Annotated in this window: 43 protein-coding genes; 27 read left to right on the top strand and 16 right to left on the bottom strand. The window is 62.1% G+C overall.

Features of this window, described 5'->3' with window-relative positions:
- Nucleotides 1-2 precede the first annotated feature (2 nt).
- Both VHD36_09475 and VHD36_09470 read right to left on the bottom strand, forming a co-directional pair.
- Complete coding sequence (locus tag VHD36_09475; GenBank protein HVU87541.1) at nucleotides 3-1475, bottom strand: hypothetical protein; 1473 nt, start codon at nucleotides 1473-1475, stop codon at nucleotides 3-5.
- A 171-nt stretch (nucleotides 1476-1646) separates the two neighbouring features.
- Nucleotides 1647-3992 (bottom strand): dienelactone hydrolase family protein, encoded by a 2346-nt coding sequence (locus VHD36_09470; GenBank protein ID HVU87540.1) that lies wholly within the window; start codon nucleotides 3990-3992, stop codon nucleotides 1647-1649.
- A 233-nt stretch (nucleotides 3993-4225) separates the two neighbouring features.
- On the opposite strand from VHD36_09470, the gene VHD36_09465 reads away from it, so the two are divergent.
- The 7 genes from VHD36_09465 to mgtE all read left to right on the top strand — a co-directional run bounded on the left by VHD36_09465 (nucleotide 4226) and on the right by mgtE (nucleotide 13504).
- Nucleotides 4226-5152, top strand: coding sequence for a sugar phosphate isomerase/epimerase family protein (locus tag VHD36_09465; GenBank protein ID HVU87539.1), 927 nt, complete (start codon nucleotides 4226-4228; stop codon nucleotides 5150-5152).
- 294 nt (nucleotides 5153-5446) lie between these two features.
- Nucleotides 5447-7228, top strand: a complete 1782-nt coding sequence (locus tag VHD36_09460; protein HVU87538.1) for a redoxin domain-containing protein — start codon at nucleotides 5447-5449, stop codon at nucleotides 7226-7228.
- A 256-nt stretch (nucleotides 7229-7484) separates the two neighbouring features.
- Entirely contained in the window at nucleotides 7485-8228 is a 744-nt protein-coding gene (locus VHD36_09455) for a C39 family peptidase (protein ID HVU87537.1), read from the top strand.
- The gene (locus VHD36_09450) at nucleotides 8206-9675 is read left to right on the top strand and encodes a RimK family protein (GenBank protein ID HVU87536.1); all 1470 of its coding nucleotides are present in this window, start codon (nucleotides 8206-8208) and stop codon (nucleotides 9673-9675) included. Before VHD36_09455 ends, VHD36_09450 begins: the two co-directional genes overlap by 23 nt.
- On the top strand, nucleotides 9672-10919 hold the full coding sequence (locus VHD36_09445; GenBank protein ID HVU87535.1) for a glutamate-cysteine ligase family protein: 1248 nt from the start codon (nucleotides 9672-9674) through the stop codon (nucleotides 10917-10919). Before VHD36_09450 ends, VHD36_09445 begins: the two co-directional genes overlap by 4 nt.
- A gap of 288 nt (nucleotides 10920-11207) precedes the next feature.
- Nucleotides 11208-12017, top strand: a complete 810-nt coding sequence (locus VHD36_09440; protein HVU87534.1) for a class II glutamine amidotransferase — start codon at nucleotides 11208-11210, stop codon at nucleotides 12015-12017.
- Nucleotides 12018-12121: 104 nt separating this feature from the next.
- The gene (gene mgtE, locus VHD36_09435) at nucleotides 12122-13504 is read left to right on the top strand and encodes a magnesium transporter (GenBank protein HVU87533.1); all 1383 of its coding nucleotides are present in this window, start codon (nucleotides 12122-12124) and stop codon (nucleotides 13502-13504) included.
- A gap of 68 nt (nucleotides 13505-13572) precedes the next feature.
- Here mgtE and VHD36_09430 read toward each other — a convergent pair whose 3' ends face one another.
- Complete coding sequence (locus VHD36_09430) at nucleotides 13573-14898, bottom strand: AAA family ATPase (GenBank protein ID HVU87532.1); 1326 nt, start codon at nucleotides 14896-14898, stop codon at nucleotides 13573-13575.
- 213 nt (nucleotides 14899-15111) lie between these two features.
- Between VHD36_09430 and VHD36_09425 the strand changes: the two genes are divergently transcribed.
- Both VHD36_09425 and VHD36_09420 read left to right on the top strand, forming a co-directional pair.
- Nucleotides 15112-15693 (top strand): GNAT family protein, encoded by a 582-nt coding sequence (locus VHD36_09425; GenBank protein HVU87531.1) that lies wholly within the window; start codon nucleotides 15112-15114, stop codon nucleotides 15691-15693.
- Between the two features lie 30 nt (nucleotides 15694-15723).
- Nucleotides 15724-16521, top strand: a complete 798-nt coding sequence (locus VHD36_09420) for a hypothetical protein (GenBank protein HVU87530.1) — start codon at nucleotides 15724-15726, stop codon at nucleotides 16519-16521.
- A gap of 144 nt (nucleotides 16522-16665) precedes the next feature.
- Here the strand turns inward: VHD36_09420 and VHD36_09415 are convergent, their stop codons facing one another.
- Complete coding sequence (locus VHD36_09415; protein HVU87529.1) at nucleotides 16666-19515, bottom strand: pitrilysin family protein; 2850 nt, start codon at nucleotides 19513-19515, stop codon at nucleotides 16666-16668.
- Nucleotides 19516-20090: 575 nt separating this feature from the next.
- On the opposite strand from VHD36_09415, the gene VHD36_09410 reads away from it, so the two are divergent.
- Complete coding sequence (locus VHD36_09410; protein HVU87528.1) at nucleotides 20091-21008, top strand: GGDEF domain-containing protein; 918 nt, start codon at nucleotides 20091-20093, stop codon at nucleotides 21006-21008.
- Nucleotides 21009-21080: 72 nt separating this feature from the next.
- Here the strand turns inward: VHD36_09410 and VHD36_09405 are convergent, their stop codons facing one another.
- Complete coding sequence (locus VHD36_09405) at nucleotides 21081-21431, bottom strand: DUF6614 family protein (GenBank protein HVU87527.1); 351 nt, start codon at nucleotides 21429-21431, stop codon at nucleotides 21081-21083.
- Between the two features lie 304 nt (nucleotides 21432-21735).
- Nucleotides 21736-22482 (bottom strand): gamma-glutamyl-gamma-aminobutyrate hydrolase family protein, encoded by a 747-nt coding sequence (locus tag VHD36_09400; protein HVU87526.1) that lies wholly within the window; start codon nucleotides 22480-22482, stop codon nucleotides 21736-21738.
- 669 nt (nucleotides 22483-23151) lie between these two features.
- Between VHD36_09400 and VHD36_09395 the strand changes: the two genes are divergently transcribed.
- The 4 genes from VHD36_09395 to VHD36_09380 all read left to right on the top strand — a co-directional run bounded on the left by VHD36_09395 (nucleotide 23152) and on the right by VHD36_09380 (nucleotide 26881).
- Nucleotides 23152-24408 (top strand): hypothetical protein, encoded by a 1257-nt coding sequence (locus tag VHD36_09395; protein HVU87525.1) that lies wholly within the window; start codon nucleotides 23152-23154, stop codon nucleotides 24406-24408.
- 232 nt (nucleotides 24409-24640) lie between these two features.
- The gene (locus tag VHD36_09390) at nucleotides 24641-24904 is read left to right on the top strand and encodes a LuxR C-terminal-related transcriptional regulator (protein HVU87524.1); all 264 of its coding nucleotides are present in this window, start codon (nucleotides 24641-24643) and stop codon (nucleotides 24902-24904) included.
- 80 nt (nucleotides 24905-24984) lie between these two features.
- Nucleotides 24985-25434 carry a YhcH/YjgK/YiaL family protein gene (locus tag VHD36_09385; GenBank protein HVU87523.1) on the top strand — a complete coding sequence of 150 codons (450 nt, stop codon included), beginning with the start codon at nucleotides 24985-24987 and terminating at the stop codon, nucleotides 25432-25434.
- An 820-nt stretch (nucleotides 25435-26254) separates the two neighbouring features.
- Nucleotides 26255-26881, top strand: a complete 627-nt coding sequence (locus VHD36_09380) for a YMGG-like glycine zipper-containing protein (GenBank protein HVU87522.1) — start codon at nucleotides 26255-26257, stop codon at nucleotides 26879-26881.
- A gap of 217 nt (nucleotides 26882-27098) precedes the next feature.
- Here the strand turns inward: VHD36_09380 and VHD36_09375 are convergent, their stop codons facing one another.
- From VHD36_09375 to VHD36_09365, 3 genes are all read right to left on the bottom strand, one after another.
- The gene (locus VHD36_09375) at nucleotides 27099-28958 is read right to left on the bottom strand and encodes a redoxin family protein (protein HVU87521.1); all 1860 of its coding nucleotides are present in this window, start codon (nucleotides 28956-28958) and stop codon (nucleotides 27099-27101) included.
- Nucleotides 28959-29126: 168 nt separating this feature from the next.
- A complete protein-coding gene (locus VHD36_09370; protein HVU87520.1) occupies nucleotides 29127-29489 on the bottom strand; it encodes a hypothetical protein in 363 nt (120 codons plus the stop codon).
- A 30-nt stretch (nucleotides 29490-29519) separates the two neighbouring features.
- Nucleotides 29520-29651: a hypothetical protein gene (locus VHD36_09365; GenBank protein ID HVU87519.1), complete on the bottom strand. Its 132-nt coding sequence runs from the start codon at nucleotides 29649-29651 to the stop codon at nucleotides 29520-29522.
- Between the two features lie 163 nt (nucleotides 29652-29814).
- Here VHD36_09365 and VHD36_09360 point away from each other — a divergent pair, with 163 nt between their 5' ends.
- The 3 genes from VHD36_09360 to VHD36_09350 all read left to right on the top strand — a co-directional run bounded on the left by VHD36_09360 (nucleotide 29815) and on the right by VHD36_09350 (nucleotide 33191).
- Entirely contained in the window at nucleotides 29815-31125 is a 1311-nt protein-coding gene (locus tag VHD36_09360; GenBank protein ID HVU87518.1) for a PQQ-binding-like beta-propeller repeat protein, read from the top strand.
- 228 nt (nucleotides 31126-31353) lie between these two features.
- Nucleotides 31354-32211: an NlpC/P60 family protein gene (locus VHD36_09355; GenBank protein HVU87517.1), complete on the top strand. Its 858-nt coding sequence runs from the start codon at nucleotides 31354-31356 to the stop codon at nucleotides 32209-32211.
- A gap of 716 nt (nucleotides 32212-32927) precedes the next feature.
- Nucleotides 32928-33191 carry a Nif11-like leader peptide family natural product precursor gene (locus VHD36_09350; GenBank protein ID HVU87516.1) on the top strand — a complete coding sequence of 88 codons (264 nt, stop codon included), beginning with the start codon at nucleotides 32928-32930 and terminating at the stop codon, nucleotides 33189-33191.
- A 94-nt stretch (nucleotides 33192-33285) separates the two neighbouring features.
- Here the strand turns inward: VHD36_09350 and VHD36_09345 are convergent, their stop codons facing one another.
- Nucleotides 33286-34695, bottom strand: coding sequence for a diguanylate cyclase (locus VHD36_09345; protein ID HVU87515.1), 1410 nt, complete (start codon nucleotides 34693-34695; stop codon nucleotides 33286-33288).
- 522 nt (nucleotides 34696-35217) lie between these two features.
- Here VHD36_09345 and VHD36_09340 point away from each other — a divergent pair.
- The 6 genes from VHD36_09340 to VHD36_09315 all read left to right on the top strand — a co-directional run bounded on the left by VHD36_09340 (nucleotide 35218) and on the right by VHD36_09315 (nucleotide 46596).
- The gene (locus VHD36_09340) at nucleotides 35218-36381 is read left to right on the top strand and encodes an EAL domain-containing protein (GenBank protein HVU87514.1); all 1164 of its coding nucleotides are present in this window, start codon (nucleotides 35218-35220) and stop codon (nucleotides 36379-36381) included.
- Between the two features lie 3 nt (nucleotides 36382-36384).
- The gene (locus VHD36_09335) at nucleotides 36385-40008 is read left to right on the top strand and encodes a tubulin-like doman-containing protein (GenBank protein ID HVU87513.1); all 3624 of its coding nucleotides are present in this window, start codon (nucleotides 36385-36387) and stop codon (nucleotides 40006-40008) included.
- 200 nt (nucleotides 40009-40208) lie between these two features.
- A complete protein-coding gene (locus tag VHD36_09330) occupies nucleotides 40209-40931 on the top strand; it encodes a hypothetical protein (protein ID HVU87512.1) in 723 nt (240 codons plus the stop codon).
- On the top strand, nucleotides 40855-42570 hold the full coding sequence (locus VHD36_09325; protein ID HVU87511.1) for a DNA polymerase Y family protein: 1716 nt from the start codon (nucleotides 40855-40857) through the stop codon (nucleotides 42568-42570). Before VHD36_09330 ends, VHD36_09325 begins: the two co-directional genes overlap by 77 nt.
- 74 nt (nucleotides 42571-42644) lie before the next feature.
- Nucleotides 42645-43019 (top strand): GxxExxY protein, encoded by a 375-nt coding sequence (locus VHD36_09320; GenBank protein ID HVU87510.1) that lies wholly within the window; start codon nucleotides 42645-42647, stop codon nucleotides 43017-43019.
- Between the two features lie 169 nt (nucleotides 43020-43188).
- Complete coding sequence (locus VHD36_09315; GenBank protein ID HVU87509.1) at nucleotides 43189-46596, top strand: error-prone DNA polymerase; 3408 nt, start codon at nucleotides 43189-43191, stop codon at nucleotides 46594-46596.
- Nucleotides 46597-46754: 158 nt separating this feature from the next.
- On the opposite strand, the gene VHD36_09310 is transcribed toward VHD36_09315, so the two are convergent.
- Complete coding sequence (locus VHD36_09310; protein HVU87508.1) at nucleotides 46755-49907, bottom strand: PVC-type heme-binding CxxCH protein; 3153 nt, start codon at nucleotides 49905-49907, stop codon at nucleotides 46755-46757.
- Between the two features lie 119 nt (nucleotides 49908-50026).
- Between VHD36_09310 and VHD36_09305 the strand changes: the two genes are divergently transcribed.
- On the top strand, nucleotides 50027-50956 hold the full coding sequence (locus VHD36_09305) for an ABC transporter ATP-binding protein (protein HVU87507.1): 930 nt from the start codon (nucleotides 50027-50029) through the stop codon (nucleotides 50954-50956).
- A 12-nt stretch (nucleotides 50957-50968) separates the two neighbouring features.
- On the top strand, nucleotides 50969-52525 hold the full coding sequence (locus VHD36_09300; protein HVU87506.1) for a hypothetical protein: 1557 nt from the start codon (nucleotides 50969-50971) through the stop codon (nucleotides 52523-52525).
- A gap of 20 nt (nucleotides 52526-52545) precedes the next feature.
- Here the strand turns inward: VHD36_09300 and VHD36_09295 are convergent, their stop codons facing one another.
- Nucleotides 52546-53163: a class I SAM-dependent methyltransferase gene (locus VHD36_09295; GenBank protein ID HVU87505.1), complete on the bottom strand. Its 618-nt coding sequence runs from the start codon at nucleotides 53161-53163 to the stop codon at nucleotides 52546-52548.
- Between the two features lie 242 nt (nucleotides 53164-53405).
- On the opposite strand from VHD36_09295, the gene VHD36_09290 reads away from it, so the two are divergent.
- A complete protein-coding gene (locus tag VHD36_09290) occupies nucleotides 53406-54104 on the top strand; it encodes a hypothetical protein (GenBank protein ID HVU87504.1) in 699 nt (232 codons plus the stop codon).
- 33 nt (nucleotides 54105-54137) lie between these two features.
- On the opposite strand, the gene VHD36_09285 is transcribed toward VHD36_09290, so the two are convergent.
- Nucleotides 54138-54323, bottom strand: a complete 186-nt coding sequence (locus VHD36_09285; GenBank protein HVU87503.1) for a hypothetical protein — start codon at nucleotides 54321-54323, stop codon at nucleotides 54138-54140.
- Nucleotides 54324-54606: 283 nt separating this feature from the next.
- Entirely contained in the window at nucleotides 54607-54807 is a 201-nt protein-coding gene (locus tag VHD36_09280) for a hypothetical protein (GenBank protein HVU87502.1), read from the bottom strand.
- A 274-nt stretch (nucleotides 54808-55081) separates the two neighbouring features.
- Between VHD36_09280 and VHD36_09275 the strand changes: the two genes are divergently transcribed.
- Nucleotides 55082-55351 (top strand): hypothetical protein, encoded by a 270-nt coding sequence (locus tag VHD36_09275; protein ID HVU87501.1) that lies wholly within the window; start codon nucleotides 55082-55084, stop codon nucleotides 55349-55351.
- A 31-nt stretch (nucleotides 55352-55382) separates the two neighbouring features.
- Here the strand turns inward: VHD36_09275 and VHD36_09270 are convergent, their stop codons facing one another.
- Together VHD36_09270 and VHD36_09265 are read right to left on the bottom strand one after the other, a co-directional pair.
- On the bottom strand, nucleotides 55383-56789 hold the full coding sequence (locus tag VHD36_09270; GenBank protein ID HVU87500.1) for a flavin monoamine oxidase family protein: 1407 nt from the start codon (nucleotides 56787-56789) through the stop codon (nucleotides 55383-55385).
- Nucleotides 56790-56810: 21 nt separating this feature from the next.
- The coding region (locus VHD36_09265) for a PEP-CTERM sorting domain-containing protein (protein ID HVU87499.1) at nucleotides 56811-57671 on the bottom strand (861 nt) is incomplete at its 5' end.

Genomic DNA, 57671 nt, shown 5'->3' with positions numbered 1-57671 from the left:
CTCTACGGCCTGTCCTTTCCAGTCGCCGCTTCTTTCGCTTTGCGGTCAGTAACGATTTTTTGTCTGCCGCGCATGCGACCTTCCTTTTTGTAGATCACTTCCCACTGATCCTCGTCCGCTTGCGCTTGATCGAGCGTTTCGCCTTGCTGGGCAAGCCAAGCAACAAGCGCATCAAATTCGGCAGCCCCGTCGGGCGGAAGGTACTGGAGAACGCGTTTCTTTTCGAAGAGCACCCAATGAACCAGCTTTCGTTCCCCATTTGGCTCGTACAAATGCGGATCGGCACCGGCCTTGAGTAGAACGAGTGCCGCGCCGAACTGCTGACTCTTGACCGCCGCCATGGCAGGATACGTCAAATGATATTCGCAAAAGCGGTTCAATTCTGGCTTTTTCGTTAGCAACAACGCAACGCGGTCCTTCATGTCGAGAAAACCGTGCTGCGTAACAATGTCGAGCGGCGCCTCGCCGGTCTTCTTGTCGATCAGATCCGCGTCACCGCCATGTGCGAGAACCAACTTCAAGTATTCAATCACCGGCGAGCGGCTGGCCAGGTGCGTGACGGATTGCCCGCCGTGGCAGCCCCGGTCTAGAAGCGTTGAGCCACCGATTGGATGGGGATGGAACGCTCGCTGTCCCAGCCCAAAATCGGACTCGATGTAGACGTTGGGATTCGCGCCGTGCCGGAGCAGGCAAGCGAAACGGTCTAGCTTGCGGTCCGGAAAGGCCCACAGTAGCGGTGTCATGCCGTCTTTTCCCACGGCGCTAACGTCGGCGCCGTCGGCAATCACACGCTCGATTTCCTTGATGTTATTGTCTTCAATGGCGTGGCAGAGTGCGATAACGGCCGGATCCTGGAAATAATCTTCGGCTTTCCATCCGGCCTGGGCGTGCCAGCGCATCTCGGGCGCAAGTTCGTCTTCAATCTGTCGCATCCGTAGAGCGGCAGCCAGACGCTTATTGCCCGCATCTTCGTATTCCATAGCGACTTCAGGCGTACGCGGAGCGCCAGGAAGAGTCTGCGAATCGATCCGCTGAATGACCAAGTCTGCATTCTTGCGCTCTTTGGTCAATCGAACATACTCGGCATTTTCTAATAGCTTGGTATTGGGAGTCAGCACCTTTATCGCCTTCTGATGGACGCGCGTCACCAGAGCGGTTGCCGCCGGCTGGCCCATTCGCGGCTTATGCTCCCACCCGGGCTCGTAGTCTTCGCCAAGGTACGGTTTCCATTTGTCGAGTAGCTGAGCGGCCTTGGCCTGGGCACGCGCGTCGTTTTTTAGCGCCGGGGCGACGCGCGTTCCCACGCTCATCGAAAGCGCGGATTGCAGCGTCCCGGGGCTGTCTCCGCCTGTCTTAAGCGGTGGAAAGACTTGTTTATCGATCTCGAAGCGAACCTGCGCGGCGAAAAAGAGAAACCCCGCCTCTTCGGTGGACCGCGCCGCGGCGGCCGCCTTGAGTAGCTCGAAACAGTTCATGCGATCGTATCTTTCGCTCAGATTGGCACCTGCCAATCCTGCGGAACATTTCGAAACAGAGCAGACAAGCGCGGCAACGATAAATGCTCGTCGATAGCGTGACATTCGTCTCTCCAACTTATCTCGATCGTTGCTCTAAGCAGAATTTGTGACGATGTACCACGAAATCCGTCATTTGCTCGTCGGTGTCCAGCCCAACTGCTCATCCAAAAACTCAAACGTCCCTACGCCGTGGATCGTGTGTGGGCCGTCGAAGAATTCGATCGTCGTGCGCTCGGGAATTTTCAGGTCGGCGTACAGCAGCCGCACCTTGGCGTACTCATACGCCACCGTGTCGTCGGGGGCCACGCCGTCGCGATGGCCGCGTTCGACCATGAACGGCCGCGGCGCGATCAGCCCGGCCATGTCGGAGTAGTTGAACGTATTGCCCAGGTCGAACTCGAACATCTCGTACTCGCCCGTGTGCAGGTAACTGTACGGGCTGCGGGCCGAGGTATTCTTCCAGATCCACTCGTTGAAATCGGCCGAGCAGATCGACAGGCAATACTTCTCCACGATCGAGGGCACGCGCATCGCCGTCTTGCCGCCGTACGAGAGCCCATAGAAGGCAATGCGCTTCGGATCGACGAAATCGAGCGAGGCCAGCCAGTCGACCGTCTGCTCGTGCTGCGGCACGATGATCGAGAACAGCGTGCGGCCCAACGGGTTGGCCATACGCTGCAAGACGCGAAAGCGATCCTGAAAAATGTACGGGTTCTGCGGCGCGTAAGTGACGTAGCCGCGCTTCACCAGTTGGATCGCGTACTGGTTGTAATGGTGGTCATTCACCGACGGATCGGCGACCGCCTGCGGACGCCCTTCCAGTCCATGCTGACAAACGACGACCGGCCGCCGCTCGCCCGGCTTCAGGTCCTTGGGCACGAGCAAAATGCCGTACGCGAACACATCGGGAAACACGTCGAGCATCACTTCGTAGCCGGTGAATTCGGGCTGGTCGAAAATCTTGCGCGTGCGCGGGTTCGCCGGCTCTTTGGGCACAACGAAGCGGCCGATGACCTGGTCATAGAAATACTTGCGATACCAGGCGGTCGATTCTTGCCATTCTTCGATCGACCTGCGGCTGGCCTTGGACCAGAACTGTCGCCGCGTCTCCTCGGACTGCGCCAACAAGTCCTGCGTGAAATCGACCAGTTCGTCGAATTGTCGCTTGAGGCGCTGCGGATCGGGCTGTCTGCGCACGACAGGCGCCGGGCCCAACTCGGCCACTTCGGCATCTTTATTCAGGTAGTGGAGAAACGCCTCGAGCGTGCTCTCGCTCCCCGCTGGAAGGACATTGTCGGCCCCTGGCCCTCCCATGAACGTAAGTGGCCCGTGCATTGCCGCGGGGAGTTTTGCGACGCGCAATGCCTCGCGCGTTGATGCCAGCGGATCGATCTGCGTCAGCTTGCCCGGCGCGGCGCCGCCGCCAACACCCTGCGCCGGCTTGGGCGGACCGGCGATCTCCGGCACGCGCGACGCTTCGATCACCAGCGCCCGCGGCGCGATGAGTGATGCGATCTCGGCGTCGCCGAATTCGCGCAATAGCGAAAAGACGTTGCGGTAGATCGGCTCCTCCCACACCCGATCGCGCGGGCCGAAATATCCGCTGACGCACGCAACATCAACGCGCGTGTCGAGCGCTGCCGTATTGAACGCGATCAGCCCTCCTTCGGCATAGCCCATGATGCCGATCGGGCGCTTCTGCTCGTTGCGTTTGGCATCGGCCGCGAAGAAGTCGACCAGGGCGAGCATCTTCTGCACTTCGTAGCCGATGATGTGCCGCCCCAGTTCATAAGCCTGACGATAAATGAACTCGCGATGCGGCTGGTTCGTCGGACGCGTGCCGGCCGCGCCGACGGAATACTTGTTGTCGCGGTCGATCAGCACCGGCACCACGACACGGCAGCCGCTTTCAGCCAGCCGGCGCGCGAACTGCTGCTCGGCAGGCAACGCCTTGTCGCCCGTCACCAGGCCCGCAATCATTTCCGGAGTTTGATCAGCGTCGGGAATGGCGATGACGTCGGCGATCGGCGTCTCGCGCGTGGGATGCAAAAGCAGCCCCTCGCCGTACACGCCAGGGAGCACCGGCCAGCGCACGGCCAAAGCCTCGAACTTGAGCGAGCCGCCCACGAGCGCTGGCTGGCTGGTGGTCGCGATGATCTCCAACTCATCGCACGGCAGGCGACGATCGACCGCCCCGATAATCTTGGCCAATCGCTCACGGTTCGGCTGGACCGAGGCGTTGTATTTCTCGGGCGAAGACGTGTCGCGATCCCAGAACGCCGCGCGATGTTCCGGCGCCTGCTCGATCTGCCTCAGCAGGAAGCGGTCGATCCCCTCGACCATCGCCGAGGCCAGATCCCCCTCGACCGTAAGCGGCTGCGTGCCGGCAAGTGGTTCACCGGCCGTCGCGGCGCGGGCGACCGCACACACAGTCAAAAGCAGCGATGGAACAATTGACGATCGCAGGGTGGGCATCGAATCAACCTCGGCAAATTGTGGGCTAATTGCGGCGATTGGACGCGGTGCGTGCGGCGCATTCTGCCGCGTTGCCGGGCATCGGAACGCGGCCTATTATGGCAGGCTAAGATCAGGCCGGCACGAACGTACCGTTTTCGGTTGTGTTGGTCGGCGGCCCGCATGGCGATCGTCGGCATGCTCGCCAGCCGCTGCCGGCATTACTTTATTTGGGTTCCACGCAAGGAGCAACAATGAGCGGTCACACTCGGCCTGACCGGCGCGAATTCCTCAAAATCGCGGGAGCCGCCGCGGCCGGCGCCGCACAACTTAGCTCCCTCGCCATCACGGCCGAAGCCGCACCACCGCCGACGAAAACCACCGGCATGAAGAAGGCCGTGAAGTACGGCATGATCCAGGCCGGCAACACGGTGAAGGAAAAGTTCCAGCTCCTCAAGGACCTGGGCTTCGACGGCGTCGAGATGGATAGCCCCAGCAAGCTCGATCGTGACGAAGTCTTGCGCGCCCGCGATGAAGTCGGGCTGCCGATTCATGGTGTCGTCGATTCGGTGCATTGGCGCGATACCCTGTCGCATCCCGACCCGGCAGTCCGGCAGCGCGGGCTCGAAGGGCTGCAGACCGCGCTGCGCGATTCGAAATACTATGGCGGCACGACGGTCCTCTTGGTGCCGGCCGTGGTGAACAAGGAAGTTTCGTACGCCGATGCCTACACGCGCTCGCAGGCCGAGATGCGCAAGGCCCTTCCCTTGGCCAACGAGTTGGGCATCAAGATCGCGCTGGAAAACGTCTGGAACAATTTCCTCTTGAGCCCGCTGGAGGAAGCTCGCTACATCGACGAACTCGATTCGCCGATGGTGGGCGCGTATTTCGACGTCGGCAACGTGCTACGCTACGGCTGGCCCGAGCATTGGATCACGACCCTGGGCAAGCGGATTCTGAAGCTCGACATCAAAGAGTTCAGCCGCAAGAAACAAAACGACGAAGGGCTCGGCAAGGGGTTCGACGTCGAGCTGTTGGAAGGCGATTGCGACTGGCCAGCCGTGATGGCCGCCCTGCGACAGATCGGCTACTCGGGCTGGGCCACGGCCGAGATTCCCGGCGGCGGGCGCGACCGGCTGGCCGAGATCGCCCAGCGGATGGACCGGATTTTTGCCAGCTAACTGGCGGCACTTGGGGCAGCCGGGACAGGAACAATGCCCCGCATTCGAGCGGCCGATTTGCACAGAATCACGCCCCTTGACTGAAACCAGCATGGCCAAGAAGGGGTAATTCCGAAGAATACTGCGGGGGCAAGCCGGTCGGCCCGCGCGCCAAACTGGCGAAGCCGGGGAAAGACTTCCGCACGGTCGACTGTTTACATTTAAACGCCGAGCTTGCTCGGCGCTGTCCTTAGCAACGAACCAGGGCCAAAGCCTCCGCACGGTCACCGGAAAGCGAATCGAGGAAAGTAAACGATGACAAGGAATCGGATTCTTCTGCTGGCCGGCCTGCTAGCGCTGGGCATTTCCCCGGTCGTGGCCGATGAGGTCAAGCAGGATAAGGAATTGATCGGCCGCCAGGCGCCGGCCTTCACGCTCCGCGATCAGTATGGCAAGCCGCACGCCCTGGCCGACTATGCCGACCGCAAGTTGGTCGTCTTGGCGTTCCTGGGCAACGAATGTCCGCTGGTGAAATTGTACGCCGGGCGGCTCGAGCAGATCGCGCAGGAGTATGGCCCGCGCGGAGTGGCGGTGCTGGGCGTGAATGCCAATCGGCAAGACGCGCTCACGGAAATGACCGCCTTCTCCCAGCAGCACAAGCTGACGTATCCTCTGTTGAAGGACGCGGGCAACGTCGTGGCCGACGCGCTGGCCGCGTCGCGCACACCGCAGGTGTTCGTGCTCGATGCGTCCCGCACAGTTCGCTACGCGGGCCGCGTCGACGACCAATACGGCATCGGCTTTCAGCGCCCCAGCCCAACACGCCGCGACCTGGTCGCGGCGCTCGACGAGCTACTTGCCGGCCATGAAGTGAGTCAGCCGGTCACCGAAGCGCCAGGCTGCTTGATCGGTCGCATGACGAAGGTCGAGCCGCAAGGCACCGTGACCTATGCGAATCAGATTTCGCGCCTGCTGAACGAGCGCTGTGCCAACTGCCATCACGCCGGTGACATCGCTCCTTTTCCCATGACCAGCTACGACGAGATCGTCGGCTGGGCCTCGACGATTCGCGAAGTGGTCGAAGAAGAGCGGATGCCCCCCTGGCACGCCAATCCCGCACACGGAAAGTTCAGCAACGACGGACGACTAAGCGCCGCCGAGAAACAGTTGATCTACGATTGGGTCGACAATGGCTGTCCCGAGGGTAATGCCAAGGACCTCCCCACGCCGCCGCAGTTCGCCGAGGGATGGCAAATCCCGCAGCCCGACCAGATCGTGTACATCCAAGAGAAGCCGGTGAAAGTGGCGGCGAAGGGCGTGCTCCCGTATCGGTACTTCCTGGTCGATCCGTTCTTCAAAGAGGACAAATGGATCAAGGCCATCGAAGCCCGGCCGGGCAATCGCGCCGTGGTGCATCACATCATCGTCGGGTTTTCGAAGCCCAAGGAGCATCCGCGGCTGGGGCTCGGGGGCGGCTCGCTCGTCGGATATGCCCCTGGGATGCCACCGGCCAAATATCCCGAAGGCGCGGCGATGTTCGTGCCGAAGGGTTCGAAGATCTCGTTCCAGGTTCACTACACGCCCAACGGCACCGAGCAGCTCGACCGCAGCTCGGTGGGGATCGTCTTTGCCGATCCCAAGGAAGTGCGCGAGCGCGTCGATGGTGACGAGGCCGCCAATACGCATTTCCGCATTCCCGCCGGCGCCGACAATTTTGCCGTCGAGTCGCGGCACCATTTCCACAAGGACGTACGGCTTGTCTCGATGACGCCGCACATGCACATGCGCGGCAAGGCGTTCCGCTACGAAGCGGAATATCCCGACGGCCGCACCGAGATTCTATTGGACGTGCCGCGGTACGATTTCAACTGGCAGATGCGTTACGACCTCGCCGTGCCGAAGCTACTGCCCAGCGGCACCCGACTGCACTGCACGGCCCTGTTCGACAACTCGGAAAACAACCTGAGCAACCCCGATCCGAAGCGCAACGTCGGCTGGGGCGAACAAACCTGGGACGAAATGATGATCGGCTACTTCACCACCTTGCCCGGCGAGTCGCCGGCTCCGGCGAACAGCCAGCCGATGGCAGGGCAGTAGCTGTCTTTGATCGTCACGTAGCGGGCGCCCCCGAACCGCCCGCTGGACGCCGGCCGGGTGAAAAAGGGCAGTCACCTGGCCGGCTTTTTCTTGCGCCCTCTCCAGCCAGCGATCCTATTCGCCGCATGCCTCCGCCCCGCTCTTGCTCTCGTCCAAAATCGGCAAACGGGGTAAAATCTGCGGCGGCGCGAAGAACTCTGTCGATTGCCTGTTGCAGCCCTGCCCAGGCGGGGTCAGCCGGGAGGTTGCGGGGACGTTGGATACAAACCTCATTGTCGAGATGTTGCCGCAGCCGGACGACTACACCTGTGGTCCGACGTGCTTGCACTCCGTCTATCGCTATCACGGCGACCAGATCGATCTGGAACAGGTCATCTCCGAGGTCGGACGAGTCGACGGGGGAGGAACGCTCGACGTTTTTCTGGCCTGTCACGCCCTGCGCCGCGGCTACTCCGCAACAATCTACACGTATAATCTGCAGTTGTTCGACCCGACCTGGTTCCGGCCGCGCCGCGCCGACCTGGCCGAGTTGCTGGTCCAGCAGAGGGAGTACAAGTCGTCCCCGAAATTGCGGGTGGCGACCCAGGCCTATCTCGAGTTTCTCGAACGCGGCGGCCAGCTGCGCTTCGAAGACCTGACAGGGCATTTGATTCGCAAATATCTGAGCCGTTCGATTCCGGTGTTGACGGGCTTAAGCGCCACGTATCTGCACCGGGCCGCCCGCGAATATGGCCCCACGTGCGAGCCGGACAGCGTGCGCGGCGAACCGACGGGGCATTTCGTGGTCCTGTGCGGATACAACCGTGACACGCGCGAAGTCCTGGTCGCTGATCCATTGGCCCCCAACCCCGTGGCCGGCGACAACCGCTACGTGGTCAGCATCGATCGCGTCATCTGCGCCATCCTGCTGGGCATAGTCACCTACGATGCGAACCTCTTGATCATTGAACCGCGCAAGCAGCGCAAACAAGGAAGTCATGCCGGTATTGATCGTCGTTAACAACGTCAGCGAGTGGCCGTTTCAAATACCGGGGGTGGCGGTCATCGATGCGAAAAGCTACCTCACCAAGCCCGAGTACGGCGAGGTCCGCGGGGCCAAGGTCTTTAACCTGTGCCGTTCCTACCGCTATCAAAGCCTGGGCTACTACGTGACGCTGCTGGCGACCGCGCGGGGGCACAAGCCGCTGCCGAACATCATGACCATCCAGGACATGAAGTCGCAGACCGTGGTGCGCTTCGTCTCGGATGACCTGGATGATTTGATTCAATCCAGCTTGGCGCCTATCGAATCGGACAAGTTCACGCTCAGTATCTACTTCGGCCGCAACCTGGCGCGGCGCTATGATCGCTTGAGCCTGCACTTGTTCAACCTGTTTCAGGCGCCGCTCTTGCGGGCGCAATTCACCAAGAACGGCAAGTGGCAGTTGCGGCAGATCGGACCCGTGCCGGTCGACGGCATTCCGCCGCAACATCGGCCGTTCGTGCTGGACGTGGCGACCGAGCATTTTTCCGGTCGCCGGGCTTCGCCGCGCAAGCGCAACCTCGCCAAGTACGACCTGGCGATCCTGGTCAATCCCGACGAGCCTTTGCCGCCGTCGGACGAGAAAGCACTCGACCGCTTCGTCCGCGCCGCCGAGGCCGCTGGGCTGCAAACCGACCTGATCGGGCGGGACGATTATGCCCGGCTCGCCGAGTTCGACGCGCTGTTCATTCGCGAGACCACGGCCGTGGCCCACCACACCTTCCGCTTCGCGCGGCGCGCCGCGATGGAAGGGCTGGTCGTCGTCGACGATCCGGAATCGATCTTGCGCTGCTCGAACAAGGTCTACCTGGCCGAGCTATTGTCCCGGCACAAGATCGCCATCCCGCGCACCGTAATCGTAAACAAGGACAACATCGGCACGATCGGGGATGAACTCGGCTTCCCCTGCGTGCTCAAGCAGCCGGATGCCGCCTTTTCCTTGGGAGTGGTGAAAGTCGAAAGCCAGCAGATGCTCGACGACTGTGCCGAAAAGTTCCTGGAAAAATCCGACCTGCTGATCGCCCAGGAGTTTCTGCCCACGGCTTACGACTGGCGTGTCGGCATTTTCGACCGCCAGCCTTTGTACGCCTGCAAGTATCACATGGCGACGGATCATTGGCAGATCGTGAAGAACGAAGCGTCGGGCAAGCGCCGCTACGGCCGCACCGAAACCTTTCCCGTGCAGCAGGCGCCGCGCCAGGTGATCAGCACGGCGCTAAAGGCTGCGAACTTGATCGGCGATGGCCTGTATGGCGTCGACATCAAACAGAGCGGCCGGCACTGCTACGTCATCGAAGTCAACGACAACCCGAACATCGACGCCGGCGTGGAAGACAACTTTCTGAAGAACGAGTTGTACACCCGCATGATGGATGTATTTCTGGAACGCATCGAAGCCACGAAGGCTGGCAAGAGGATCTCGTGAGCACCGCCCTGCGACTACGTTTGTTCGAGGCTTTCGGCGTCGAGCTGGAATACATGATCGTCGATGCGCAGTCGCTCGACGTGCGGCCTATTGCCGACGAGCTGATGCGCGACGCGACCGGCGGCGAGGAATACGTCGGCGACGTCGAGGCAGGCGACGTCTCCTGGTCGAACGAACTGGTGGCCCACGTCGTCGAACTGAAAACGACCGATCCCGCGCCGTCCTTGGCGCCGCTGGCCGGATCTTTCCAGGCGCAGGTACGTCGCATCAACGAACTGCTCGCGAGACATGGCGCTCAGCTCATGCCCGGCGGTATGCATCCGTGGATGGATCCCGCGCGCGAAACCAAACTTTGGCCGCACGATTGCAACGAGATCTACGCGGCCTTTAACCGTATCTTCAACTGTCAGGGGCATGGCTGGTCGAACCTGCAAAGCGTGCATCTGAATCTGCCGTTCGGCGACGACGCCGAGTTCGGCCGGTTGCACGCCGCGATTCGCCTTGTCCTTCCGATTCTGCCCGCCTTGGCGGCCAGCAGCCCCATCGTCGACGGCCGGGCGACCGGCATTCTCGACACGCGCCTGGACGTCTATCGCACGAACAGCCGACGCATCCCTTCGGTCACCGGGCACGTGGTTCCGGAAGCGGTGTTCAGCGAAGCGGATTACCGGCAGGTCATTTTGAACACGCTGTACGCCGAGATCGCACCGCACGATCCGGATGGCGTCTTGCAGGAGGAATGGCTGAACGCTCGGGGTGCGATCGCGCGGTTCGAGCGGAACACGATTGAAATTCGCGTCCTCGATATCCAGGAATGCCCGGCGGCGGATTTGGCGATCTGCGGTTTGGCCGTCGGAACGTTGCGCGGACTGGCCGACGGGCGCTTTGGTACGCTCGACGAGCAGCAGGCCTGGCCCGCCGAACGATTAGCAGAAATCCTGCTGGCCGCGATTCGCGAGGGCGAACAGGCCGTGGTCCGCGACGCCGACTACTTGCGCCTGTTCGGTATGAAGGCGTCGTCAGCGACGGCGGCCGAACTGTGGCGGCATATCAATGAGCGCGTCGCCGACCGGCCGGCACGCACGCCGGAGACGGATCGCGCCTTGGAGGTGATCCTGCGTGAAGGGCCGCTCGCGCGACGCCTTTTGCACAGGCTTGGAAACCGAGCCGACGACCGCCACGCCCAAGCGCGTGAATTTGCCCGACTGTGCGATTGTCTAACGCGCGGCGAGATGCTTTTGTAGGGTGCCGTGTGGGCACCATCGCGCCAGCGATAAAACCGTGGCGCCAGAGGGCACCCTACTCAGACGCCGGAACCTTCACCTCGCGACGCGCTCTGACCTAGGCCATTCCCACTCCACGCAGTATAATTCTCGGGCGTGGGACATCGCGGCATTTGCCGCGGAATCGAGCTTTTTCGTCGCGCGGCTCGTCCACGTTCCCTCCGTTGTGATTCCGGGCCCTCGGTCGTGGCAAGTCGACTGCGATGCCCTTTCTCTTGCCGCCAGTTTTATTTTGTCACGGGTCAGAATATGTGCCGATTGTACGGCCACATTGCCGCGCGTCCGCTGCCGCTGGCCGGTGTGCTGCTCGATGCGCCGCATTCACTTTTGACTCAGAGTTGCGGTGACTGGCGGGGCGAAAAGCATCGCGATGGATGGGGCATCGGCTACTACCAGGACGGCAAGCCGCAGGTGATTCGCCGGCCGACGGCGGCGCCCGAGGATAAAGAGTTTTCGGCATCGGCCCGCGCGATCTCGTCGAACGTAGCGCTTGCGCACGTGCGGCAGGCGTCGGTCGGCGACCTGTGCGTGGCCAACGCGCACCCGTTCGCGTTCGGTCCCTGGATTTTCATGCACAATGGCACGGTTACCGGGTTCGACAAGCTGCGTTCCCAGCTGGTCGAAGAGACCGATCCCGGTCTGCGCCACCAGGTGGCCGGCACCACCGATAGCGAGCAGGTGTTCTTCTGGCTCTTGAGCCGCTTACGAAAGGCCGGCCGGGCGGCCGAGGCGCCGTGCCAGGACGTGACGCTTGTCATGCGCGAAATGGCCGCGGCGATTCGCATTTTGGCCGAGCGCAGCGCCGCGACAAAGCCGGCCGAGCCGACACGTTTGAATCTCGTGCTTTCGGACGGCCATGTCTTTGTTGCCTCGCGCTGGAAGCACACCTTGTATTGGACAAATCACGCCGGCCCGCTGGCGACAAGTTCGAACGCGGGAGCAACGCCCGGCGTGATGGTCGCCTCGGAGGCGATCGGTGACGAGCCGTGGTCCGAAGTGCCGGATGGCCACATCTTGGCGGTGGACCAGGATTACGTCGTGCGGTGGTTGGCGATTTGAAAATTCGGACACTTGGGTGTAGGTAAGCTCGCCATCGAATGCGAGTGTTAGGATAGAGTGGAGGCGGGCCATGCGGGCTCGTCCGTTCTGAATAGGACCATTTCATGCGTCATCCCCTGCTAGCGCCTGATCTGCGTGAGCTCGTGCTCGAGCGCGAGGAGAAGGTGCTGCGGGATTTCTTCGTGCCGCACCATCCCGCGGCCACGGCCGAAATGCTCGATGATCTTGCGCCCGAGGAAGCACTGTACGTGCTGACCCTTTTGGCCGGACGCGTGCGGGCCGAGGTCTTCTCGTATCTGGAAGCCGAGCTCCAGGATGGCATCGCGCAATTGATGGATCGCGGGGCGCTGGCCACGCTCGTCAGCGCCATGTCGCACGACGAGCGGGCCGATTTGATCACGCGGCTGCCCGAGGAGCGCACCGAGCAGATTCTGCCGCTCTTGGCTCAGGCCGAGCGCGAGGATATCCGCCGCCTGACGGCCTACAAGGAAGACACCGCCGGCGCCGTGATGACGAGCGACTACGCCACGGTGCCCGCCGAACTGACCGCCGCCGAGGCCATCGATCGCCTGCGGCACGAGGCGCCCGATCGTGAAACGATTTATTACTGCTATGTGCTCGACAGCGAACGTCGGCTCGTGGGATTCGTGTCGCTGAAGAACCTGATTCTTGCGCCGCAGCATCGCCGCGTGGCCGACATCATGCAGCGCGAAGTGATTTCCTCGGTCGTCGATGAAGATCAGGAAGTCACCGCCGGCAAGCTGATGGAATACGACTTGCTCGCGCTGCCGATCCTGGACCACGAAAACCGGCTCGTCGGCATCGTCACGCACGACGACGTGGCCGACGTCATCGTCGAAGAGGCCACGGAAGACGTCTATCGCTTGGGCGCCGTCGGGCCGCTCGAGGACAGCTACCTGCGAACGCCGCTCGTCACTATGTGGGGCAAACGCAGCTTCTGGCTGGCGATTTTGTTTTGCGCCGAGTTCATGACCATGATGGTCCTCTTGCGCTACAAGGAAACCTTCGACGCCGTGCCGGGCCTGGTCCTGTTCATCCCGCTGATCATCTCGGCCGGCGGTAACTGCGGCTCGCAATCGGCCACGATCATCACCCGCGCACTGGCGCTGGGAGAGGTACGGCCCGCCGATTGGTTCCGCATCGTCTGGCACGAGATCATGATGGGCGCGTCGTTGGGCTTGACGCTCGGCGCGCTCGGCCTGTTCGGCGCGATTGGCTTCCTGCACGTACTGGGAGGCCATGACGAGTCGGTCGGAGAGGTGACCGTCGCGCACATGGCCATGGTCGTGGCGATGGGCGTGGCGACCGTCGTGGTCTGTGGAAACCTGGTCGGCGCGACATTGCCCCTGGTCCTTAAGCGCGTCGGGCTCGACCCGGCGCTCATGTCGAACCCAGTGGTCGCCAGCCTGGTCGACGTCACCGGCATCCTGGTCTATTTCGCGATTGCGGAAGCCTTTTTGATGTGACGGCGTCGGCTATTTAACCGCCGAGCTTGCTCGGCGCTTCTTCGACGCGAAAGATGCCCGGTCCATCTTTACTTCGCCGTAGCCAGAACCGTGAAGTAACTCTTCACCACGCGGTCGAAATACTCGGGCCGCATTTCCATCGGCAGGCCGTTGTATACGCAGTAATTGCGCACCTGGCCCAACAGATCGCGCGGATGGCAGCGGCGCATCGGCAGATTGTGGGCCCGGTAGTGCGTCCGCAACAGATGATCCACCACGTCCGCGCGGTAGTCGCAGCCAAAACCCACGGCGTACAGCTCGAAGAGATGGTGAAACTCGGATTCGTCCGGGTCGTTGATCTGGATCTTGTAGGGAATCCGCCGCAAGAAGGCTTCGTCGACCAGATCCGAGGGTTCGAGGTTCGTCGAGAAGATGATCAACTGCTCGAACGGCACGCGGATCTTCTTGCCCGTCGACAGGGTGAGAAAATCCATTCGGTTTTCCAGCGGAATGATCCAGCGATTCAGAAGCTCCCGCGGCTCGATCCGCTGGCGGCCGAAGTCGTCGATCAACAGACAGCCGCAATTGCTCTTCAATTGTAGCGGCGCTTCGCTGGTATTGCTGACCGGGTCGTGGCGAATTTCCAGGCCGTCCATCGTCAGCTCGCCACCAACGATGACCGTCGGACGGCGCACTTTGACCCACCGCCGATCGTGCGAGGCCGCCTTCATCAGCGTTGATTGCTTGTTCTCGACCGCTTCGTGATAGACGCTATCAAAGAGCTTGATGATCTGCCCATCCTCGATCAACGTCTGCGGCATCCAGATGTGCTGGCCAAAACAAACCGTGATCCGCCGGGCCAGCGTCGATTTGCCATTGCCAGGCGAGCCATACAAGAACAAGCCCGCGCCCGAGTTCACGGCCGGGCCCAGGCTGTCGAACAGCGCGGGATTGATCGAGATGTCGGCGAACGCCTTCTCTAGTTTCGAACGCTTGGGCGCTTCGGCCCGGATCGATTGCGCTTCGACCGACAGCAGATAGTCAGACATGGGCACCGGCGCCGCACCGGTATAAGCACAGGCGTCGCGAAATGCCGCGGCCCGCTCGCGCCCCTGTTCGGTGAGTGTGTAGTAGTAGTCGTTCAACGGCGCCGAGCCGGTGTGTACCAGAATCTGCCGCGTGCGCAGGCTTTGATACAAGGGATCGAGCACGCCGAAGGGCAGGCACAGGGCATCGGCCAAAGCCCGGCCGCTGGAGGTGCCGATCGTCGATAGCTGCTTGGCAATCAACGACTCGATCAGCGAAACGGCCAGGCCCGTTTCTTCAATCGAGTGTGGCTCGGCCGGAAAGAATCCTTCGTCGGACAGCACCGCGGCTAATACGCTGTCGCGGCCCGTGGTTTCCGTAGCAGACATCGCGGCCCCTCCCTCGACAAGGACGTGAATTCGTGGCGAGAAAGTTTAGGCCACGAATTAGTCGGCGGACGGCAGCAAGCAGCCGGCAGTTGCATAGATATTAGCCGCCGGGCTTGCCCGGCGAGTCTCTCGCGCTCGTTTGCCGGGCGATCGCACTGCCATTAAACTGCCGCGAACATTTCTCGCGGAACGATTTCAATGCGGAGGATTCCCATGGAGGTCAAGCCGATCGTTCTTGAAGGGCGCGTAGCGCGGCTGGAACCACTGGCAATGTCGCACGCTGCGGATTTGGCCACGGCCGCAACGCCCGAGATTTTCACGAACACGTTTCCGCCGCCGGAATATTCGCCGGCCGGCATGCAGGCGGTAATCGGCTATCTCGGCTCGCTCGCCGATTGGTGCCCCTTCGCGATCGTGCTGCGCGAGTCGGGCAAGGCCGTCGGTATGACGTGCTATCTCGACATTCGCCAGCGCGATCGGAATCTCGAAATCGGCTTCACCTGGCTCACCAAGCCGCTGCAGGGAAGCGCCGTAAATCCCGAATGCAAATACTTGTTGTTGCGGCACGCATTCGAGCAACAGAATGCGATCCGCGTTCAGTTGAAGACCGATAGCCGCAATAAACAGAGCCAGCGGGCGATCGAGAAGCTAGGCGCCGTGCGCGAGGGCATCCTGCGCCGACACATGATCATGCCGGACGGTTATATCCGAGATACAGTGATGTACAGCATCACCGACCAGGAATGGCCCGCGGCAAAAGCGAAGCTCGAAGCCCGTTTGCGGTACGTACTGTAGCTGCACCCACACGCCTTCTAGGAGGCAAAAATGAAAAAGCCGGAACGACTGGCGGCATTGCTCATCATGAGCTTTTTAGCAATGTGCCACAGTACACCGTTTGTTCCCTCCAAAGTGCATGCTCAAACACCCGAGACGTCGTTGATTTCCGACCTGGTCTCGAACAATTGGCAAAAGGTTCGGCTTGCGAAGCCCAAGTTCGAATCGCAAGAAGCCGACGGCATTGCGGCGGTCATTGTCCTGCTGGACCGCGATGATTTCGTTCCTCTCACGAACACATCTGACCTGATTTATCCCGGCGCGATGACGTTCTATGGGCACGGGCGCATTGTGGACTACGATTTGGACCGGATTGCCGTACGTGCGGGCTGGGTTCTGGAAGAAGCCGCGTTTCAGAACTTTGGCTTCAGCGAAGGCGCGATTCGTGAGGAGGATCTACTCCAGGCTGCTATCAAAGGTAAAACCGACGTGCCGTTGAAGGATGTGGTGCCCGCAAAACGTGACGAAGCGTCCCGAGCAGACCGCATCAATAAGGCGCGAAATCGAGCCAAGGCATGGTGGTCAGCGGCGGGAAAAGATTGGTCGAGGTACGCCGCACTCAAAGACGCGCTGATCAGCGGCGACGCAAAGCGCGAGATGGAGGCGCTCGGCTGGCTCCGTCACGGTGAAACCAAGTGCAAAGGGCTCAATTCGGAGAGTTATGAGCGTGACCTACTTCCGATCGTCAAAAAGCTCGTTTCCGCACAGGATGAAGGAGTGGCCCAGCAAGCAATTCACTTAAGAGGGGAACGGGGACAGTGGTGGCGGAAGGATGAGAATACGAAGTAACTTCAAAACGGATCATCAAACCAGAACCACAGCGGCAAGCACTCACAGACTTTTCGGCGACACGGGTACGCGCCCAAAACGCTCACTGGTGGCAAGCCACCAGTGGCGCAGGGCGAGTCAGCGACATTCGGTATTGCCTTCCGTCTACCGCTCGAACAGCTCTTTCGCCGGGACGACACGAATATGGTCGGCCGCGATGGGCAAAGGCCACGATTCGATCTCCTTGTCCTCTTCCAGGATCTCGGGCGGCGTGCCGGCCGTGTCGTAGACCAGCGGCGTCGGCTTGCCCGAGCGGACCTGGTCGCGGAAGCGGGCACCATCGTCCGTTACCACCGCGATCGAGACATTCTTCGCTTGCAGATGCTTGCGAATCGCCGCGTTCACCTGCTCGCGCGTCATGCTGGGCAACCGACGGGCGAGTTCCTCGATTTGACTCGCGCGACCGTAGAACTGGCCGTCCAAATCGTAGCCGACGCGGCGTGACTGCGACTGCGCCCACAACTTGCTGTAGTGGAACAGGAAATTGCGGGTTGCTTCGAATTCTTCCTGGGTCAGTCCGTCTTTGACCAGCTGATCGAGTTCTCGCAACGCTTGTCGCAGCGCGAACACGCCCTTGTCGTGCGGCACCGGACGAATCCAGATCGAAAAATACTGCTGCCGCCGCGGGACTCCGGGCAGAACAAACGTGCCCGGCCCATCCTGAATGAAGTTTTCGATATACGCGTAATCGCCGTAATTGAGGCCGCGTTTGCCACGCATGTTCTTCATCAGCCGGCCGTTGAACGTGCGATGCTCGCCGAAGGCCGAACTGGCAACAGCCAGCGCATAGTAATCGTCGTCAGCCCGCGTTATGTCGATCGGAAAGCCGAGCGAAATGGCCGTGGCGATGGTCGGCTTTTCGACGATCGTTAGTTCCAGCCCATCAGGCTTGTGCGGCGCCGGCAAATCGGAAACGTTCGCCTTGCCCGCTGGCAATCCGGCGGCGAGGTCCTTGGACAGCCGCCCGCGGAAGGCATCGCTAATCCCACCCGCGGCCACGGCTGTCATCGCGGCCTGCGTGTAGTGCGTCTTGTAGAAGTTGCGGACGTCGTCGAGCGTGATCGCCTGCAGGCCCGCGATCGTCCCTTGGTCGACATGCCCGTAGGGATGCGTCGGTGGGTAGAGCGACAGTTGCAGCGTCCACTTGCCCAGGTTCTCGTCGTCGTTGCCGCGCAAGCGGGCCGAGAGGTAGCTAAGGTGCTCCTGACGAAGGCGTTCGAAGTCAGCCTGGTCGAAGCGCGGACGCAAGAGCGTGTCGATGAACAGTGGATAGAACTCGGCGAGCTTGTCGCGATGGACTTCGCCCGTGAAGATCGTCACTTCTTTATCGCATTGACCGTCCATGCGGCCAGCAAGCGGATAGAGCAACTCGAGCAGTTCGGAATAAGAGACCTCATCCGAACCCCCTTCGGAAATCATGCGCGCCGTGAGTGCGGCCAAACCTTCCTTGCCCGGCGGGTCGTTCTGCGATCCGGCACGGAAGGCGATGCGCAAGGTCACCAGCGGCGACCCGTTTTTCGTGCCGGCCTCGACCGAATCGTTGGCTTTCTGCGGCGCGGCCTTGGCAGTTTTCGCCTTCGCAGCAGGCGCGGTCTCCGGCCTTGCTTTTGTCGCCGCGGGGGCACTGTCGGCCTTGGCTGTTTGGTTCTTCGCGGCTGCATCCTTTTCGCTCAGCAGCGTGACAACCGTGCGGTTCTCGGGCGCGAAATACTCTTTCGCCACCCGTTGCACATCTTCGGGTGTGACCTGTTCATAGGTGGCGTAAATCTGATTCAGCGAATCGGGATCGCCCGTCAGTTCCAAGAACGATCCCAGCCCTCGGGCAATGGCATTCGTCGAATCAAGGCTCGTGGCAAAGCCATAGCGCATGTGCGATTTAATGTCGGCCAATTGCTGCGCGTCGATTGGCTTCTCGGCCGCGGCGGCGAGAGCCTGGTAGATCTCCTTTTCGATCGCCGCCATGTCGGCCGCGTCGTGCAGACGGGCCATGATCGTGAACAGCGTCGGATCGCGATGGAATTGAGCGCCAGCCGTGATCGTTTCGACCCGGGCTTCGTCCAGCACCAGCTTGCGATAGAGCGGGCTGACCTGCGAGAAAATCGCCTCGCTCAAGACATCGAGCGCTGCGATGTCCCGGCTCTTCGGATCGAACCCCGGGACGTGGTAGCCGATGTACAAGTACGGCTGCGTCACGCCTTTCCATTCGAGGTCGCGGCGCCGCTCGGCCGTTTGTGCAGGCTCGGCGGGAATTTCGATTTTCGCCACTCCCGCCCTCCAACCGCTGTATTGCCGGCGCGCCAGCTCAACCACTTCCTTGTGCCGGGCATCACCCACCACCAGCACGATGCAATTGTCCGGACGGTACCAGCGCTCGAAAAACTTCCGGCTGTACTCGTACTGGTTGGGCATGTCGACGATGTCTTTCAAGAAGCCGATCGTCGTGTGTTTGTAGGTGTGCTTCTCGTAGGCCACATCCTGCATCGTCTCGTCCAGCAGCAAGAGCGGTGACGAAGCGATCTTGTTGTATTCCCCGAGTACGGCCCGGGCTTCTTTTTGAAACGCGGGCAGGTCGTAGCTCAGGTTCTGGAAACGATCCGCTTCGAGCTCGATGATCGTCGACAGTGCATCAGCCGAGGCCGTGGTGTGATAGGCGGTCCAATCGTCGGTCGTAAAGGCGTTCGAATCGGCGCCCATCGCCTTCATCTTGGCGTTGTATTGCTCGTTGCTGTTGCGCGGCGTACCGCGGAACATCATGTGTTCGAAGAAATGAGCAAAGCCCGAGAGCCCTGGCTCGATCTCGTTGCGCGATCCGGTGCGGACGATCGTGTAATATGAGATCACCCCCGGCGTGTCGGCCGGAACGGTGATGATCGTCAGCCCGTTATCGAGTACCGTCTTCTCGATCGGAAACGGAAAAACGGGCTGCTCGGCGGCAGCGGCCAGAGTTCCGACCACTCCAAACGCAACCGTTCCGGCGAGGAGGGCCGGGCAACAAATAGTCCGCAGAAATCTGAAGAGTTGCACGAATCGACTCCTAAAGGTGCAAGATGATGACGTGCGCCGAGAACGGGCTCTCGCGAGGGCCCGGGCGCGGCATCACACTCTTTGTAACGATGGTCCGTCTCGTTTGGTTCGCCGGGCCGCCACGCGTATGAGTGGCAGCGCCCAGCGGCGAGGCCCTGAATTCCAGGCCGCCTTGTCCAAGAAGCTACCACGAATCCCGCTCGCGAGGATAGCCGAAGTGGCTTTCGCAGGCTTTCCCCTCGCGTCTTTTGATGCCTCGGACCGGTGTCACGTCGACGGCGCTTCCGCGGTTCGAGCCCCCCGAACAATCGGCCAAATCCGCGCCATGCGCAAGGCGTGCGAATCTGTCTCGTCGAGTGGCCCGACGGCACTGCGCCAGGCCGCGAATATGCCCGCGCGCGTCGGAATCGGAACCTATATTTCCACTGACCGCCTGGGAATTCAACTGGGGCGAGAGCCGGCAAATACCGAAGCGTCGGCACGGTGCAGTCTTGGAATCGATGACCATGTATCTTCCTTCGATCGTTGCGTTGGCAGCCGTTGCCACGATTGGTTATTTGATGGGGCGGCGCTCCCAACAGCAACAGCCCGAATATCACGGCGATCGCGCGCGTCGCGAGCTGAAGCGTGCTCGGGCCGTGGCAGGGCAACTGGAAGAAATCGCCGACCGGATTCGCAAGAACCTGGCCACGCATCAATCGAGCATCGCCAAATTCAAAGACCGCGTCAGCGAGCTCAGCTCTCAAGAAGAACGCGCGGCCTGGTGCGAGTTGTTTCACGAAGCCGAAACCATGGTCAAGCCGACGCTCGACCTCGCGGCGCAAATCTCTTGCGCCTACGACGAGCTGCGGCAACAAACCAGTCATTTGATGACGTTCACGGAGACCCGCAGCGATCAATTGACCGGTGTGAGCAATCGCAAGGCCTTGGACGAGACGCTGGAATCGTCCTTTGCCCTGCTCACGCGCTACGATCAGGGTTTCGCCCTGGCAATCTTCGACATCGACCACTTCAAGCAGATCAACGACGTCCAGGGGCACGTGCTGGGCGATCAGATTTTGCAGAAGGTCGCCCGCATCCTCGACGACGAGACCCGTGAGACCGACCTGGTAGCCCGGTACGGCGGTGAGGAATTTGTCGTGGTCATGCCGCACACCGACCTCGAGGGCGCCTCGTGCTTCGCCGAGAAGATTCGCCTGGCGGTCGCCAACTCAGGGCTGGTCACGATCAGCGGCGGCGTGGCCGAGGCCAGTCATCAGGACGACCCGAAAATGCTGTTGGCGCGTTCTGACGCCGCGCTGTATGCGGCCAAGGCTGCCGGCCGGAATCGCATTCACTGCAACACCGGGATCAGCGTCGAGCCGTACCTGGCAGACACGCAAGAGCTGCCCGCGATTTCCGCGGCCGAGGCCCTCAGCAGCTGAACACCTGCCGAGGGGACCTTCGATTCGCCCCGCCACGGCTGTTCGCGGGCGGCTTCATTACCCGCTGCTCGCTCAGAATCTCTCTTCTCCCCGCTCGCGCACCGCATCGGGAAAATCGCGATACAGCGCGAACGACAGGTCGGTCACCAGCGAATTCACGGCGTGATGCAGCCCTTCGATGGGGCCGGCGCGGCGGGCGACGTGCTGAAAGGCCGCTTCGAGCTGGGCGAGATCGGTGACCTCGATCGTGATGTGAAATTCGCCCAACTGCGGCGGGCCAAAGCCCAGTTTACGTCGCGTGATGCGAAAGCCGAGGATGAGTTTTTCCTCGCGAAGCTGTCCCAGATAGGCATCCACGCGCTCGCAAAACGCGACGTCGCCCGTCCCCGGCTTCAGATTGCACCAGACGTGGTAGATATCCATGTCAATCGCCCCTGCGGCCCAAAAACGGACCAAAGTGTTTGTCGCCATTCGATCGGCACGACCTGCAAAGTGCAAGAGATGGCATAGCGCAACCTGGTTCGCAAGCGGGCCCCGAAATCTCTATCGGGTGATCACGAGTCCGGCGCCCGGACGGCACCCTACTTTCCGCGCAGGAAAAAGCCCGCGGTGCCGCGATTCTGAAGCTGCCGAACAGAATCGCGGCCCGCGGGCCGAAGGCGACGCCCAGTCACTCGCACGAGCGGGCCTCCGTGCCGCGCTCGTCGATTCGTCACCCCCCATAGGGTTACGCTGCCATGCGCACCGCAGGTACTTCGCCACCGACGCCCGTGATGAACTCTTCGAAGATGCGCAAATCTAGCGCCGAGGCGGAGTCACTCTCTGGATGGAACTGTGTGCCAAATGCAAACCAATCAGGCTGCGTGCTCTCGATGGCTTCGATCACGCCATCCGGACAACGGGCCGTGACCTGGAAACCGGTGGCTACTTCGTCGATGGCCATATGGTGGAAACTGTTGACGCGAATCTCGCCCTCGCCGTAGACCCGCTCCATCAAGCTGCCGGGCACGACTTCCAATGCATGACGGTGTGCCGGATCGAGCGGGTCCTTGTGCGGCAGGGCACGCGGCATGTCCTCGGGCACGTGCAGAAACAAGTTGCCTCCTTGCGAGACGTTCAACAGTTGCACGCCTACGCCGATGCCGAAGACCGGCATGCGGCGAGCCGCGATCCTATTCATCAAGCGGCGATCGAAATCCTCGCGACGGGAATCGAGCGTCCGCACGGCCGGGTGCAGCATGAAACCGTCGCGCCGCGGGTCGAGGTCCGCCCCGCCGACGAGCACGATACCGTCCAGCATGTCGAGAATTCGCTCGACATCGTCGTCATCCGCCAGCGGCGGGATCACGACGGGCACGCCGCCCGAGGCAACAATCGAATCGTAATACCCGGCCGAAACATAGCTAAACGCCGGAGCATCCTTCTTCGCGGCGCGGTATTCAGCGTTCAATCCGATCAGTGGCTTCCGTGTCATATCAGGCTCCTTCCTGGAGGGCATAATGCCCTCGCCGTGAACAATAGTCGGCGAACGACTCGTGCGAGGCGCCCCCGGCAAGCGTGGAAGGGAAAGAGATACAACCCGAGACAGCAAATTGCGGGCATCGGCGATCGCGGTCAGCCGCGCTGACCGGCAAAAGCCGGCGACGGGCGATGCGGGATTCGACCATCATCCTTGATACCACGCGATTGGCTCCTGGGTCGCTCTCGGCCCATCCTGGGTCGTTGCTAGAGCGATGTCCGTATCGTATGGCCTCGAATCGTTCGCTGTTCCCTCAACACGTCCTTCAGGTGGTGAGTGAACTGCTTAGGCACGTTATAGGCGTGTCTGAAGAAGTGGCAAGCAATTCCATGATTTTGACGCCTGGCCCAGGTGCTGGCACAATATCCAGTGCAAGCACGATGGCGATAGCATGCGCGCGGGTCGTGTCGACCGTGAGAACTATCGCTAGATTCTCGCGCCGTCGGATGCCGTATGTTCCCAATGCCATTAGACTTCCGTGCGCTACGAAATCGTTAGTCGGCGACCGTGAGAATTCCGGACGCTAGCAAAGGCCTCGTTGCGTAACGCGGGCGGGCGACCAGGAATTTTTTTCCACGCCGATTTTGCTTCTTAACCTCGCGAGATTCTCGAAACCTCCTCGAAATGTGCGACACGCTGGCCATCGTCGAAAGTGGACGCGTGCTGTTTGCCAAGAATTCGGATCGCGATCCGAACGAAGCGCAATTGCTCGAATGGCATCCGCGCCGCGCTCATGAGCCGGACGCACGATTGCGCTGCACGCATCTCGAAATTGCTCAAGCGCGCCAGACGCACGCCATCCTTATCAGTCGTCCCTACTGGATGTGGGGCGCCGAAATCGGCGCGAACGAACACGGCGTCGTGATCGGCAATGAAGCGGTGTTCACGCGCGAAGCGTATGCAAAGGCCGGCCTAACCGGCATGGATCTGCTGCGGCTGGCGCTCGAGCGCGCGGCGAGCGCCGCCGATGCCGTGGCCACGATCGTGGCGCTATTGGACGAATACGGTCAGGGCGGCGGATGTGGACATGAAAACCGGCGATTTACCTATCACAATAGCTACATCGTGGCCGACACGCGTCGGGCCTTCGTCCTGGAAACGGCCGGACGTTTGCACGCCGTGGAAGAGATCGTCGGCGCCCGCAGCATTTCGAACGGTCTGACGATTCCCGGCTTCGCCCGTGCGCATGGCGATTCGATCAAGACCCGCGTCTCGGCGTGCCGGCAACGGCAGAAACTCACGCAGGAGCGTGCCGGGCGCGCAGGCTCGCTCGCCGATTTGATGGGTATCTTGCGGGACCATGGCGACGGCCGTGAAAAGCCCTCGTACTCTTGGCTCAACGGGGCCATGGCCGCGCCCTGCATGCACGCCGGGGGTGTCACGGCCGCATCGCAAACCACGGCCAGTTGGGTCTGCGAATTGTCTCCCGCAGGGCAATCACACTGGGTCACCGGCACGGCGGCCCCTTGCCTGGGGATTTTCAAGCCCGTGCAGGTTGACGACCCGCTCGACCTCGGGCCGCGGCCGACCGATCTGGCCGATCCCGATTCACTCTGGTGGCGGCACGAGCAATGGCACCGCCGCGCAATCCGCGACCCGGGACGACTGCCTCCTTTCTTTGTGCCCGAGCGAGACGAGTTGGAATCGGCCTGGCTGGCGTCACCCCCGGCGCCTGTCGCAGCCTTTGCCGCGGCCGACGAATTCCTGACGCGCTCGGTCGAGCGGATAAAAGCACACACCTCGCGCGATACACGCCCCCTTTTCGTGCGGCGCTACTGGGCGAAGCGAAATCGCTGGGCCGGATTGCAACTGGACGGGCCAAATGTCGTACTTCCCAACGCCGCAACGCACTCGTACGCCGAGAGTTTTCCCGGTGGGTAGAAATTCCGGGGCAAAAGGGCTAGTCTATTGTGCCCGTCCCATCATCGTGCTCGCTCGCGATCTCCCGTTCGGGCCACGGAGACGCGGAGACCGTTTATCGGCGCGGGTCACCTGGAATTGCGGAACGTAGTTAGCATTGTCCGCCGTCTTGCCGCGAGGCGCCGGACGTAGCGATCACCGGCCGGCGACCAGGCCAGCGAGCGCTCGTCAGAATCTCCTTGGATGCACAACGATGCCGATTCAACTCACTCCGCGAGAGCGTCAAGTGGTCCGTTTGCTCAGTTTAGGATGCACCGTGCGCGAGGCGGCTAAAGTGCTCAAGCTCGCGCCCAGCACCGTGGATAATCACAAAGCCAAGGCCATGAGTAAGCTCGGCACGAACAAGGTTGCGCTTTTGACGCGGATCGCCATCAAGGAACGGGTGAGCAAACTCACCGACCGATTGAGCGCGCAGGAAAAACGCCGCAGCGGTCGCAAGAACGATGGCTGGAACTAGCCGGCTGTCTGCCCCCCGGGTCGAGCGGAGCGTTGTATTGGCGATTCTTGAGGTAATGACAAGCAGGGAGGCTTTGCCCGATGGTGTTCGACAAGCTGGAAAACTCGGCCCAGTACGCGGCGATTCACCCGCGGCTCGCCAAGGCCTTTGAATACTTGCACACGGCCGACTTGGGGCAGTTGGCGCTCGGCCGGCACGACATCGACGGCGACCAGATCTTTGCGCTGGTGCAAGAATATCGCACGCGCCCCGATAACGAAGGCTTCTGGGAATCGCACCGGCAATATATCGACGTGCAACACGTCGCCAGCGGCGCCGAACGAATGGGCTACGCCAACATCGATCGGTTGAAGGTGCGCCAAGAGTACGATGCCGACAAGGATGTCGCCATCTACGACGGCCAGGGCGATTTCTTCGTCGTCGGAGCCGGCATGTTCACGATCTTCCAGCCGCAAGATGGCCACATGCCCTGTCTCAGTCCCGGCGAGGCGACGACCGTGCGCAAGGTCGTGATCAAAGTCGCGGTGTGAAGCCGCATCCGTTGGAAAACATGCGGCGAACGCGCCACGAAACGCTCTATATCCCATTTAGCCGGCGGGCTCGCCCCGCTTCCTGCAGCGCCTCGCCCGCTGCGATTGCCGCATGTTTTTGCGCCGCGATCGCACGAAAGCCCAAGCCGCATCGTTTTCGGACCGCACAATCGCGACGACTCGTACGATGCGAACGTCGTGACGAAAAATCGCGCGAAATTCTATTGCGCTCGCGCCAAGAAACATTGAATCCGCGAAGCGCGATTTGCTAAACAGAAGACGTCGGCCGACGGCGTGCGTGTGGCGAATCCGAAGCACACCATAGGAGGGCAAGTATGCAAGATCCACCGGGCCACTTGGCCTGAGTCGCGCGAGATTAGCGTCTCTCGCTTCTCACTGGGCTGGTCCCACCGTTCGCACTGTTACTCGCGTTCTCTGTTCTCTGACCGCCGAATCCTCTCGCTCCTCCTGCGGAGCGCACGGCTATCGGCCGGGATGCACGCCTTCGGGCCTGCTGAGCACAGTGCGCGAAGAATTGAACGAGCCTCTTGTCCTTTCACCGCCGAACGAATCGGCCAACCCGCCGCGCCCCTCACCAGGCGCGGCGGGTTTGTTTTTGGGCAGGTGGTGGTCGATTTTGGCTGCAATAGCCGTCCCATCATGCCACGCTGGCGAGAAGAACCCCCACAAACCCGGCAGCAGCATCGCTAGCAGCCGCTCGCCTTGACCGCGCCAGGGCACGCTCTCATAATCCCCCTCCCGCCGTGGCCACCGGCCGCTTGTGACCGGCTTGCGCCACGCATTCGTGAGGGACCTTTGCATGACGCGCTCGCTCTGGCCTGTCACTTTCTGTGCCGCCGCCGCAATTGCCGCCGGCTGCAACTCTCCTTTCTACACCGATCGCGGCGCCTTGGTCGGCGCCGGCGTGGGAACCGGCGTAGGAGCTTTGACCGGTGCGGCTGTCGGACACCCGGGCGTCGGGGCGCTCGTCGGCGCCGGTGTGGGCACCTTGACCGGAGCCGCCGTCGGCAGCGGACTCGACGACATCGAAGCCCGCAATCGCGCCCAGATCGCGGCCACACTCGGCCGCCAGGTTCCGCCGGGCAATGTCTCGTTGCCCGACGTGATCGCCATGACCAAGGCGGGAGTCAACGACGAATTGATCGTGAATCACATTCGCAGTAACGGCCTCGCGCATCCGCTACAGTCGGGCGACCTGATCACGCTACAGCAGAACGGCGTCTCGACGCGCGTGATCAGCGCGCTGCAGACCGCGCCGCAGCCCGGTGCCCCGGCGCCGGTTGGCCCCCTGCCACCGCCGTACGTCGGGCCGGCCTATTATCCGTATCCCTATTACGGGCCGTATTGGGCGCCGCCGCCACCCTACTGGTACTACCGGCCGCGGCCCGTCGTCGGCTGGGGCGTGTCGGTCGGTGGGCCGCTGTAAGGACGCTCAGGATCTCAGGCGCGGGTTGCAACGTGGGTACCACTGGTGGCTCGTCCACCACTGTCGAACGTCGCACAAGCACTGGTAGACCAGGCTGCCCGTGGCACACCCGCAGACGGCGGGACGGTCTAAATCTTCGGGCCATCGCGCGCAAAAAAACGGCGACGCTGGAGGCCCGCATCCAGCGCCGCCGTCGTGCGATACGGAATCGAATCAGCTACTGGCCGCCGGCTTGCCCACCCGCGGCCGCCTTGTTCGATGCCTCTTTGGCTTCCTTGACCACGTGCCCCGTCTTCGGGTCGATGTTCAGGTCCAGGTTCTCATTGTCCTCGGTGTAGAAGACAAAGCCGTACATCATTTCCTCGTACGTCTGGTCCCCTTCCTTCACCGTGGTGGTCGGGTCAGGGTTATAGGGATTGAACGACGAATTGTCGAAATGCGCCGTGACGTCGATCTCGGTCCCCTTCGGGAACTTCTTGGCGTGCGGCCGCCAGACGTACGAGACCTGCCAATTGAAGTCGTAGTTCGGGATGGCCAGCAACCGCTCGTTGCTGCCGTCCGGATACTTGGCATCAAAGAGCATGTCCTTGCCGCGCAGGTGCATGTGGCTGAAGAAGCCGACCAACGTCGAATCCTCGGCGAAGGTGCGCTTCGCTTCGACCAGGTGGGCCGGGTCACCCGGAGGGATCGCGAACGTGCCGTTGTGCGCCCGGAAGTGCTTCAACTGCTTGTTGATCTTTCCCTTGGCAAACGTGAAGCCGACGCTTGATTGGTCGGTCGTCTTTTCGCCCGTCGTCACGTAGTGAATCTGCAAGACCAGCACCGAGCCCTTGGGAATCTTGAAGCCTACGCCTTCGTCCAGCACCATCGGAATGCCGCCAGGCACCTGGCCGGTGATGAACTGTGCGTCGCTGTACTTACCCTTGATCGGGTCAATGTAGGCCATGTTGCAATGGTGCAGCGCGGCCTTGTTCTCGGGCAGAATCTGGCAGCCCGTGATCCAGGTGTCCTCCTTGAAGAGATGGTTCAGGATCACGTACTTGTAGGGAATATATCCGGTCGCGGGAATCTCGACGCGTTGCGGCATCTTGATCACCAGGTCCGGTCCGTCGATCTGCCATTTGCCGTCGGGCCACTTCTTGGGCGCCGGAGCCTTCGACAAATCGCCCTGCTGGCAGCCACCGGCCACCCATTGGGCGATCAGCAAGCGCTCGTCGGCCGGGATGCCTCGCAAGTTCACGAAATCGCCGTGCTGATGGCTGGCGTATTCGGGCGGCATGCGCCGTTCCTTGACGACTTCGGCGATCACGTCGGCGTGATTCACCGCGTCTTCATAAGTCACCAGGGAGAACGGGCCCTCGGCGCCGGGGCGGTGGCATTCTTCGCAATGCTTCTGCAATAGCGCCGCCACTTGTTCGCCATAGAGTACGGGTTTGTCCGGCATCGGAATCTTGGCCGCCGGAATTGGGCAACCTTCGACCGTCGTCTCGGCGACTTCCACCGGCCGACCGGCCAGCACGTCCTCGATCGCCATCTTCAGATCTTCGCGACCGGTGTTCGGCTTCAACCCGGCGACGCTGAACTGGCTGTCGACACGGCCGCGATAGCGCAACTTGCGCTCACCGTCGAGCACCACCACTTGCGGAGTACGCGTGACGCCCAGAGCCGGCGCGACCACGCCGTCAAAATCCTTGCAGAAGGGGAACGACGCATCGAGCTGCAGGCCTTGATAGGCAACTTCCACCATCGTGTCGTTCGGCGCGACGTTGATCACGACGAACTGCACGTCCTTGTTGCGATACTCTTTTTCGAGTTCGACGATGCGCGGCATGTAGCGCTTGGCCACCGGGCAATCCAACGAGCTGAACACGACGACGTAGGCCTTCTTCTCGCCCAGATCCTTCAGCGAGTGCGAAGCGTAGCGCAGATCCTTGAAGGTGAAGTCGGGCGCCTGCGCGCCGATCGCCAGAGAGGCACTTTTATCAGCGGCGGCCGAATCTTTCGTAGCTTCCGCGCCCCAAGCGGTCGATGCACCGAGGGCAAACAACGCCAACACCCAGCACGGCGTGCGCAACATCTCGCTCTCCTTAAGAATTGACCCCGAAGGCCAAAGGACGGCCCGAAGAATAGCACGCTAAGTATAAGCGAATCTGATTGGCGAATGCAATCTCTGCGCAGGGCGGATTCAAAGGTGCCCAGGCGGGATTTTAAGCCCTTTGCTGGAGCAGTTCCCGCAACTTACCGCTCAAAATCGCACGCCGTCCGCAAACCAGCATGAGTCAATGCATTGCCAGTCGCCGTTACGTTTGGCGAACCAGACGTAAAGCGTGCCGCCGTTCAGGCGGCGATAAATCAACGTCCGGTGCGGGCCCACCGACATCGGCCTGAGCTCGGCTCCCAACGGCTCGTACCCGGCCACATCCTCGTCAGCCTTGCCAAAATCTGCGACGACGGCGGATTCCGCTTTTCCGATCAACTCGCCCTCGATCAAGGCGGGTCGTCCGTTCACAGCAATGCGCCCGAAAAAACAGATCGCCACCACAAGTAGCGCTGCTGTAATCGCAGCCCGTAACAGACGATTGCGGGTTATTTGATGGTCGATTTTCACGACGATAGGTGACCAGACAACTTTCGCTTTCTACATAGCCGCGTTGCGCACGATCGCGATTGCCACGGCCGCCAATGTCACGGCGAGCAAGAGACTCGCCAGGCCGAACTGCCACCAGCGGCGCCTGGCACCAGGCTGAGTGATACCCAGCAGGATGATCATGGGCACTCTCACCAGAGAATGGCAAATGATCCGGGCGGCGAAATGTCTCGACACACACCGCATGACAGCAAACATCGCGCGCTTGACCGGCCAATAAGGCGCGCCGACACTACCAGTGACTATTACCTCCTCAGCGTGCTATTCCGTCTAGGGAGAATTCTACATGCTAGCCCGGCTACACGGTATTGGTTGCTGTCTGGTGTTATTCGCGAGTGCTCCGGCCGGACCTGTCGCACAGGCCGCCGACGTAACCTCCAAACGCGCTCAGGCCGACTGGCCGCAATGGCGTGGGCCGCACCGCGATGGTGTGTCCCTGGAAACAGGCCTCTCGCACGATTGGTCACGGAAAGCTCCGCCGCTCGTCTGGAAAACGACCGGGCTGGGCGAAGGATACTCCAGCGTGTCGATCGCCGGCAGCATCATCTACACGATGGGCGATCGCGAGGACGATCAGTATGTGATCGCGCTCGCGGAAAAAGATGGTCACGAGCTGTGGCGCACGCGCATCGGCAAATCATGGCAAGGCGGCGGTTATGCCGGGCCGCGCTCGACGCCCACCGTCGACGGCCGTCTGCTGTACGCCATCGGCCCTCACGGTGACCTCTTGTGCCTCGACGCCAAGACGGGCCAGCCGCAATGGCAGAGAAACTTCAAGACCGACTTCGGCGGGTTGATGATGTCGCATTGGGGTTTCAGCGAGTCGCCGCTGGTGGACGGGAAACGGCTGATCTGCACGCCGGGGGGCAAAGACGCGGCGATCGTGGCCCTCGACAAGCTCACGGGCCAGGAAATCTGGCGCTCGCAATTGCCGGCCAGCGAAGGCAGCAAGCGCGAGGGGGCTGGGTATTCGTCGATTGTTGTCTCTGAAGCGGCGGGTGTCCGGCAGTACGTGCAATTGATGGGGCGTGGACTGGTAAGCGTGCGCGCCGCCGACGGCGCGTTTCTGTGGTCCTATGAACGCGTGGCCAACAAGACGGCCAATATTCCTACACCGATCGTCAAAGGAGATTACGTCTTTGCCTCGACCGGCTATCAGACCGGCAGCGTGCTCTTGAAGCTCGTGCGCACCGCACAGGGTGTCGACGCCCAGGAAGTGTATTTTCTCGATTCCAAGACCCTCCAAAACCATCATGGCGGCCTCGTGCTCGTCGGCGATTACCTGTACGGCGGGCACGGCCACAAGGCCGGCTTTCCGGTGTGCGTCGACTTCCTCACCGGCAAGGTGGTGTGGAACGGAGGGCGCGGGCCAGGCAGTGGATCGGCGGCCGTCGTGTACGCCGACGGCGAGCTATATTTTCGCTACGAGAACGGAACCATGGCGCTGATCGACGCCACGCCCGACGCGTATCACCTGCGCGGCACGTTCGAGATTCCGAACGTGGAAAAGCCGAGTTGGCCGCATCCAGTCGTCACCGGTGGCCGGCTCTACCTGCGCGAGCAGGACGCGCTATTGTGCTACGACGTGCGGAAGTAGCGTTTTTGTGAACAAGACTTCACCACGGAGGGACGGAGACACAGAGAAGCAGAAGTAAGAATGCAGCATGATGCACGAGGAACATTGGACGTCGACAGTCCATCATTCAGCATTCATCATTTCTTCTCCGTGTCTCAGTGCCTCCGTGGTGAGTCCCTCTTCAAAGACATGACCGAAAAGCCATCCACGATGACAATACAGCTAAACCGACGAAAGGCTGTGCGTTTGATGGCGCTCGGCAGCCTGGTGCCGAGCCAACTCATCGCCTCGCGCGCGCTTGCTGATGAACCAATACACGATGAATCGCCGCGGCCTGCGTCGCTCGCGGACTACTCGATCGCCTACAGCGGCCCAGTTGAGGAACTGATCGGCGATTTACTGCACTCGGAGCGCGGCGATCCCAAGCGCGAGTCGGCAACTCCGCACGACGAATGGTATTCCGAGCACGTGCGCCGCCGCATGGGGGCGTGGGGGCCGAAGCCGCGGCTCTATACGCCGCTCGAAGGCCTGTCCGCGCGGCCGCTCGAGTGGAAGCGCGAGCGCGTGATCGCCACGGCCGAGCGATTCATCGGTTACGGCTATCAACACCATCACATACCCGATTGGAATCCGCCGGCCCATTGGCCCTGGAAACAAACCTGTGTCGGCCACAATGGGCCAGGCTTCGACTGTAGCAATTTCACGAGCTTTGTCTTCAATCAAGGCTTTGGGATCAAGATTTCCTCCGCGGTCGGCGAGCAGTCGCGCGCGGATCATGGGTTTGTCAAAGGGCACCCCGTGCGCATCGAACACGTCGAATTGCCTGCCGCCTACGACAAACGCGTGAACCTGCTGCGCACCGGCGACTTGCTCTACATCCGGGGCCGCGAGGACGGGCCCATCACGCACGTCGTGCTGTGGGTCGGCCCGATCGGCCGCGCCGCGAGCGGTTTGCCCTTGCTCGTGGACAGTCACGGCTCGGGCGTGAACGACGATCGAGGGCGCCCAATTCCCTGCGGCGTACACCTGCGCCCCTTCCGCGAAAACTCCTGGTACAACCGCTGCGCCAGCCACGTGCACCGCGTGTTCCATGACAGGCAAGCGTGAAAAAATGCCACCACGGAGACACGGAGGCACGGAGAAGAAAATGCAAAAGTAAGAATGCAGAATGATGATGCATGTCAAGGTTTTGAATCGCGGGCTTGAGCCTATTCATCTTTCATCGTTTTGCATTCATCATTCTCGTCCTCTTCTCCGTGCCTCCGTGTCTCCTGTGGTGCAATACCTTCCTGTCCAGACCGCACGCGGTAAAATCCTGGCAGTTCTGCGCGTTAACACGGCTCATCGTGCCGTCGGTCGTGGTGCCCGTGCCGACGACGCGAATCATTCCGTTCGACGGGGCGCGAGGCGTCGCGGACGTTAAGCGGCAGCGGGCCGGCGCGCGATTCGACCCGACGTGCGGAACTTGCGTTCTGCAATGACTTGATTGAAAACTGCCCCTCCGCAGGCTGGAATTCGCTGTGCTGCCAGGCGGGGACGAGGGTAGCCGCTTCGTCGGCAGGGTCCCTTTTTCGCGTCGATCCGTCATGCCCGGCCGCAGGGGGATTGCGTTCTTGAACGGCAGCGGGCGCAACGTTCGCTAAGTCCCTTACGGCGCGGGCCGCCGTGGCCGGTTGTGCGCGTCATCTTCGGCACATTCCTACCCGCGCTCCGGTTTGACGGCGACCTAGCGTTTTGGTGACGTGGATGCGTTTATCCACGAAGCCATCCGGAGCGCAAACGATATCCCACCACGCGCTCCTCATTCGCAAGGAGACTGATCGATGACCACCGTCACCAAGATGAATCCGGTCGAGGCGTTCCTGAAGAAGGTTCGTGAGGACGGTCAGATCCGCAGCCAGATCGAGATGCTCAAGAACCAGGACAAGAAGCAAGCGCTTCAAGAGATCGTGCGCATTGCCAACAAGCTCAACTTCAAGTTCAACGCCAAGCAGTACGAAGAGTACGCCACGATGGTCTGCTCGCGCAAGGGCAACAGCCAGATTTCGGACCTCGAGCTGATCCAGGTCGCCTGCGGCAGCTGCTAGTCGCTTCGATCGATCAACGCGACCCAGAAGCGCGATGGCCGCCGGCCGACCACGACGCGTGGCAGCCGGCGGCCGCGTTTTTTCTACCTGGTGATTACGAGCCATCCGACGTCGACGGCACGATCAAGTAATCGCTCGTCGACGCATTGTCGTCACTCGTGGCAAAACTCGCGACCGTCAATGGTTCGGAGAGTGACGCCAGTTCGTTGCGCGTAACGACTCCGATCGGCCGGGTTCCGTCCGTAATAAGCGCCAGCCCGCGGGCGTCCTGGCTGAAGAAGCTGACCAGCTCGGCAAAGGTGGTCTGCTCGGCGAAACGGACGGGATCGGCATCCATTACGTTTCGTACGAGTTGCTTCGTGTGGTGACCGTCGCTGTTTCGCGACTGCAGTTCCTCGACAAACAGCAGGCCGGCCAGGTTTCCCTCGTCGTCGACGACCGGCAGCGCCGGTTGTGCCGTCCGCTCGAAGATTGCTGCCGCGTGCTCGAGCGAATCGTGTGGCTTCAGCGTGATCGACAGGGGAACCATGACGTCGCGCGCCACGGTGCGATCGAACAACTTGCCCGGTGCCCCGAGGTTGGTCCAGGCGTTCGCCTCATCATCCAGGGAGCTGCGCAGTACGACGCAGTTCCGCCCGGCGCGCTTGGCGGCACCAAGCGCCTCGGTCGCGCTGGCCAGTAGAGTATCCGCCTGGCAGTCGCCCGGTTCGCCCGTTGCAACGCCGAAGCTGGCCGTGATCGTTTCCACGGCCGTGCCGAGCGAAAATTGCGTTTCTTCGAGCGCCGCGCGAAACTGCTCCGCCCAATGTCCGGCGTCCGCTTCATTCCGATTCGGCAGCAGCACGCAAAACTGATCATCGCCGCGCGCGGCAGCCAGTTCGTTTGGCCGGCACGTTTTCGTCAGCAGCCGCGCGACGCCACGCAACGCCTCGTCAGCCTGCGGATGCCCGTACGTGTAATTCAGGCGATTGAAAAAATCCAAGTCGAAGGCCACGCACGCGACCGGCCCGCCCCGATCGGGCCTGGCGAGCGCGGCCGACAGCGCGTGACGGAAAGCGTTTTCGTTCGGCAGCCCCAAGAGCGCGTCGGTGCCGAAATAAACCTGCACACGGCGCTCGTACTCCAACCCCCGCGCGGCAGCCCGCAGCCGTGACAACAATTCGCCGAAGACCACCGGCTTGGCCAGAAAATCGTCAACGCCGAGCTTTAGCGCCTCGATCATATCTTCCAAAGGCGCGCCGTCGGGCACCAAGAGCAGCGTAAACACGTGGCTGCGCAGCCCACCGCCGCACACGGCACGACAAAGCTCGCGACCACCTTGATCCAATAGATCGGCATCAAGAATCAGAATATCTGGTCGTTCACTCGCCGCGGCCGCCGCGGCCTGGCGGGGGTCGGTCACCTGGAGCGCCGAAAGCCCCAACAAATCGAATAGTTTTGACAGCGATCCGAGCAACGATTTGTCGGGTGCGACGAGCAGGACCTTCAGTGGTTTCGGTGTCATGGCTGGCCATGTCATGGATGTGGGTGCTGGCCGTGCACCGGCAGTGACGGCTAGCAATTCCTAGAAAGAGTCTCGGGTATCGCAACTCTATCTCGTGCCGGCCGGTAAAGGCGGATCGCGGCCCCTGATCGATTTGGCGCGCGGCGCGACTTGGGTACGGCCGCAACGATGGCAGCGGCCGTAGCGGCCTGGGCCACGCGCGAAACGCACAATTGCTTCAGCATGATAGCGCCACGTAGGCATACGCGTCGTTCTACCCGCCTTCACCCGACAGACGGGCAGTCTGGTGAAACGTCCGGAATCTGCAAAAAGTGCGTCGCCGCGCGGACGCTTGCACGAGCCCTTAATGCTAGAGTTGAAAGGCAAGTCTGCGGGTTCCCTTTCGACATATCGCGGCTTTTCAGCATAGAGCTTCCCGACCATGACGCTTCGCGCAGCCTGCGTGGCGCGCGCCAGCGGATTTCATTAAGCACTTCAAACCAAGACACGACAGAGCGAACTCGGCATTCGGACGCACCGAACATGCAAACGCAATTAATGGAAAAGCGCGTCGTCGGAGTCCCCTGGCTGGAACGGCTACGCGAGGGGGCCGATGCGCTGCAGCATCCCCTGCACTCCTTCCCCTTCTCGATCGGGCGTGTCGAATCAGCCGATTTGCAAATTGACGACAGCCGCGTTTCGCGCGAGCACGCCGTCATCCTGCGCGAAGGAAAAACGTATCGCGTTCGCGACCTGCACAGCACCAATGGCACGCTGCTGAACGGCCAAAGGATTCAAGACGCCGAACTCGCCGACGGAGACATCCTGGTCATCGCCGGCGTCGAATTCACCTTTTACGCCGAGCGCTCCGGCCGGTCGTATTCCATGGCCACGGAAGTGGCCGAGGTTGGTAACACGACCAGCGACGCGGCCCAAGGCCGCGACCTGGTTCGCGCGATCCGCCGCTTGCAGCAGTCACTGACGCAACGAAGCGTCGATGTTCATTTCCGGCCAGTGATTGATCTGGGATCGCATCGCATCTTCGGCCATGAGGCGCTCCGTTCTTCCACCGAGCAGCCGGCGATCCCCTGTGAACAATTGGTGCTGGCCTCGGCGCCGCGCGTGGCCGGACATTTGTACCAACTGGCGCGGCTGATCGCCGTCGAAGAATCGACCCGGCACGGCCTGGGCGACAACCTGTTCTTGCCGGTAGAAGCGGCCGAAATTGGCAGCGATGCCTTATTCGACTCGTTAACCTTGCTCACCAGGCTCCTGCCCGCAGGTCACCGTCTGGTCATTTCGATCCCCGAGACCGTGGTCTGCGACATCCCTTATTTTCAGACGTTACGGCTGGGGCTGCGCGAACTAGGCATCCGCACGGCGTACCAGGGCTTCGCAGGGACGCACGCGCAAGTCTCGGAAAAGAAAAGCGTGCCCCCCGATTTCCTCGTGCTCGCTTCGTCGTTGACAACCGGCATTCATCGCCAACCCGAACGGCAGCGGCAAATTCAATCGATCGTACGTGCGTGCCACGACCTGGGCAGCATGGCCATCGCCACCGGCTTGCAGACCGAGGAAGAATCGCGCACCTGCCACGATCTGGGCATCGCGTACGGCGAAGGTAACCTGTTCGGCAAACCCGGCCAGGCCGCGAGCGTGGCAGATCGTTCTGTCGAGCACACCTTGGAAGCGTCGTTACGCAGGTGAACCGTGGCAACGTCAGCGACTCGCACCCGCGAACCGATACTCGGCTACGAAGTAACCGAACGTATCGGCGCCGGCGGCTACGGCGAAGTGTGGAAGGCCACGGCGCCCGGCGGCCTCACCAAGGCCATCAAGTTCGTCTATGGATATCTCGACGACGAACGCGCGCGGCGCGAGCTGAAAGCCCTGTCGCGCGTCAAGCTCGTGCGGCATCCCTTCCTGCTCTCGCTCGAACGCATCGAAGTCGTCGACGGCCAGTTGGTCATCGTTACCGAGCTGGCCGACATGAGCCTCAAGGACCGGCACGACCAGTGCAAGGCCGCCGGCATGGTCGGCATTCCCCGCGACGAGTTACTGGGCTATTTGCGCGACGCCGCCGATGCGCTCGACTACATGCGCGACAAGTATTCGCTGCAGCATCTCGACGTTAAGCCCGAGAATCTGCTGCTGGTTGCGGGTCACGTCAAGGTCGCGGATTTCGGGCTCGTCAAAGACATCGACGATACCCGGGCTTCGATGATGGGTGGCCTGACGCCGATTTACGCTTCGCCTGAGGTGTTCGACGATCGCCCCAGCCAGTGCAGCGATCAATACAGCCTGGCGATCGTCTACCAGGAGATGCTCACCGACACGCTGCCGTTCCCGGGCAAGACCACGGCCCAACTGGCAGCGCAGCATCTGCAAAGCCGACCGCGTCTGACCGCGCTGCCGCCCGACGACAAGCCCATTATCGATCGCGCCCTTTCCAAAGACCCGGCCGCGCGCTTCGGCACGGCCCGGGCCATGGTCGACGCATTGACAACGGCGGGCCGATCTCCTGCCGAAGCCAAGCCGGCCGGAACCGTCGGCGGCGAGACGACGCCGCTGGCCATCGGCGACACCCATCAAGCGCGCCCGGCCGCCCCAGTGGGCCCGTTGCCCGAGACCTCGACGCAAATGCTCGACGGTGGAACGGCGCGCCAAGAAATACCTTCCTCCGAGGAGGTAACTTCGGCGACCTGCGTCAGCGCCTCGGACAAAGGCGTCCCGGAAGAATTGATCGACTCCGGGGCCGCCACGGCCTTGAATGGCCACGCCGCGAAGTCGTTGGAAAAGCCGCTGGCGCCGGCTCCCGCCAAAGAGTCCGGCGTCGCCGCGCCGCATCGCCGTCCACGGGCCAAGCCGGTCGTCCACGACTTGCCTCCGCTTAATGCGTCGCTCGAGGCTGCCTTTCGGCCGCTCTTGATGGTGGGAGTGGGAGGGACCGCGCGGCTCGTCGTGAATCAACTCGAACGCCGGTTGGCGGATCGCTTCGGTGATTTGCAAAAGCTGCCGGCATTGAAAATGCTGGCCTTCGATACCGATCCGAGCGACGTCGCCGCCGATGCCGCGCCCGAGCGGACACGAAGTGTCGGCGAGTTTCTGGCGATGCCGCTGCGCAAGCCGGAAGATTATCGGCACGGCTCGACCAAGTTTTTAGCGTGGATGAGCCGCCGCTGGCTGTACAACATTCCCCGTTCGCTCGAGACCGAAGGGTTACGGCCGCTGGGCCGGCTCGCCATGGTGGACCATGCCGAGCCACTGGTCGAGCAGTTGACTGCGGCACTCGACGCCATCACTGCGGCGGCAGCGATCGAGGCTAGCGCCGGGCAGACTGGCTTGCCTGCCGGCAACAACGCTCCGCGCCTCATGCTCGTCGCGTCGATCTGCGGCGGCACCGGCGGTGGCATGGCGCTCGACGTCGCTTACCTGCTCCGCCGACTGCTGCGCGATCGTGGCCTGCCGGACGATTGCCTGAGCGTGCTGCTATTGCACTGGTCGAGACGCAATGCGTCGGCCCACGAGCTGGCCGTGGCTAACACCTTTGGCGTGCTTAGCGAGCTCGCGCACTTTTGCGAGCACGGCTACCCTGGCGAACCATCGCTAGGGCTGCCGCCGAGCAGCCCTAGCGACGCGCGCCTGCCGGGCATGTACTTGGTCAATCTCGGCGACGAGTTGGGAGAGCACGACCTGCCAGGCGTTGCTCGCTCGGTGGCCGATTATCTGTTTCTCAGCTCCACGGCCGTGGCAGGTTCATGGCTGGACGCCGCGCGCCGCGAGTCGTCGGATCCTGCGGCCGACGGGCGAGCGGCAGAACCGGCGCTCCGCACTTTTGGAGTCTGCCGCCTGGGGGCGGGAGATGAAGTCGTGGCCACAGCCGCCGACGACGCATGCGGTGCGCTCCTTGCTCTGTGGTGCGGCACTGCACCGGACGGCCGTGACAGGCAGGCTGCGGCGTCCGGGCATTCCGCACACCCGGCGATCGGTACCTCATCCAGTGCCGAAACCGACCGGCTGACAAGTGAGCGCATCGCGCTTTTGGGCTTGTCGCTCGATCATGTCACCGAACAGCTCGAACAAGCAGCCGCCTCAGGCCTTGGCGGCGACGTCGACGCGTTCCTGCAGGAATTAACAACTCAAGCAGCTGCAGTCCCGTTGAAATCGCCGGCGACGGGCGGCTTCGATGACGAAATGCATCCGCAACTGGCGGCGCTCGACCGTGTTCTGGGCCTTCCCGCTTCAGGAGCCGACCCAACCGTACTGGTTACCGCGCTCGAAACGCACATGCGCGAAACAAGCCGGCAGCACGGGGCGGCGCTGCGAGCGTGGGTCGTCGAGTTGACGAACAATCATCGCGTGCGGCTGGCCGGAGCTGCCCGCGCGATGGAAGAAATCTCGCGGCACGTGCGCGAGCTTCGAGACACGGCGCAAAAAGTACGCGCCAAGACAGGCGACGAGTTGCGCTCGGCAGCCGGGGCGGTGATCGGTGGCAAGTCGCGATCGCGGCTGTGGCCCGCGCGGGGCAGCGCCCAAGCCTCGCCGGCCGAGCAACAGTCGCGCCTGCTGCATTACGCCAGTCTGAAATTCATGGATACGGTATTCGCCTCGGCGGTCAAATACGCGCAGATGTTGACTTGGGAATTGTCGACGATCGCCGAGCAATTGTCCGAGACGCGCCGCGAATTGTCGCGGCTGGCCACACTGTTTGCGCATGATGATGCGAGGCGTCGCGAGGCACACGCGTCCGGGGCGGCGGCGGTTGATGCGGCGTTGCGAGAGATTGCCCAGCAGCGCCTGCCAGAAATCGTCGCCCAGTTGGACGAGGAATTCGAGCGCGAACTGATCGCTCCACGGGGCGGATTGTCCGCCGCGCTCGCCGGCGGCAAGGATTTTCGCGAGCAGCTCATAGCCGCGTTACGAACACGTTCCCGCGCGGCGGTGTTGTCGGCCGTACGTTCAGCCACCGTGGCACGTGGAGCGCTTGAGGAGAATGAATCGCCGGGTTCGGAGGACGAGCTCTTGCGATCCTGCCTGGCCGAGGCCATGCCAGAGCTGGCCATGTGCGGCGGCAATCGCCGGCTTCTCGTGCTGACCAATCGGCCGGAAGATGTCGCGGCACTCGCCGAAGGGGTAACGAGGATTGCCGGCCATGCCCCGTCGGTGGTCGTCGACAGTGCCAATGACCCGGCCTTGTGCTACGAAGTGGCCGGCTTGCCTCTGTGGGAGGTCGCGGCTTCGCTCGTCGATGGGCAGCCGCACTGCGCGGCGCTTGCTTCGCGGCTGCACACGCGCTGCGATATCGAATGGACGCCACTCGCGCTGCCCGAGTGATGCAGAGCCTTTAGGGCATGATTGCGCTCCTGTAGGCAGCGTTTTTCCGCGCGCCCGCTCGGCGATTCTAACGGCTTTCTGCCGGCGGATTTGCTGGCCGCGATCCCCTTTCGGCGCGCTTCTTTTTGGGCCTCCTCAGGAGAAATTCACCTTGACAAAATACGATACAAATGTACAGTATCGCTAGCACGAGTAATGCGATGAAAGACAAGAACTTATCGCCCCCCCGCCGACAGATTGTGGCCCAGTTGCAGGAGAGCCTGGAGCGGTTCTCTCGGGCCCGGCGCGGGACGGGGGCATCGGTTTCGACCGGCTGTGCCGAGATGGACCGCTCGCTGCCGCGGGGTGGATTGAGTCGGGGGGCACTCGTCGAGTGGTTGTCGCCGGGGGTCGGTAGCGGCGCCGGCAGCCTGGCGCTGTCGGCGGCGCGCGAGGCGTGTCGCGATGGCGGGCCGGTCGTGGTCATCGATCGCACAAAAAGCTTTTACCCTCCGGCCGCCGCGCGCGCCGGGCTCGATCTGGCACGGCTGATCGTGGTCCGGCCCGAGAACGCGGCCGACGAGCAATGGGCTTTGGATCAATCGTTGCGATCGCCGGGCGTGGCCGCCGTGTGGTGCCGTTTAGAAAAGTGTCCGCCACGACTGGGACGTCGTCTGCAGCTGGCGGCCGAGGCGGGAGGAAACCTGGGCTTATTGATTCGACCGGCCGCCGCCCGCGGTGATCCTTCCTGGGCCGAGGCGCGTTTTCTGGTCACGCCTTTGGTTGCGACGGCAGGACGGCGATTGCGCGTAGAGCTATTGCGCTTGCGTGGTAATGCAGGGGGACGGACTTGGGATCTGGAACTCGATGATGAAACGGGTATTGTGCGTCTGGCTCCCGCAGTGGCCGCTACAGCAGTGGTGCGCCACGCAGCCCGAGGGTAAGAATCGTCCTGGTGACGTCTTGCGCGATGCCGGTGGCGCGACTGTGGCGCTTTACGACAGGACGTCGCGCGGCGCGCTTGCCATTGCTTATTGCTCGCCGGCTGCGCAAGCGCGCTCGATCCGGCCCGGCATGCCGCTGGCCGAAGCTACGGCGGTGGCCGCGGATCGGGCGCGGCCAGCTGCCTGCTGTTACCAGCGTTACGATTCTCTGTCCTCGCGCAATGCGCTCGTGGCCCTGGCCACCTGGTGCGAACGTTTCAGCCCCGTCGTGGGACTGGAAGAGACGGCACATCCGGAAAGTTTGTTTTTGGACGTGACCGGGCTGGGGCCATCGTTTGGCGGCGAGCCGGCGCTTGTCGAGCGCGTGGCGCGCGAGCTGCGCGCGCAAGGCTGGCAAATCCGCCTGGCACTGGCCGATACTCTCGGCGCCGCCTGGGCTGCGGCCCATTACGCCGAGGCGGCGGGGACTCGCGCCGGCATGATCATCGCACCGGGAGAGTCTCTGTCGGCCGTGGCCGACTTGCCGACTGCGGCCCTGCGCTTGTCGGCGGAAGAAGTTCGCTTGCTTGCCGACCTGGGACTCGTGCAAATCGGGCAATTAGACAAGCTGCCGCGTCCTTCGCTGGCGACCCGTTTCGGTCCAGAACTTTTGCGGCGCTGGGATCAACTGACCGGCGCAGCCGAGGAAGTGATCCGCGCCGAAACGATTTCCGCGGCGCTCGAAGCCACCTGGCCGTTTGAGCAGCCGGTGGCGCAGGCCGGCGCGATCGAAGCGGTCATCGAACGATTATTGGAACGATTGACCGGCATGCTTTTACGCGAGGAGCGCGGCGTCTTACGGCTGGAATGCGAGCTGTTGGCAAGTAGTCGGCAGCAGGCAGTGGGCAGAGGGCAGAAGAATGTTGCAGGGGCAGACACGCGCATGCGCGTGCCGATCTCGGTGGGATTAATGCGCCCTAGCGCCGCGCCGCGCTATTTGTTCGAGTTGCTGCGCATGCAGCTCGATCGGCTGCGCTTGACCGAGCCAGTGGCGGGAATCCGCATCGCTGTGACGAAGACCGAACTACTGGAATGCCATCAGGGAGAATTATTCGAGATCTCAGCCGGCCGCGATGATCCGCGCGCGCTGGCCATGCTCGTCGATCGGCTGAGCAGCCGCTTGGGGCGGCAATGCGTCTTGCATGCGCAATTGTCGAGCGATCCGCAGCCGGAAGAGGCCTGCCGCTACCAGCCGCTCGTGGGAAATGAACCCTCGCGACGATTCGATCGTCGCATGCCCGGGCGGCGCGGAGCCGGGCGACATACGGACCGGCGTTCGCCGCGTGGCAAGAACAAAGAGCAGGTGCACGAAGAGCGGCACTTCAAATGGTCGCAGCGGCCGCTGCGTTTGGCCCCCGCTCCGATTCCGCTCACCGTGGTCGCCGTGGTGCCGGATGGGCCACTCCTCTGGTTCACGCTGGGGCATGAGCGCCGCCACGTGGCGCGCAGTTGGGGACCGGAACGGATCGAAACCGGCTGGTGGCGCGGCCGCGGCGTGCGGCGTGATTACTACCGTGTAGAAACCACCGACGGCCACCGCCACTGGCTCTTCCGCCGTCGCAGCGACGGCCAATGGTTCTGGCACGGAGACTTCGACTAACGAGAAAAACGTATTTCACCACGGAGACACGGAGGCACGGAGAAGACAAAAGACCGAAGAGTGTGAGGGTTGTCATGTTGAAACACGAACAGATCACTACCGAAATCATTGGGGCTGCTATTGAAGTGCATAAGATCCTAGGGCCAGGTTTGTTGGAATCGGCTTATGAAGAATGCCTATGCCACGAGCTGTCGCTGCGCCACATCGCTCTAAAACGACAGGTTCCTCTACTCGTACAGTACAAGGATGCGGCACTCGACTGCGGCTATCGGTTAGACATCGTCGTCGCCGATGCGGTCGTTCTCGAGTTGAAATGTGTCGAAGCCTTACTACCCATCCACGAAGCGCAACTGCTGACATACCTAAAGCTCAGCACCAAGCCGGTTGGTTTGCTGATCAATTTCAACGTGCCTGTTCTCAAAGACGGCATCCGGCGACGTGTCCTATAGGAACATTCACCACAGAGACAGAGAGACACAGAAAAGGGGAAACGATAAATGCAAATAATGAATAGGAAGACGCACAATTTTTCCATTCCTCACTCTGCATTCCGACTTTCCATTTCTTCTCTGTGTCTCCGTGTCTCCGTGGTGAAATATTTTTCATGAAACGTGCAGCATGCCCGATCCTCCTCCGGCAAAACGTGAAATCCGACTTGTCGCGCACGCGAATGGCGCGCCGCCGGCGGTGCGTTATGCCGAGCTGCATGCGAAGACAAACTTTTCATTTCTCACCGGCGCGTCCCACCCTGACGAACTCGTAGCCCGGGCCGCCGAGCTGGGGTATGCGGCGCTGGCCGTTACCGATCGCGAAAGCCTGGCCGGCGTGGTGCGGGCTCATGCCGCGGCCAAGGCCGTGGACCTGAAGCTGCTCATCGGCGCCGAAATTCATCCTCTCGACGCGCTCCCGGTGGTGCTCCTGGCCATCGATCGTTTGGGCTATGCGAACCTATCGCGCATGCTCACCCTGGGCCGGCGGCGCGCGCCGAAAGGAGAGTGCGAACTACGCCTAACGGATCTGGCCGAGCATGCCGACGGCCTGCTTGCGCTTGTTTGCTTGCGACCATCTCCCGCGACTGCGTTTTCCAGCAAGAAACCGGTCGGCGAGCATAACGCAGTGCTGCCGATGCGGGCTGAGATGGCCACTTCGCCTTCTCTTCACACTTCTCTGAGAGAGAAAAACGCGGAGATACCGGTCGCTGATTCCCTGACCCGCTATCGCGAAGTCTTCGGCGATCGGGCTTACGCGTTGGCTGAGTTGCATCGCGGACCGGACGATTCTCAATCGCTGGCTGAAATAGTAGCGCTCGCCGCTCGGGCGAGGTTACCGCTGGTGGCAGCCAACGACGTGCATTACCACGTGCCCGAGCGGCGCGTTTTGGCCGATGTTCTGGCAGCAACGCGGCAAGGAGTGACCGTGGCCGAGGCCGGCCCGCGCGGCTTTGCCAACGCCGAGCGGCACTTGAAATCGCCGGCGGAAATGGCGGAGTTATTCGTCGATTATCCCCAGGCGATCGCGCGCGCGGCCGAAATCGCCGATCGCTGCACGTTTTCGCTGGAAGAATTGCGTTACGAATATCCCGAAGAGCTTTGCCCGCCGGGTGTCACGGCGCAGGCGCATCTAACGCAATTGACCTGGCGCGGAGTCCGCGAGCGCTATCCGCAGGGGATTCCGCCGAAAGTGCGCGAGCTGGTCGAACACGAGCTGCATTTAATCGAGCAATTGCACTACGAGGCCTATTTTCTCACCGTGTGGGACCTGGTCCGTTACGCGCGCAGCCGCAACATCCTCTGCCAGGGACGCGGCTCGGCGGCTAATTCCGCCGTTTGCTATTGCCTGGGTGTGACCTCGGTCGATCCCGAGCAAATCGACGTGCTATTCGAACGCTTCGTCAGCGCCGAGCGCAACGAAGCGCCGGACATCGATATCGATTTCGAGCACGAGCGGCGCGAAGAAGTCCTGCAATACGTGTACGACAAATACGGTCGCGATCGGGCCGGTATGACCGCTGAGGTGATCACCTATCGGCTGCGCTCGGCCGTGCGCGACGTGGGAAAGGCGCTCGGGCTGTCGCTCGACCGGGTCGATGCGCTAGCCAAAACTATTGATGGCCGTGGGTACGAAGATCGCTGGCGCACCGGATTGCCGGAAGCAGGCATCGATCCGGCGAGCGCGCTCGGACAGCAACTGGCCACGCTGGTTGAAGAACTGGTCGGCTTTCCTCGCCACTTGTCCCAACACGTCGGCGGCATGGTGATGACGCGCGGGCCTTTGTGCGAAATGGTGCCGATCGAAAACGCCGCCATGCCCGGACGCACCGTCATTCAATGGGACAAGGACGACCTGGACGAGCTGGGCATCTTGAAAGTCGACTGCCTGGCGCTGGGCATGCTGACGGCCATTCACAAATGTTTCGACCTGGTCGAGCAGCATTACGGCCCGCAACTGACACTGGCCAACATCCCCCAGGCTGACGAGGCTGTGTATGAGATGATCTGCCGCGCCGACACGATGGGCGTGTTTCAGATCGAAAGCCGCGCGCAGATGAGCATGCTGCCACGGCTGCGCCCACGCGAGTTCTACGATCTGGTGATCGAAGTAGCGATCGTGCGCCCCGGTCCGATCCAGGGCAACATGGTGCATCCTTACTTGCGGCGCCGTGCGGGCCTGGAGCCCGTTGATTTCCCCAACGAAGAAATTCGCCAGGTGCTCGCCAAAACGATGGGCGTGCCGATCTTTCAAGAGCAGGCGATGCGGCTGGCCGTGGTTGCGGCCGGCTTCACGCCAGGCGAGGCCGATCAGCTGCGCCGCGCCATGGGAGCCTGGCGCAAGACCGGCGTCATCGAGAAATTCCGTCAACGGTTAATCTCGGGCATGCTCTCGCGCGGACTGTCGCTGGAATTTGCCGAAAGCGTATTCCACCAGATCAGCGGATTCGGCGAATACGGTTTTCCCGAATCGCATTCGGCCAGCTTCGCGCTGCTGGTGTACGTCTCGTCATGGTTGAAGTACTACTACCCAGCCGCGTTCGCCGCGGCGCTGGTCAATAGCCAGCCCATGGGTTTTTACGCGCCGGCTCAGCTCGTACGCGACGCGCGCGAGCATGGTGTAACCGTTCTGCCGGCGGACGTGAATCTGAGCGAATGGAATTGCACGCTGGAGGAATGCCCAGAGCGCGAGGTGGTGCGGGCAGAAAATCACTCTAGCGGCGTTCCACGAAACCCCTCTCCCCTGCGGGGAGAGGGCAGGGTGAGGGGCGAGCGTGCCGGCGCAATAAGCGATGGCACCGCCGGAAAAGGCAACTTCGCCTTGCGTCTCGGCCTGCGCCTACTGTCCGGTATGCCCGAGGGAGTTGTGGAAAGGATCGCCACGGCGCGGCGCGACGGACCGTTTCGTTCGCTCGACGACCTGGCGCGACGGGCGCGCTTGGGGCGTCCCCTCCTGGTGCGCTTGGTCAAAGCCGACGCAGTGCGATCGCTGGAGTTAGATCGGCGCGCAGGATTATGGCAGGCGCTGGCGGCCGGCGAGCAGGCGCGCGAGATGCCGCTCTTCGATCCTTTGCCCGATCCCGCCTCGCAAGAACCGGCCGTTCCACTGCCGGCACTCACGACGTACGAAGAAGTACTGGCCGACTATCAGACTGCGGGCTTGTCGCTGCGAGCGCATCCGATGTCGTTCTTTCGCGACAAGCTGGCGACGCTCGGCGTATTGCGCGCCAACGAACTGCCCACTGCGCGGCCGGGGCGGCAAGTACGCGTGGCCGGGCTGGTCCTCGTTCGGCAACGGCCCGGCACGGCCAGCGGCATCACGTTCGTCACCCTGGAAGACGAAACGGGCGTTGCCAACCTGGTGATTCGCCCCGACGTCTGGCAACGTTTTCGCCCAGCGGCAAAAAACGCCGTGGCGCTGCTTGCACAAGGAAAGCTGGAGCGGCAAGGCGAAGTGATCCACATCCTGGTGAATCGCCTGCTCGACGTGCGCGAGATCTCAGGGCAGATGAGCTCGCGGTCGCGCGATTTTCGCTGAAGCCATGCTTATCGCCTGCGGCGAAAAGCATGGCATGTCCGGATGCACCTACGCCCCATTATTCTGAACTGCTACCCTCACCCTGCCCTCTCCCTGCGAGGGAGAGGAGTTTCACAACGCCTGCGACAAGGCAAATGCACCAGTGGCCGCAGGCGCGACTACTCGCCTCCTTCGCGCCGGCCGGGTTGCGTGCCGATGTCGTAATGCATCTCTTTCAAGAAGGTCAGCAGGTCGGCCATCTCTTGCAGAGCGATCGTCTTCTCAAAACCCTCGGGCATGAGCGATTTCTCGCTGCTCGAGATTTCTTCGATCTCGTTTTTGAGGATCGTCTTTTCAACATTCTTATCACGTCGCAGCGTAATGCTGCTGGCCGTCTCGGCCGCGATCAATCCGGAATAGATGCCGCCATCGCGATCGATAATCGAATATTGGATGTACGCCGGCTGCACCTCGCGATTCGGATCGAGAATGTGCATCAACAGCTCCTCGGGCGTGCGATGCTTGGTCATGGCCAGATTAGGCCCGACGGCTTGCCCTTGTTTGCCCACCTGGTGGCAGGCCATGCACTCACGCTGATAAACCTTCTCGCCTGCCGCCACGGTGCCAGCCATTTGCAAGGTGGGCCGGTAGCGATCGTAGACTTCCTGGCGAGGACTATTGTCCGACTCGAAAAGTTTCTCGGCGCGTTTCTGTAATTCCTTGTCGCGCAGCGCCAACAGCATGTTGCGCTCCACCCGCGTCAGCTGATTGGCGGCGACATCGCCTTTTTCGATCGCCGTCAATAGCTCGCCCATCCAACTCGGATGCGCGAAGATCGCTTGCACGACCACGCTGCGCACCGGTGGCGTGTACTGCCGCCACGGCGCGATGAGAGCGGTGGCGACCTCAGGGCTGTCGAACGTCCCGAGCGTCTGCACCGCGGCCCGTTCGACGCCGTCGGCCTGATGCCGGACCAAAAGCGGCGCGAGCGCCGGCAGCGTCTGGTCCCACGGGCCACACGCCAACGCCTGAATCGCCTGCACGCGCACCGCCGGCGGGGCTTGTTCATCGCTGGCGGTGCGCGTTGCATCGGCAATCACACGGTCGATGAGCGCCGACGCCGGCGGCGAGAGGGACGGGCGCAGTTGCTGTAGCGACGTCTTGGCGCCGCGAAGCCCATCGCCCAGCCCCAATAGAATCGGCCGCACCGTGGCCAGATTCGCGGCCGCAGCGGAAGCGGCCACCGCATCCAGCAAATGGCGAGTCGCCGCATCGTGATCGTCATCCCGTCCAACGAAAAACGCCAACTGCCGCAGCAACGTCGCATCCGCAACTTCACCGCTCGACTGGGTCAACTCGCCGAGCAGTTGCTCGGCCCAGGTACGGCTGGAGCTGAGAATTGCCGTGCGCACCCAGCGATCGGCACCGTCGCGCCGGGAGATCGTCGCCAGACCACTGATCGCTTGCCGCCGCCCATCCTCGTTTCCACTCACCTCTCCGAGGGAGAATGCAACCTGAAAGCGGACGCGCGGCGATTCGTCGGCCGCCAACTGCGCCACGCGCGAAAGCAGCTCCGGCGAGGTCGACAAGCGCCGTTCGGCGAGTCGCACGGCGTGCTCCCGCACGCCAGACGATTCATCGGCCAGAGCGTGCAGCAGATCTGCGTCAGCTAGCGACTTCAATTGGTCGAGCGTGTAAAGCGCGTGCAATCGAGCCAGATCGAACGATGACTCGCTCAGTAGCTTGTGCAGCGGCTCAACCGCCGTCGGATCGGCGCGCTCCCGTAGCAGACGCTGGGCCGTGTCGCGCCACCAGCCGTTGCGATGCTCAAGAGTGGCCACCAGCTCGGCGCTGCCTGCCTCGTGCAATCGAGGCGGCGCCGGACGTTGAAAACCATCCGGCACCACGCGATAAATACGGCCTCGCCCCTGGCTGCGCAAATTGATCCGGTTCACGACGTCCCACGGCACGTGTACCGATTCGATTACCTCGCGCGCCATGTCCGTAAACCACGCACAGCCGTCAGGCCCGTTCAACGAATTGACGGGCCGGAACCAGATGTCGCGTGAGCGAACAAACTCGGTATCCTTGTCGGCGCGCACCGAACGGAATGTCACGCCGTCCGGTTCGAGCAGACGGCGATGCACAAGGTTCGTTTGTCCATCGCCCACGATTAAGTTACCGCGAAACTCCGGCGGATAGGCATCGCCGCGATAAATCATCAGGCCTGCTACGCCGTCGAGCACATGATGATTCAAGCCGGTCGAGTCTTCGCCACGCTCGCCCAACGCCAGCCGCCGCGTTGACCGGACAATGCGCCATCCTTCCAAGGGACTAATGCGGAAAATACGCACCGCGCCCGGTGTCAGGTCATTTACGGCATCGGGCACAGCCAACAAGGGATTGCGGGCCAGGTAACGATAGGGGAGCATCACTTCCATCGACGGATTGGCCTGATCGCACAAAAAGCGATTGCCCCAATCGTCGAAGGCATTGCCGAATTGTCCGCCACCGCTGACCAGTTCGAGCTTCTCGTTGCGCGGATCGAAGCAGAAATCGCGTCCACTAATGCCCACCGGATCGGACTCCGCGTCCCCGCCCGAGCGAATCTGGCCGCCGTTTTTGGACGTGCTGGCGTAAATCTTTCCGTCGAGCGCCCAGGTGAGGCAGTTCACCGAGCCTTGTTCGTTTTGCGTGCCGAAGCCGGAAAACACGATGCGCCGCTCGTCGGCCACACCGTCGCCGTCGGTATCCTTGAAGTAATAGACATTCGGCGCCGCGGCGACGTACACGCCTCCGTTCGAGCAGGCCACGCCCGTGGGCCATAGCAATTCATCGGCGTACACCGTGCTCTTGTCGTACACGCCGTCGCCATCAGTGTCTGTGAGCAAGCGCACTTTGCCCGTGGGCTTGTCACCTTCCTTGGGCCGGAACGGATAGTCGCGCATCTCGGCCACGAACAGGCGCCCTTGCTCGTCGAACGCCGCGGCCACGGGGTCGACCACCGCGGGCTCGTGCGCGGCCAGCTCCATGTGGAATCCCGGGAGAGTCTCGAATGACTTGAGCGCCTCGGCCGGCTCCTTCGGGGGAACAGGTTTTAGCAGCTCGTCCAGCTCAAGTTGCGGCAGGACACTCGTCGCCGGCAGGGCGACGGCCGATTTCCCATCGTGAGGGCGCGCCGCGCGCGGATGGGTGTGGTGTGGCGCTCGTCCTGCGCGACCCGCTACCAGCGCCAGAGCGGCAAGCAAACCAACGACGATCACGCGGGCCGACGCGCTCATGAAATCCTCGCTCGAAATGGAATCCTCGCCCTGCTGATTCTTCGTTTTCACATGATAAGCCGGCGAACCATGCGTCGAAAGTCTCACGCCATTCCGGCTTTGCACCGCGACCGCCGGCCCCTTACAGTCAAAGCTGGCGATCCGAGACGCACTCCCGCGGGCGACCACTCATGATCGAAGTCCGTCATCTGCGCAAGCAGTACGACAACAAGGTGGCCATTGCCAACCTGAACTTGTCGATCCCCGCGGGCGAAGTGTACGGGCTGATCGGCCCCAACGGTGCCGGCAAGACGACTCTGATTCGCATCCTGGCGACGCTGCTCGAGCCGACGTATGGCCAGGTAACGATCGCCGGCATCGACGTGCTCGAGCGACCGCTCGATGTGCATCCGCTGATCGGCTACATGTCGGACTTCTTCAGCCTGTACGACGACATGCTCGTGTGGGAGTATCTCGATCATTTCGCGGGCTGCTACCGCATCGAGCGCGCGCGGCGCAAACAACTCATCGCCGACGTGCTGGAACTGGTAAGCCTGGAGGTGCGGCGCGACGACAAGATCAAGGCCTTGTCGCGCGGCATGCGGCAGCGCCTCTGTTTCGCAAAGACGCTTTTGCACCAGCCGCAGGTGCTGCTGTTGGACGAGCCGGCCTCGGGCCTCGATCCCGCCGGTCGCATCGAGTTTCGCGAGATCCTCAAGAAGCTGCACGAGATGGGGCGCACGGTGCTGATCTCGAGTCACATCCTGACCGAGATGGCCGATTTCTGCACGTCGATCGGCATCTTCGAACAAGGCCAGTTGCTGGCCAGCGGCCGGGTCGACGACATACTGCGACAGCTCGAGTCGCGGATGCGCCTGGTGATCGAAGTCGCCGACGGACAGGCCGTACGACTGGCGACGCTGCTCGAAAACGAGCCGGCCGTCGAGGGAATCGAAGCAGCGGACGGGCAGGTGATCTGTGGGTGGGGCGCAACGCGCGATGAATTGCCCGGGCTGCACCGGCGGGTTGTCGAGCAAGGAATTCCTATCGTCTCCTTTCGGATCGAACGCGACGATCTGGAAGACATCTACATGCGTATCTCTCGGCACAAGACGAGTTGAGGTATAGCTCCCATGCGCTGTGATTATTGGAACGACCCATTGGTCGTAAGCGCGTTTCGCGTTCGTTTTCGCGGCGGCGCTCCCACGTTCCTTGCCGCCACGTACTTCATGGGGCTGGTGGCCTTGGGCGGAATTCTGCACCACTTCCTGGCCGATCAGCAGAATTATTCCTGGATCAGCATCTATTGTGTCGCCCTGTTCTCGATCGAAACGGTGTTAATGGGCCTGGGGGCGATGATGGCGACGCATCACTCGATGAACGCTGAAGTGACCAATCGCACGCTTGATTTTCAACGCATCGCTGCCGTGCCGCCGCGCGATATTCTGCTGGGCAAGCTCGTCGGCGAACCTGCCCAGGCTTACCTGATGGTCTTGGCCGGATTGCCTCTGCTCGTCTGGTGCTGGGGCATGGGAGCCGTCACGACAGGCGTTCTCGTCCCTCTGATCGTGCAGCTCGCCACGACCGCCTTCCTGATGGGCTCGATCGGATTGATTCACAACTACGACACTTCGGCCGACAAAACGAAGCAAGCCGGCCGGATGATCCGCAACGCCGCGATCGGCATGTTCACGATCTACGGACTGCAGATCACGATCGCGGCCCCGTTCTTAACCACCAATCCGCTCACGCAAATCCCGCTGGGCGCGTTGACGCCGATATTCGGGATCGCGGGATTGGCGCGCGGCGCGCCGACGGCCGATGGGTTGCCCCTGTTCGACTATCAGATTCCGTATCTGTACCTGACGCCGATTACGCAAATCGCGATCGGCGCCATTGTGCTGCATTCCTTGGCTCGGCGGATGATCAGCCCGGTGAATGTGGCGCTCAGCAAACCACTGACGTACGCAATTCTCGCGGTGATCGACGTAGCGGCGGCGGGTGTCGTCGGTGATCCTCGCGCGATGCTGCACACGCTCGACTCGACCGTGGCAGTTTTCTGCTTGATTCACGTGTCGGCCTCCCTGCTCATGATGCTGGCCATTACGCCGGGCCGCGAATGTCTCAGAAGCTGGGTCTGGCGGTTTCGGGGGAGGCAGTCACTTCCGCGCGATCTACTATTGGGCGAGCGATCGGAAAACGTCGCTGCGCTCGCGGCGTTCTGCGCGCTCGGACTGGCCGCGGCTATGTTTCTCGTGATCCTGCCCGGCGCTCAGCGTTTAGGTCTTACAGAAAGCCTTGCCACGCTGGTTAGCTCGCAAGCCGACAAGCTCGCGGCCATGTGCCTCCTGATGGTGAGCCTGGGAGTGTTCTACCAATGGCTCGTGTCACTCGGACCGGCGATGGCGATGTTTTTCGTGCTAACGATCCTGACGATCGTTGTCGGGCCCCATCTAGCCGGAGTGAATTTGCAATGGCCTGAGCTGACGGCGGTCAGCCCGTCGGCGCAATTCACGCATTGGATCGCGCACGATCCACCGCTCTTGCCGACCTGGCCCTTCTTCGCCAGCTACGGAGCCTTGTTACTGGCCTCGCGCTGGGCCTTGAACCGTCGGCTGCGATTGAGCATTCGTACGGTGGATGCCACGATCCATCGCATGCTGGCCGGCGAAACGGCGGCGCCTGCGTGAGTCCGAGCGCGACAACTCGCCTATGCTTCGCGGCGGACCATCCCCACGCTCCAGCCCAGATACCGTTCGGCGCCTTCGGGATCCTCGAACCGGAACGATCGAATCCATTGAATGTCGAAGAGCATGCCAAGCTCGGCACGAATTTCATGGTCGTGGACGCGCGGCGGCCCTTCGCCGTCCTCATTGGCATTGCCGGCCAGGAGCAGATACTTCGTGCCCGGCCGTGTCAGCCGTTCGACGCTGGCCATATAGCCGGCGAGATTCACGCGGCGCACGCAATGGTAACAACCGCGGTCAAAAACGAAATCGAAGGGAGGAACCATGGGCGCCGCGGCAACGTCGTCTACGAAAAAGTCGACGCGCACGGCCGCAGCCTGTGCGCGCTGACGAGCCCGATCGATGGCAATGGCGGACAAGTCAAGCGCGGTTACCTGGAATCGGCGTTCGGCCAGGTAAATCGCGTTCGTACCGGTTCCGCATCCTAGCTCAAGAGCGCGCCCCGGCGCCACGAAGCCCTCGTCCAATACGCGCATTAATTCGGGCGAGGGGCGCTGCGTGTCCCACGGGAGTTCGCCCGAGCGGTATCGTTCATCCCAATCGGCGGCAGAAACCGTAGGCGGACGCGTGGTTTCGCTCATGGCTTCGACTCCTCATAAGTAGGGTGAATCGCCCGCAGCGGCAGTGTCGCACTATTATATGCCTCTTGGCATACAAGAGCAGACTGTCCAGGTGCCGTGAGGCGAACGAGCAAGACGGATGCGGTTCCGAGGGCTGGTCATTGAACTGTTAGCGCGAATACACCGCCTTTTCGGGCCTCACTCTGGAACAATTATGCCGATCTCGGTTTGACCGTCGCCCTCCACGCCTTCACAATAGTCATATGCATCACCGCGATTCGAGCCATGGCGTGGAAGTCGCCAGCGACTACCGGCCCGATTTTCTGATCCGCTTGGGGATCATGCTGCCTTGCTCGGAGCAGGACGTCAAAGAGGCGTACCTGGCCAAAGTCAAGCATGCCCACCCTGACGCCGGGGGTAATCAAGAGGACTTCGTCGCGCTACAAACCGACTTCGAGCGCGCGCTGGAATACAGCAAGTTTCATTCCGGACGCAGCCGCTGGCTGGCCGACAGCATCGAGCGCTATATCCAGCAACAGCAGGTGGTGGCCGAGCTCGAAGAGCACGGCGCCCGGGTCACCCTCGAACACATCGAATGGCTGAAGCGCGAGGTGGGCGAAGACTTTGCCCAGGTGCTGGATACGATTGCTGGCATCCGTCTTTCGGGACCAACAGTCAACGACGCCGACATCGACTACCTGCTGACGCAGCGGTCGATGCTGGAAACGCTGCACTGGCTGGACCTGTCGCGATCGAAAATCACGAACCAGGGCGTGCTCAAGCTCGCGGCCTTTGCGAACCTGAGAAAAATCGATCTGCGCGGCACGCGCGTCGGAACCGCCGTGCTCACGCTCGTCGAGTCGCTGCCTAAGTTGGAGTGGATCGGACTCACCGGCAGCGGTCTTGGATGGTTCGGGCGGTTTCGCTTGCGGCGTCGCCGGCCGGAGCTGCAAATCGGTTGATCGGATGCGCGGTGCCTTAGCGCACAGCGTTTGTTAGGCGGCGTCTTCCAGCTTGGTGAGCATCTCGATGGCGAGCCGGGCGTTAGCAATGCCGCCGATCTCGTCGACGAACTCGCGCACGGCCAACATTTCGTCGACACCCAAGTCGAAGTCCGCGGCGTTGATGGCAGCTTCGATTTCGGCGGGGGTCAAATCCTGAACGCGGATGAAACGGCTCATAGCTGGGTCCTTCCTTGGCTCCAGGGGGAATTGCGAGCTTACATTGAGGAATCGGAATCGTGCGGCCTGCGAATTGAGCCATTCGTCCGAAGTCTGGGAGTCATTACCGATTAGGTAAATCCCGACAGCGCATCGCTACCAGTGCCGGCTTTGTTGCGCTATACATGGCCGCACCGCTGTCGCGATCGCTCGCGCGTTACCACCGGCAACGGACCTACTGCGCTACGATAACTAACCTGTGACGTCATCATCCGGCAGCCACCATCGTCCGCGCAGCCACCGCTCAACAGGCGACCTCTAATTCCCAGTACACAGGACTCTCGGCAATGACGATGCCGGCAGCGCGCTGACCCGCCGTGGATACGGACAAGCCATACTGGGCCAGCACCTCAGGCAGCACATCGCCAAGTCGGTGCAGGCGATCGATCCCGTCGACGCGGGCGACGTAATCGCATTCTTCAGACCGTCGATCGACGCTAGCCATGTCTTTCCTCCTAACGGACCTGAACCTCAAAAGCGATTTTACCGATTAGTGTACACATGTCAACTTTCAGCCGACCGGCCGTAAGCGCTCGTGATTTCCGACGACATGCCGCCGAGCAAGGCCCCGTCGAGGTCCCCGCCCGCCATCCATGTAGGCAAGATCGGGAAAATGGGGAAAAGGATTGGCACGCCAAGCTTGCGCGAACCAGGGGGCGGCTTGTGCGCCGATGCAAGTCTTGCGGTCTGAGCGATTCTGCCTGAGGAGCCCACTGCGGATGAACGGCGTCATTCCATTCGATCCGATCCACCACCTCGTCGTGCGGATCATGGGAGAGCTGGGCGAGTCGATTACCGATGAGTCCCAGATCACCAAGAGCGTGCTGGTGCGCGAAGGGCACTACTGCGGACGCGCCTTCCGGTGCGGCGATATTCGCGCGGTGTGGTTCGCCGACGCCAACGAACTGAAGTTCTACCGTGACCGCGGCCCGCTACTCCGCGCCGTGCGCCTGGACGGACAAATGGCGAGTTGCCGCGCTGCTGCCTAACCGCAAACGCGTCTCGAGATGCACCGACGCGCTAGCGTCTGGCTGCCGACGCCAGACCAGAAGCCACGAGCGGCGCAACTTCCGCCGCAGCGCGTTCGCCGGATTGAATCGCTCCGTCGAGATAGCCCAGCCACTCGTCGGCGGTTTCGGTTCCTGACCAGTGAATCCGCCCGCACGGCTGCCGCAGCGCATAGCCGAAGCTCGTCAGTGCTCCCGGCGCCGTCACGCCCACGTAGCAGCCGCGGCTCCAGGGATCGTCGTTCCAATTCTTCTCGGCGAAGCCGGACGGCTGGAGCGCCTGCGGGCCAAAAAAACGAGCTAGCTCGGCGAGTACCGCCGTGCGCCGCTCGTCGGGCGATCGCTCACCCCACACGCGCGCCACTTCGCCATCGCTGAAGGTAACGAGTGCCGGCTGCGCGCCGTCGTGCGACGAGTCGTCGAACGTGGTGACCGTGGGGCCCGTATCGCTAAAGGCCTCGCCCGAGAGTCCCGCTTCGCGCCAGAAGGCACGATCATAGGTCGCGATGTACTTAATGACCGAGCCCATCGGCATGCGGGCCGCGATCTGGTCGCGCGCAGCCGGCAGCGGCGACTCGTAGTGAATCCGCCCGGCCAAGAGCGGCGGCACCGCCACGATGACCCGCTGCGCGGTAAAGCTTCCGACGTCGCTGCGCACCACCACGCCACCGGCATTCTGTTCGATCGCTCGGACCGGCGCGCTCAGAACCACGTGCTGGCCAAGGCCCTTGGCCAGCTTCTGCGAGATTTGCTGCGCCCCGCCGACAAAGCGTTCTTGCTGCGCGCCGCCGCGAATCGAGATCAGGCTTTCCAACCCTTGGCCGGAGCGCAGATAGTTCAGGAAATACAAGAACGACAAATCGCGCGGCTCCGACGTGAACACCGCGCGCGTGACAATATCGAGAAACAGCCGTGCCCCGCCGGAACGCATGTTGCGCCGCTTCCAGGTTTCCAGGGTGATGCTGTCCCAATCGCGGGCGTGCGGTGCATCCCACGGGCGTTCGGCCGGAATCTCGCGCCCGAATTTCTCGAGGCGCTTGCTGGCCCATAACAGCTCGAGCTGCGCCAGGATCGAAAGTCGCGGCAGGTCGCCGTCGTAACGCTGTAGCTTGCCGGCCCAGGAAAGAAGCTTGGTGCCGGTGTCGTATTGCGGAAAGCGCTCGACGCCCAACTCGGCCGCGAGCGCCGCCAGCCGATGCTGCTTGGGCCCGATCCACTGGCCGCCGAGGTCGATTGTATCGCGACCGAGTTGTTGGCTAAGTGTTCGGCCACCGACGCGGTCGCGCGCTTCGAGGACGACACAGCGTAGACCGCGTTTCACCAGTTCTCGCGCGGCGCACAACCCGGCCAGGCCGGCGCCGACGACGATCACATCGTAATCGTCGTTCGAGCGACCGTTGTTAACGCTAGCGACCGCCACGTCGTTCGATCTCCTCAAGGATTATCGGTAATTCGTCACGGGGGCCTTCGTCGCACTGCGCCGTCGGCCGAGCACCAAGAACCCGATCACCCCCAATCCCGCCAAAACCATCGAACCAGGCTCGGGGATCACAAGGTTCTGTGGATTACTGAAATTGTAAAACGAGTACGGACTGTAAAAAGGGAAACCACCAAGCACGTTATACGTGCCGTTGCCGGTCGGGCCATTCGATACTCCGTCGCCAGCGAGTTCGATGTAGGTGCCCGAACCGGGCGCGCCTGGCAGCACGCCGGCGGCATTCGAATCGGTCCCGGGAAGCCAGATATTGCCTGTGGTCGCGATCTGGGCAATCGGCACCGTCAGCATCCCGTTGACGAATTGACTGGCGTCTAACGCATTCACGCCACTGGGCCCATACGTGCCCGAATAGATCATGTACTGACCCGTTCTGGCATTCGTTCCGCTTGTCGATCCCAAGGCATCAAGCCCCGTAGCACCCGCTTGCACGCCGGCGAGCCCATTGGGGGTCCATGTGTATGCGTTGGTGCCAACCCACGCAATGGGTCCAAGCTGCCAGGCCGGATCGGTCAGGTTTCCTACGTCGGCAGCGCCGTCGTTCACGCCCTGCAGGACGCCCGTCGGGCTGTTGTACCACCAACTGTCGGCGTAGAGGGCCTGTTGCTGGGGGCTCGACAGATCGCTTGGCAATGCCGGAACACCGTTATTACTCGCGACGTTATCGATGAATTTCGTCTGTATGTTTTGGACGTCGACCTGGTTCGAGGTGTTATTGACGCCGTTAATCGGCACGATGCCATTACCGGCGAACGTCAGGTTGTGTACGGACAAGACGGGATTCGTGCCCGCGCCGGCCAAGTCGGA

It is taken from the genome of Pirellulales bacterium (assembly GCA_035546535.1).
GTDB lineage: Bacteria > Planctomycetota > Planctomycetia > Pirellulales > JACPPG01 > JACPPG01.
Note: the sequence above shows the minus strand (reverse complement) of the source record. Positions and strands in the feature narration are given on the sequence as shown.

Bases quoted from the DNA above. Each gene is read 5' to 3' on its own strand.
- VHD36_09475 (HVU87541.1), bottom strand. From the start codon at position 1,475: ATGAACTGTTTCGAGCTACTCAAGGCGGCCGCCGCGGCGCGGTCCACC.
- VHD36_09470 (HVU87540.1), bottom strand. From the start codon at position 3,992: ATGCCCACCCTGCGATCGTCAATTGTTCCATCGCTGCTTTTGACTGTG.
- VHD36_09465 (HVU87539.1), top strand. From the start codon at position 4,226: ATGAGCGGTCACACTCGGCCTGACCGGCGCGAATTCCTCAAAATCGCG.
- VHD36_09460 (HVU87538.1), top strand. From the start codon at position 5,447: ATGACAAGGAATCGGATTCTTCTGCTGGCCGGCCTGCTAGCGCTGGGC.
- VHD36_09450 (HVU87536.1), top strand. From the start codon at position 8,206: ATGCCGGTATTGATCGTCGTTAACAACGTCAGCGAGTGGCCGTTTCAA.
- VHD36_09440 (HVU87534.1), top strand. From the start codon at position 11,208: ATGTGCCGATTGTACGGCCACATTGCCGCGCGTCCGCTGCCGCTGGCC.
- mgtE (HVU87533.1), top strand. From the start codon at position 12,122: ATGCGTCATCCCCTGCTAGCGCCTGATCTGCGTGAGCTCGTGCTCGAG.
- VHD36_09430 (HVU87532.1), bottom strand. From the start codon at position 14,898: ATGTCTGCTACGGAAACCACGGGCCGCGACAGCGTATTAGCCGCGGTG.
- VHD36_09425 (HVU87531.1), top strand. From the start codon at position 15,112: ATGGAGGTCAAGCCGATCGTTCTTGAAGGGCGCGTAGCGCGGCTGGAA.
- VHD36_09420 (HVU87530.1), top strand. From the start codon at position 15,724: ATGAAAAAGCCGGAACGACTGGCGGCATTGCTCATCATGAGCTTTTTA.
- VHD36_09410 (HVU87528.1), top strand. From the start codon at position 20,091: ATGTATCTTCCTTCGATCGTTGCGTTGGCAGCCGTTGCCACGATTGGT.
- VHD36_09405 (HVU87527.1), bottom strand. From the start codon at position 21,431: ATGGATATCTACCACGTCTGGTGCAATCTGAAGCCGGGGACGGGCGAC.
- VHD36_09400 (HVU87526.1), bottom strand. From the start codon at position 22,482: ATGACACGGAAGCCACTGATCGGATTGAACGCTGAATACCGCGCCGCG.
- VHD36_09395 (HVU87525.1), top strand. From the start codon at position 23,152: ATGTGCGACACGCTGGCCATCGTCGAAAGTGGACGCGTGCTGTTTGCC.
- VHD36_09390 (HVU87524.1), top strand. From the start codon at position 24,641: ATGCCGATTCAACTCACTCCGCGAGAGCGTCAAGTGGTCCGTTTGCTC.
- VHD36_09385 (HVU87523.1), top strand. From the start codon at position 24,985: ATGGTGTTCGACAAGCTGGAAAACTCGGCCCAGTACGCGGCGATTCAC.
- VHD36_09380 (HVU87522.1), top strand. From the start codon at position 26,255: ATGACGCGCTCGCTCTGGCCTGTCACTTTCTGTGCCGCCGCCGCAATT.
- VHD36_09375 (HVU87521.1), bottom strand. From the start codon at position 28,958: ATGTTGCGCACGCCGTGCTGGGTGTTGGCGTTGTTTGCCCTCGGTGCA.
- VHD36_09365 (HVU87519.1), bottom strand. From the start codon at position 29,651: ATGATCATCCTGCTGGGTATCACTCAGCCTGGTGCCAGGCGCCGCTGG.
- VHD36_09360 (HVU87518.1), top strand. From the start codon at position 29,815: ATGCTAGCCCGGCTACACGGTATTGGTTGCTGTCTGGTGTTATTCGCG.
- VHD36_09355 (HVU87517.1), top strand. From the start codon at position 31,354: ATGGCGCTCGGCAGCCTGGTGCCGAGCCAACTCATCGCCTCGCGCGCG.
- VHD36_09350 (HVU87516.1), top strand. From the start codon at position 32,928: ATGACCACCGTCACCAAGATGAATCCGGTCGAGGCGTTCCTGAAGAAG.
- VHD36_09345 (HVU87515.1), bottom strand. From the start codon at position 34,695: ATGACACCGAAACCACTGAAGGTCCTGCTCGTCGCACCCGACAAATCG.
- VHD36_09340 (HVU87514.1), top strand. From the start codon at position 35,218: ATGCAAACGCAATTAATGGAAAAGCGCGTCGTCGGAGTCCCCTGGCTG.
- VHD36_09330 (HVU87512.1), top strand. From the start codon at position 40,209: ATGAAAGACAAGAACTTATCGCCCCCCCGCCGACAGATTGTGGCCCAG.
- VHD36_09325 (HVU87511.1), top strand. From the start codon at position 40,855: ATGATGAAACGGGTATTGTGCGTCTGGCTCCCGCAGTGGCCGCTACAG.
- VHD36_09320 (HVU87510.1), top strand. From the start codon at position 42,645: ATGTTGAAACACGAACAGATCACTACCGAAATCATTGGGGCTGCTATT.
- VHD36_09315 (HVU87509.1), top strand. From the start codon at position 43,189: ATGCCCGATCCTCCTCCGGCAAAACGTGAAATCCGACTTGTCGCGCAC.
- VHD36_09305 (HVU87507.1), top strand. From the start codon at position 50,027: ATGATCGAAGTCCGTCATCTGCGCAAGCAGTACGACAACAAGGTGGCC.
- VHD36_09300 (HVU87506.1), top strand. From the start codon at position 50,969: ATGCGCTGTGATTATTGGAACGACCCATTGGTCGTAAGCGCGTTTCGC.
- VHD36_09295 (HVU87505.1), bottom strand. From the start codon at position 53,163: ATGAGCGAAACCACGCGTCCGCCTACGGTTTCTGCCGCCGATTGGGAT.
- VHD36_09290 (HVU87504.1), top strand. From the start codon at position 53,406: ATGCATCACCGCGATTCGAGCCATGGCGTGGAAGTCGCCAGCGACTAC.
- VHD36_09285 (HVU87503.1), bottom strand. From the start codon at position 54,323: ATGAGCCGTTTCATCCGCGTTCAGGATTTGACCCCCGCCGAAATCGAA.
- VHD36_09280 (HVU87502.1), bottom strand. From the start codon at position 54,807: ATGGCTAGCGTCGATCGACGGTCTGAAGAATGCGATTACGTCGCCCGC.
- VHD36_09275 (HVU87501.1), top strand. From the start codon at position 55,082: ATGAACGGCGTCATTCCATTCGATCCGATCCACCACCTCGTCGTGCGG.